Origin of the sequence: Malaciobacter halophilus (genome assembly GCF_002837275.1) — a bacterium.
GTDB lineage: Bacteria > Campylobacterota > Campylobacteria > Campylobacterales > Arcobacteraceae > Malaciobacter > Malaciobacter halophilus.
On sequence record NZ_NXIF01000031.1, the window covers coordinates 1 to 51,589 of the forward strand.

The following is a 51,589-nucleotide window of genomic DNA, read 5'->3' on the forward strand; positions in this document are numbered from 1 at the left end:
TGCAGGTTTCACTTGTGGAAACGTAGGCCTCTGCCAGCTCTTGAGTCTTTTTAAGCCCTTATCTATTTTAACTTTTTACAGTTATCTTAGTTATGGGCTCTTTTTTTGCCTTTTTTTTACCCGTTTTTTCCCCTTTATTTTCTTTTTATATAAAATGCCAATAATGTTGATATACTTAATGTTATCAATAAAATTGTAATTACAAAAAATGTACCATTTTCTATTTTTGTAAAAGGCAGAGCTGTTGTATTCATTCCAAAAAAACCTACAATAAGATTTAATGGTAAAAATATAGCTGATAGTAGTGTAAGAATATAAACAATTCTATTCATTTGCTCACTTGTTTTACTTTGATAAAAATTATAAAGTGTATCAAGTTTTTCAAGACATAATCCACTATTTCTATAACTTCTTTGTAAATGCTCTTGAATATCAGCAAAATTTCGTTCTAAATAGTCTTTTTCAGTTTTATAATTATCAATTAAATTTTCTAAAGCTTCATTTGCCTTATAAAGAACTCTATTAACTCTTATTAACTCATTTTTATATTCATACCAGGTTTTGTTGAAATTATCTTGACTTTTGTTTTCATAAATACTCTCTTCTAAATCTAAAGTTTTTGTATAGTAATCATTTGTTAGCTTCATAGCTACTTTAATAGCTTTATCTAAATATAAATAGAATTGCTTTATATTATCTAGTGCAACTATTTGATTTGTTTGTTTATCAAATAAGTAGTATATTTCATCGGTAATTATAAATGAGTAGTTAATAAATTCAAGTTTGTCATTTAAAACAAAAGGTAACCTTAATATAAAAAGGTCATAGTTTTCATCGCTATAGAAAATAGAAGGATGCAAAGGATTTTTTAAATCTTCTTGATGTAAAGAATCGATTTGTTTAATTAACATTTGCACCCTTTATGAATAAGTTTTATTTAGTTTGTTTAATCTCAATAGAGATGATTTTATCATTTCCTTCAATACTATCTAAAGTAGAAAAGCTAGTTTCATCATCTTCTTCAATTTCTCCAAAAACAGTGTGAACACCATCTAAATGAGGGCAATCAACAAAACAAATAAAGAATTGACTACCACCAGTATTTAATCCTGCATGTGCCATTGATAAACTACCTCTTTTATGAACTTGTTTATCAGCATTTGTCTCACAAGCAATAGCCCAATCTGGACCACCTGTACCAGTACCTTGTGGACAACCACCTTGTGCCATAAAACCTGGAATTACTCTGTGAAAAATAAGATTATCGTAAAATTTATCATTTGCTAGTGTTGCAAAATTTGCAACTGTATTTGGAGTTTCATGGTTGAATAGTTTTAACCAGATAGTTCCTTTATCAGTAGTTATCTTTGCATAATTAAAACTATCCATTTCCTCTTGTGAATAGTTATACTCTTTTAGTTCTTTTGAAAAACCAAACATATTTAAATCCTTTAGTAAAATTATTTTAAAAAAAGATTATATCTACTTATATCTAAAATACACTTGTTATATATTATTCACTTTTTTTTATATAGTTAAGGCTAATCATATTTTTAACTATCTCTTTAAATACAGGAACAGCTGATTGTGCGGCATAATAATAGTACCAATATCTTCCAGTTGAGTTTGGTCTAAATACTGTAACACCTATTGTATATGAGTTCTTATCATCATTTACAAAACCAAAAAATGATGAAATATACTCTCTTTGATAGTTTCCTCTTCTTGCAACTTTTGCAGTTCCAGTTTTTCCTCCTATTTCTAATCCATCAATTTGAGCACTTCTTCCTGTTCCTTTTGTAACCGTTTTAATAAGCATTCTTTTTACTTCATTTGCTGCATCTTTTGAAATAACTTTTTCTTTTAAAACCGTATCAGGTTTATATTTTCCTGAATCAGTTTGTAAATATGAAACAATTCTAGGAGTTACACTATATCCTTCATTATTAAATACAGTAAAAGCTTTCATGATTTGCATAAAAGTTGAAGTCATTCCTTGCCCATATGAAACAGTTGCTTTATAAACATTATCTTTATCTTGGTCTTCTCCTGCTGCTAGCTTATATATTGGCGGGATTTTCCCAACTTTTTCATAAGGTAAATCAATTCCAGTTTTTCTAGTAAAGCCAAATCTTTTATATCCTTCATACATCTCAGCACCTTTTAATCTTTGTGCAAGTTGTAAAGTACCAATATTTGATGAAAAGATAAAAATATCATCTAAAGTTAAATAGTGTTTTTTAAATCTATGGTCATCATTTATATAAAATCTATCTATTTTATATCTTCCTCTTCTGTATTGACCTTTAGAGTTTGGTTTACTTTCATTATAAGCAAAAAACAACTCATCTTTTTTCACTCTATTTTTATCTAATACAAGAGCAATTGACATGGGTTTTATAACTGAACCTGGCTCAAATTGGTACTCAATAGCATTTACGTTTAAAGATGGAATATCTTCTTGTTTAATACTTTCGGGATTAAATCTATTTGAAGAAGCAAGAGATAGTACTTCTCCTGTTTTACTATTCATTATTGATACAATTATCTCTTGTGCACTTAGTTTTTTCTTATGTCTATCTAATATCATTTCAATATTTTTTTGAAGTTTTAAAGGAACGTTCAATACTAATTTTGCTCCATCTTCTCTTCTTTTAATAATTGAGTTTTTATCAAAAGAGATATATGAAAGTACATCTCTATTTCCTTTTAATATTCCATCTTCTGTTTTATTTAATATGCTATTATATTTTTTTTCTAAACCTTTAATTCCTCTTACTTTTGTTTTACCTCTTTTTGTTTCAAATTTAGTAATATATCCAACAACAGGAGTTAGAGTATTTTCATAAGAGTATATTCTTTTTTCACCACTTTCAATGATACTTAATCCTCTTAAAATTCTACCACCTGCAACTTTTCTTGCTTTAAATACATCTAGTCTTCTTAATTTAAAACCAAGCTCTTTTAGATTTTTTGCAGTTCTTGCATCAATATTATATGATAAGACAAGATTTCCTGGTCTATTTCTTAAAGAGTCATCAACCTTTTTTTTCAATTTAGCGTAAGAAATATCACTATAAATTGAGAAGAGTTTTAAAAACAACTCTTTTTTATCAAGGTCAAGGTGTCTTGTATCAATAGATGCTTTGTATAATTTTTTTGATGATGCAATTTTAAAATTATCAGCACTTACTATATCTCCTCTTACTGCAAGCTCTTTTTTTGAACTTTGCAAAGAAGGAAGTCTTCTTTCATTTGTCATAGTATTAGCAATTGAGAATACTAGAATAATTAGAAAAAGTAAGATTAATAAAAATAAAATTACAATTTTTTTTGTTTTATTAATATTTTCGATTTTATTTGAAGTCATATTTATCCATTATATATTATAATAGGAAATGAATTTTAGCACAAATAAGATTAAACCCAAAGTCCAAAATAGATATAACCAACCAGACTATTTACTTTTTCTATTAGTATCTATTTTAATTACTATTAGTATTATATTTTCATACTCTCTTACAATCTATACTGTGGAGTATTATGGCTATAATCAATTTCACTTTTTTTCTAGACAACTTCTTGTTGGAGTATTGTCTTTACTATTGATGTGGACATTATCTTTAATAAACCCTGATAAGATTGTAGGTAAAATAGGTATGAGTCTATTTATATTATTCTTTTTACTAATGGCAGCAATGCCATTACTTCCTTCTAGTTTAGTTACGGAAAGTGGTGGAGCAAATAGATGGATTAGATTGCCAGGAGTATCTCTTTCTCCTGTGGAATTTTTTAAAGTAGGATTTATTTATTTTCTTTCGTGGTCATTTCATAGAAGGGTTATGGTTATGCCTAAAAAAATGACTTTAAAAGATGAACTTTTATTATTAGCTCCATACTTTGGTGCTTTTTTACTTGTGGTTTTTATAGTTGCATTTTTACAAAAAGATTTAGGACAAGTTGTTCTTTTGGGGCTTATATTAATTGTTTTATTAGTATTTGCAAATAGAAGTTTTAAAGTATTCTTATCTTTAGGTGCAACAGCATTAGTGGCATTTGTAGTATTAATTGTTTCAGCGCCTCATAGAATCAACAGAATATACTCTTGGTGGGCTATGAATCAAGATGGTATTTTAGCAATTATGCCAGAGTGGGTAGATAAATATCTAAGAATTGATGAATTACCAGAACCATATCAAGTTTCACACTCTTTAAATGCTATTCATAATGGTGGTTTTTTTGGACAAGGAATCTCTTTAGGAGATATAAAATTAGGTTTTTTATCTGAAGTGCATACAGATTTTGTATTAGCAGGAATTACTGAAGAGTTAGGGCTAGTTGGATTACTATTTATTTTAATAATACTTTTTTCAATTGTTTGGAGAATATTTATAATTAGTAGAAGAGTAGATAATCCAATTTATCATCTTTTTAGTTTAGGAATTGCACTTATGATAATAATCGCTTTTTTAATAAACTCATATGGTATCTCAGGTATGATTCCAATTAAAGGTATTGCTGTACCATTTTTAAGTTATGGTGGTTCTTCAATGTTATCAATGGCAATATCAATAGGTTTAGTTTTATCAATTAGTAGAACAATAAGTAAGGAGAAAAAGAGTAAATGAAAGGCAAAGTTGTTATAACAGGTGGTGGAACAGGAGGGCACTTAAAAGTTGCAAAAGCTTTTATTGATGAGTTTCATAAAAGAGGTATTTCTCCTATTTTTATTGGTTCTAAAACAGGACAAGATGAACAGTGGTTTAAAGATGAAAGAAAATTAAAAAAAGCATTTTTTTTAGATACAAAAGGAGTAGTAGATAAGAACTTTCTTGGAAAAATAAAATCACTTTTTCAAATTATTAAAGAGGTAAATCACTGTTTAAATATTTTTGATAAAGCAGAAGTAAAAACTGTTATTTCAGTTGGAGGTTTTTCAGCAGCACCTGCTACATTTGCTTCAGTTTTATCTTTTGGTTGTAAACTATATATTCATGAACAAAATTCGAAAATGGGTAAACTAAATGAACTAACTAGCAGATTTGCAACAGAGGTGTTTTCTTCTTATTTACAAGACTCTTTAGTAAAAGACTATCCTGTTAATAGTGAATTCTTTGATAATGCAAGAGTTAGGCATGAAATACAAACTATTATTTTTCTTGGAGGTTCTCAAGGGGCAAAAGCTATAAATGATTTTGCATTAAGTGTTGCTGTAAAATTAGATAAACTAGGAATAAAAATAATCCATCAAACAGGAAAAGCAGATTTTCAAAGAGTTAAAAGTAAATATGAAGAGTTAAATCTTGATGTAGATGTTTTTGATTTTACATCTGATATTTCAAAAAAAATGAGTTTAGCAGATTTTGCAATAAGTAGAAGTGGAGCTTCTACTCTTTGGGAGCTTGCAGCTAATTCTTTACCAACTTTATTTGTACCTTATCCATATGCAGCAAAAGACCATCAATACTATAATGCAAAGTTTTTAAAAGATAAAAAATTATGTTTTATATGTAGAGAAAGGAATTTAAACCCTGAAATAATTGATAAGATTTTAAAAGCTGATATTAAATCAATGAGTAAAGGTTTAATTGATTCAATAGGCTATAATGCTATTGAATCAATAGTTGATATTATTATTCAGAATAATCAAAAGTAGTATTCCAAAAGCAATTCTATAAATACCAAAACTTACAAAAGTGAAATTTTCTAAGAATTTTAGAAATAGTTTTATTGTTAGAAAAGCAACAAAAAAGGCAACTACAAAACCAACTGCTAAATTTAATAGATTTGAGCTTTGAAGTAGTTGTTCATGGTGTTTTAATAAGTCATATCCTGTTGTTGCACACATTACAGGAAAAGCAAGTAAGAAAGAGAACTCTGCACTTGCTTTTCTATTTAGTCCTACAAGCATAGCACCTATAATACTAGCTCCTGCTCTACTTGTCCCTGGAATTAATGCAAAAATTTGAGCAATTCCTATATATAAAGCTTGTTTAAAAGAGACATCTTCTACATTTGAAACTGTATGTTTACTTTCATCATAAAATTTTTCAACAATTAAAAATACTATACCACCTACAATAAACATATATGCAACAATTTCAATTGTAAACATTGCTTTTACATATGAAGAGAATAAAAATCCAATTGCTGCAATTGGAAGAAAGGCAATAAAGATTTTACTCCATAAATTTATATGTTTTGTATTAAATTTATCTGGATAGTTTAATATAACTGCTAAAATTGCAGCAAACTGTATTATTACTTCATATGCTTTATTTATACTATTTTGCTCTAAGTTTAAAAATTCACTTGCTACAATTAAGTGTCCCGTAGATGAAATTGGCAAAAACTCTGTAAAACCTTCTATAATTCCTAAAATAATTGAATCAAAAACTGTCATTATTTAATACCTTGTTCTTTTGTTAATTTAAAAAATAGCTTTAATGCAAGTTTTTCTTTTATACCAATATCGTAATCTATTTTTGTTAAATATTCTAAAATATTTTTTTTACAGATTCCTGAACGTTTTTCATACTTTTCTAAAATATATTGGGGGATTTTAATATGTCTTTTATTAAAGTTTTTCATGGTTTTTTTCAATAATTTACCATTTTTGTTATAAGATAATCGAGCAAAAACAAATGGTAATTTATATTTGTCTTGCCATGCTTTTGCTAAATCTATAAAACTATCTTTATCATTTTCATGATAAAACTTTAAAGCTTTATCTCCAATAATAACTTGTCCATTTAAATCAAGTACTTTTGCAAGTGCATTTGATGTATCACTTTGAAAATCTTTTGAATAAGTACCTGGTACTAATAATACAGATGTAACTTCATCTCTTGCAATAATCCCATAATCTAATGATTTTTCTCCTCTTGAGGCAATTGAAGATATAAAAGCTGACTCAACAGTTCTTTTTTTAAATTTTTTATTTATTGCTGAAGGATAAGATTTCTTATATTCGATTATAGCTCTTAGTTGGTTAGATTTTATATTTTTTTTCATATATACAGTTACAGGTAATAAATTAATAAAATCTATCTTTGCAAACTTCATTATGTTTTCCTAAAAATTAAATTATTTTTGATATAATATTGAAAAATTGGTAAATAAGGGGTTAAAATGGTTGAAGTAGAATTTTTAGGACCAATTAATAAACAAAAAATGAATTTAGATATTTCAAATTTATCACAATTAAGTGAAGTTTTAAAAGGTGATGAAGAAGTAAGCTCTTGGTTAGAGAAGTGTGCAGTAGCTGTTAATGATACTTTAGTTTCTTCAAAAGATATTAGTTTAAAAGATGGGGATAAAATTTCATTACTTCCTCCTGTTTGTGGTGGGTGATAAATGGAAAAATTGCAATTATTTGAAGGTAGTTTACCTGTAGAGCAAATTACTAATTCTTGGTATGACGAGTTTAGAAACTCTAATTATGGGGCTATTATTACTTTTGTTGGTGTGGTAAGAGATGAAGATAATATTGAAGGATTATCTTTTGATATATATGAACCAATTTTAAAATCATGGTTTGATACTTGGCAAGATAGAGCAAAAAAGAAGAATGCTATTGTTCTTATGGCTCACTCAAAAGGTGATGTATTAAATCATACAAGCTCATATATAGCAGCAGTTTGTTCACCAAAAAGAAGAGTTGCTTTAGAGATGATTGATGAATTTGTTGAAGATTTTAAAGCAAATGCACCAATATGGAAATACGATATAAAAAATAATACTAGAGTCTATGCAGAAGATAGAAGTACTCCAATAAATGGTGCTGGCTTACTAAATTAAATTATGAAAAGAGTTTTAATAATTGAGGATAGTAAATCAGTAGCAAGTAGCTTAAGTCTTATGATAAAAGAGCAGTTTGGATATAAAACTGTTCTTGGCTCATCAGTAAAACAGTGTGCAAAAATCTTACTTGAGTATAAAGGAAAATTTGATGTAGCTTTACTAGATTTAGGTTTACCTGATTCTGAAAATGGTGAAATTGTAGATTTTGTAGCAAAGTTTAATATTCCTATAATTATTCTTACTGGTTCTACTTTGGTAGAAGATGAAATTAAAAATCGTAGTAAAAATATTGTTGATTATGTTGTAAAAGATGGAATGTACTCTTTTAAGTATGCCTTATCAGTTATAAATAGAGTTATAAAAAATGAAAAAACAAAAGTATTAATTGTTGATGATTCAAATACTTTTTTAGAAACAACTAAGGCATTAATTGAAAAATATAGGCTAAATGTATTTACAGCTAGTAATGGTTTAGAAGCTTTAGAAGTATTAGAAAAAAATAGAGATATTAAACTTTTACTAACTGATTATATTATGCCTTACATGAATGGCTTAGATTTAGTAAGAGAGATAAGAAAAAAGTATAATAAAGATCAATTATCAATAATTGTTACTTCGGCAGTTAAACAAAGAAATACAGCATCAAAATTTTTAAAATATGGAGCAAATGATTTTTTATATAAAGGTTTTACTCAGGAAGAACTTTTTGTAAGACTTGGAGCAAATTTAGAGTTAATAGAGTTGTTTGAAGAATTAACTAATAGAGCAAATAAAGATTTTTTAACAGGAATGTATAATAGACGTTATCTTTTTAATGAAGGCAATATTTTATATCAAAGAGCAAAAAAGAAAAAACAGAAATTTGCAGTTGCTTTACTTGATATAGATAGATTTAAATCAATTAATGATAATTTTGGTCATGATGTAGGTGATATAGCAATTAAAAAAGTTTCAACTATTCTTGAGAAGTTCTTGTATAATCAAGAACTAGTAGCAAGATTAGGTGGAGAAGAGTTTTGTATTGTTTTTGAAAATGCAGATGAGAATGAAATAAAATCAAAATTAGAGTTGATAAAAGATGAATTTGAAAATAGTTGTATAGAATTAGAAACAACAAAATTAAATTTTACTGTTTCAATTGGGTGTAGTTTTGATTTAGCAAACTCTTTAGATGAGATGCTTCAAGCTGCAGATAAAGAGCTATATAGTGCAAAAAATGGTGGAAGAAATCAAATAAGGTATAGAAAATGAGAGTAGATTTGCATAACCATACAGTTTTATGTAATCATGCACATGGAAGTGTAGAAGAGTTTATCAAAAGAGCAATAGAGTTAAAAATTGATTATTATGGTTTTACTGAACATGCACCTATGAATTTTGATGAAAAGTATAGAATGAAACTTTATGAAAAAGAGTTTTATGAATCATCACTAAAATATTATCAACAAAAATATACAGATAAGATAAATTTACTTATAGGATATGAAGTTGATTTTATGCAAAGTGTACCTATGCTTGAGGATATTTTAAATTCAAAAGTTGATTATCTTATAGGTTCAGTACATTTTTTAGAATCAAAAAATGAGAACTTACCATGGGGCTTTGATAATCCAGAGTTTATAGGAAAATATAAAAATAAAGATATTGATACAATATGGATTGAGTATTTTGAAGCAATTAAACAATTAGCAAAAAGCTCTTGCTTTGATATTGTAGGTCATTTGGATTTAATTAAAGTTTTCAAATATTTACCTAAAAAAGATATAAAGATATTAGCTCTTAGTGCACTAAAAGAGATAAAAAAATCAAATATGACAGTTGAGATTAATTCAGCAGGTTTTAGAAAACCAATAAAAGAGCAATATCCTTCAAAACAGCTATTAGAGTTATGCTTTGAATTAGGAATTGATATTACATTTAGTTCTGATGCTCATGAAGTTGAACAAGTAGGGTATTGTTATGATGAGGTAGTAACTCTTGCTAAATCAATAGGCTATAATAAGTGTGCAATTTTTAAAAATAGAGAAAAAGCTCTAGTTGAGTTTTAAAGGATAAAAAATATCAAACTGTATAAAAAATATACAGTTAATTTATTTTATTTTTTCTTTATTTTGCTACAATAATTCTAATAATAATTCAAGGAGCTATAAATATGGGTAAGTTTGTAAACAACACAGAAGAGTTTTTTAAATTTTGTGAAGAGAATGAAGTAGAGTTTGTAGATTTTAGATTCACTGATATGAAAGGTATGTGGCATCATCTTACATATATGATGGATGCAGTAAGTGCAGAACAGTTAGAAAATGGTATGCCATTTGATGGTTCATCTGTTGATGCATGGCAACCAATTAATAAATCAGATATGATTTTAAAACCAGATGTTGAAACAGCATTCCTAGATCCATTTACAGCAGATCCAACTATAATTGTATTTTGTGATGTATTTGATATTTATAAAGGTCAAATGTATGAAAAATGTCCAAGATCTATTGCTAAAAAAGCATTAACTCATTTAAGTGAGTCAGGTGTTGGTGATGTTGCATATTTTGGACCAGAAAATGAATTTTTTATTTTTGATGATGTAAAAATTAGAGATGATATAAATGAATCATATTATAGAGTTGATTCAGAAGAGGGATGTTGGTCAGATGATACTGATTATGAAGTAGGGAATATAGGTCATAGACCAAGAACAAAAGGTGGTTATTTCCCAGTTCAACCAACAGATTCAATGGTTGACTTAAGAGCTGAAATGATGCAAGTATTAAAGCAAGTTGGACTTGAAGTTGTACTTGGACACCATGAAGTTGCTCAAGGACAAGGTGAGATTGGTATTGTATTTGGAGATTTAATAGAAGCTGCAGATAACGTACAAAAATATAAATATGTTGTAAAAATGGTAGCACACTTAAATGGTAAATCTGCTACATTTATGCCAAAGCCATTATTTGGTGATAATGGAAATGGAATGCATGTACACCAATCAATCTGGAAAGATGGTAAAAACTTATTCTATAAAGAAGGAGAGTATGGAAATCTTTCAGATATGGCAAGACATTATGTAGGTGGTATTTTTAAACATGCTAGAGCAGTTGCTGCATTTACTAACCCATCAACTAACTCTTATAAAAGATTGATTCCAGGTTATGAGGCACCATCAATTTTAACTTACTCATCACAAAATAGATCTGCTTCTTGTAGAATTCCTTATGGAGCAGGAGAAAAAGCAACTAGAATTGAGATGAGATTCCCTGATTCAACAGCTTGCCCATATTTAGCATTTGCTGCTATGTTATGTGCTGGATTAGATGGAATTAAAAATAAATATGAGCCTATTGGTCCAATGGATGATGATTTATTTGAGTTATCTTTAGATGAGATTAGACAAAGAAAAATTCCTCAAATGCCACATACATTAAGAGGTTCATTAGAAGCATTAATTAGAGATAATGAGTTCTTACAGCCAGTATTTACTCAAGATATGATTGATACATATCAACACTATAAATTTGAAACACAAGTTTGGCCAGATGAGTCTAGACCAACAGCATTTGAATTTAAGTCAACTTACTCTTGTTAATATATAATTAAACAAACTTATAAAAATAAAAAAAGGCTTGAAAGTTTATCTTACAAGCCTTTTTTATTGAATAATTAATTAAAATTAAAACTGAATTTGATTCTCTTTTGGAATATCAATAGTATTAACTGGAAGTTTTGAAGTATTTGTGAAATACTCCTTTTTACCATTTATAACTGATGTTCTTACTCCTTCTGGTTTTTCAAACTCTCTTTTTAATTCTGGATGCAGTTTTAAGTAGTTTTCATAAAAATATTTAAAAGCAGGAATTGCTGCAATTCCACCAGTTTCACTCCTTCTCATAGGTGTATTGTCATCATTACCAAACCATACAATTGTTTGAATTGATGGAGAAAAACCACAGAACCATGCATCAACATTATTATTTGTTGTACCTGTTTTACCAGCTAAATCTAAACCTTTAACTTTTGCTCTTTTCCCTGTACCTCTAATTACAGTTTCATGCATAATATCTTTTGTTAAAAAAGCTTGTTCTTTACTTGTAACATATCTTGTTTCTGGTTCAAAGTTTATTCCTGTACCGTTTCTATTAATAATTGAATTAATAATATAAGGTTTAACTTCTGTTCCATCATTTGAAATAATTGAATATGCTTGAGATAAATCTAAAGGTGAGATTACAAATGAACCAAGAGTAATTGATAAATCATAAGGCATATCTTTAAAACCATATTTTTTTAATGTTTCATAAACTACATCAATTCCAATATCAGTTACTAGATTAATAGTTGCTAAGTTTCTTGAATATATTAGCGCATCCCTTAAGCTAATTAAACCTTTATATTTACCTCCATAATTTTTTGGTTTCCATTTTTTTGTTTCTTCAGAGTCTCCTACTTTATATTCATATGTTCTACTAATATCTGCAATTTTAGTCGCAGGAGAGTAACCTATATCTAAAGCAGCTTGATAAATAAAAGGTTTAATTGCAGAACCTGGTTGTCTTTTACTTTGTACTACTCTATTAAAATTAGATTTTTTATAATCAATTCCTCCAACCATTGCAAGGATTTTTCCAGTATTATTCTCCATTGAGATAAAAGAGCCATTTACATTTTGTACAAATCTATCTTCGCTTAATTCGTTACCTTCTTCATCATACTCTTTATCAATTCCCCTTTTTTTATTTAAATTTCTAAAGTACTGATCTCTTTTTAATATTTTTTGGTATGCAACATCAAGTCCTTCTTTTGCAATTCTTTGTGCATCTAAATCAACTGTTAAGTTAATCTTATAACCACCTGTTTTTATATCTTTAAGCTCATCTTTTAGTGTTTTTAATACATAATCAACTATATATGGTGCTTTATTTTGAGTAAGGGTTTTATCATAAATTTTAGGAGTATGTTTCATGGCTTCTTCATACTCTTTTTTATTTATCCAACCAAGAGTGTTCATTCTTTTAATTACTTGATTTGCTCTAGCAAGTGAGAATTTTAGATTTCTTGTTGGGTCATAAAAACTTGGGGCTCTTGGTAAACCAACTAACATGGCAATCTCTTTTAAATTTAACTCATATAGCTCTTTATCAAAATAACCTTTTGCAGCAGTTTTTATACCATAATAACCATGACCAAAATATACTTGATTTAAGTATCTTTCTAAAATCTCTTCTTTAGTAAGAATAGTTTCTAGTTTTAATGCAAGTAATACCTCTTTTATTTTTCTTATAATTTTCTTTTCTCTTGTTAGAATTAGAGTTTTTATTAATTGTTGAGTTAGTGTACTTGCTCCTTCAACTAAAGCCCCAGCTTTTATATCTTTTATTATTGCACGACTAATTGCATCTGGATTTATTCCATTATGTTCAAAAAATTGTGTGTCTTCTATTGCTACTAAAGCCTCTATAACTCTTGCTGGAATATTATCATATTTTACATATACTCTATTCTCTTTTGAAAAAAGATTTGATACAAGTTTTCCATCTTTATCAAAAATTTGTGTTGTTAATCTTGGTTGATAGTTTACAACTTTATCAAGTTCAAATCTTATATTTGAATATAGATATAAAAGCCATGCACAAATTGCAACTGCTAAAATGGTAAAAAATCCTAAAATATATTTCATATTATTTCCTAAATTCTCTAGTTTTAAAATTAGACTCAATTAAAGTTTTTGTGTATTGTTTTTTTGGATTTGATAATATTTGTGAAGTTTTGCCTTCTTCTATTACTTTTCCATTTTTTATGATAATTATTTTTTTACATAAATCTTTAATTGAATCTATATCATGTGTTACAAAAAGAAGTGTTAAGTTAAGTTGAGTTGCTAATTGTCTAATTAGTTCTATTATTAGCTTTTTGCTTTGTTCATCTAATGCAGTTGTTGGTTCATCTAAAAGTAAAAGTTTTATATTTTTACTTATAGCAATTGCTATTACTACTCTTTGTAACTGTCCTCCACTTAATTGATTTGGAAATCTATTAAGTACCCATGTGTTTAAACCTACTTTTTTTAATACATCAATTTTTCTCTTTTTATCACAAAAAAATTGATTCTCTATTTTTGTCATAGGAGAGAGGGAAGTAAATGGATTTTGAGGAATGAAACCAATATTTTCATAATTTAATTCAAATGGTGAATCATAAAGAAACTCTTTATATAAATTTGTAGGCAAAAGATTTAATAAAGCCTTTAAGGTTAAAGATTTTCCACTCCCACTTTCCCCTATTAGTGCAGTGGTTTCTTCTATTTTAAAGCATAAATCAAGTAATGTGATTTCATTACTTTTTATATGTAGTTTATTAATATTTACTGTTTTTGACATCTTTAAATTAATTCATCTATTTTATTAATTAATGCAATAAAGTTTATTGGTTTTGAAAATATTGCATTAACTAATTTTCTATCCTCTTCTTCTAAATCTTCTTCATATGCTGTAATTACGATAATTGGTGTATTTAAATCCTCTTCTCTTAATTTTTTAACAAACTCTACTCCATCCATATGAGGCATTCTTAAATCGGTTAATATTAAATCAGGCTTTTTATTTTTGTAGTGTTCTAGTGCTTCAACTCCATCATTTGCTAAAGCAATATTATTTACTACCATTTTAAATGTTCTATCCATTATATTAATAATATCTTTTCCATCTTCTACTATTAATATATCAAGTTTTTTTAGCTCTGATTTAATTTTATCTAACATGATTTTACCTTTAAATTAGTGGCTTATCCATCTCTTGTGGAATTTCAAGATTCATAAGCTTTAAAACTGTTGGTGCTATATTATTAAGGCCTCCAGTATTAACTTTTGAAACATTATTTGCTAATACAAAGCAATATACATCTCCGACTGTGTGATTTGTTAATGTTTTACCATCTTTATCTTTCATCTCTTCACAATTTCCATGGTCGCTTGTCAATATTAAATTATAACCTTTTTCTTTAGCTTTTTCAATTATTAATCCAAGCTCTTTATCCACAGCCTCTACAGCTTTAACAGCAGCATCATAAACTCCAGTGTGTCCAACCATATCTCCATTTGCAAAGTTTACAACAATAAAATCATTGTTCTCATCCATAGCTTTTCTTACTGTACTTGATACTTCTGGTGCACTCATCTCAGGTTTTAAATCATAAGTAGCAACATTAGGAGAAGGTATTAAGACTCTTGTTTCATTTTCAACTGGTTCTTCAACTCCACCATTAAAGAAAAAAGTCACATGTGCATATTTTTCTGTTTCTGCTGTGTGAAGTTGAGTTAATCCTGCTTTTGAGATAACTTCTGCAAGGGTATTTTTAGGTGTTTGTTTTGGAAAAAGAATATCAATTGGTGTATTTTTATCATATTGAGTCATTGTTGCTAAGTTTAGGCTTATCTTTTTTCTTTGAAACTCATCAAACTCTTTTTTTGCAAATACAGATGAAATCTCTCGCATTCTATCACTTCTAAAGTTACAAAAGATAATTCCATCGTCATTTTGTATACCATCATATCCTTCAAAAGCGCATGGTTCTATAAACTCATCAAAAATCTCATTTTCATATGAGTTAGCTAAATAGTCTAAAATATCTTCTTTAATTTTTGGTTGTGCAAATGCTATTGCATCATATCCTTTTTTAACTCTTTCCCATCTATTATCTCTATCCATAGTATAATATCTTCCAGAAATAGTAGCAATTTTAATATTTTCATTACAAATTGATTTAATTTGATTAATGTATTGTGCTGCACAATTATAAGCAACATCTCTACCATCTGTAATAACATGAATAAAAACTTTTTTATTAAATGAGTCTGCAATTTTTGCCATTTCAATAATATGATTTATATGTGAGTGAACTCCTCCATCACTTACTAATCCTATAAGATGAATATTATTTGAAGATTCAATAGTATTTTTTAAAACTTCATTGTCTTTTAATTTATTCTCTTTTATAGATAAATTTATTTTTACTAAATCTTGATATAAAACTCTTCCACTACCAATTGTCATATGACCTACTTCACTATTTCCCATTTGTCCATCTGGAAGTCCAACAAAGTTTCCATATGTATGAATTAAAGAGTAAGGTACATTTTTGAATAAATAATCATAAGTTGGAGTATTTGCATTTGTAAATGCATTATAGTTATTTGAATTATTATGTCCAATACCATCCGTAATTACAAGAATAGTTTTTTGTGTCATTTTAAACCTTTTTTTCTATTTACCAATTAAAATTTATCTAAATATTTGGTAATATATAATATAATCGCCCGATTATATCCAAACTAAGGTTTAATTTTGTTTTACTGGTTTTATAGACACCTAGATATTAATATTTTCCAATATATTTCAGTTCGAGCAGGAATTGGTTTTTTCATTTCATTTTTTTTAACAATGTATTTAATGCCTAAATTTATTAAGTGGGCGAAGAGTAAAAAAGCCTCTCAACCAATTTATGAGTATGCACCTGATTCTCATAAATCAAAAGTTGGTACTCCAACTATGGGGGGAGTAGTTTTTATTTTTTCTACCATAATAGCAACAATCCTAACTGTAAAATTAAATAATTTTTATGTAGTAGGAGGATTATTGACATTAGCTTTATTCTCTTTAATTGGCATAAAAGATGATTATGCAAAAATTTCAAACAATAAAAATGATGCAGGGTTAAGTGCTAGAATGAAATTAATATTACAAATAATTTCTGCAATAATTATTGTTTTAACTTTATACTTTTATGGACACACTACTGAGATTTATACACCATTTTACAAGCTTCCATTATTTGATATTGGTTTTTATATTACTGTTTTTTGGGTTTTAGTAATAATTGCAGCTTCTAATGCTGTTAACTTAACTGATGGTTTAGATGGACTTGCTACGGTTCCTTCAATTATGGCTTTTTGTACACTTTCTGTAATAATTTATATTACAGGGCATGCAATATTGGCTTCATATTTACTTTTACCAAATATAAAGCTTACTGGTGAATTGGCTATTTTAGGTGCATGTACTATTGGTTCTTTAATCGCATTTTTATGGTATAACTCTCATCCTGCACAAATTTTTATGGGTGATAGTGGAAGTTTACCAATTGGTGCTTTTATGGGATATATGGCAATAGTTGGAAAATCTGAAATTCTTTTATTATTAGTAGGGTTTATTTTTGTTTTAGAAACTATATCTGTAATTCTTCAAGTTGGTTCTTATAAATTAAGACAAAAAAGAGTTTTCTTAATGGCACCTATTCACCATCACTTTGAGCAAAAAGGTTGGAAAGAGAATAAAATAATAGTACGTTTTTGGATTATCTCTTTTATGACAAACCTTGTGGCATTAATGAGTTTAAAAATAAGATAAAGGCAAAAGTATGTCAGAAAAAAAGTTGAGAGTTCTTGGTAAAGGTATTACTGCTCAAGCAATTAAAGATAATTTTAAAAATGTTGAATTATATGATGACTCAAATTTTCATATGTATGATGCAACTAGTGATGAATTAACAGTTGTAAGTCCTGGAATACCACCTTATAATGAAATGGTAAAAAAATCAAATTGTGTTATTAGTGATTATGATTTATTAAGTGATGATATGCCTTTTTCTATATGGATAAGTGGTACAAATGGAAAAACTACCACAACACAAATGTGCCAACATCTTTTAAAAGAGTATGGAAGTGTTTGTGGAGGAAATATTGGAACACCAATATCAAGTTTAGATAAAAACTCAAAAATATGGATTTTAGAGACATCATCTTTTACATTGCATTATACAAATAAAGCAAAACCCAACTTATATATACTACTTCCAATAAGTGAAGATCATATTTCATGGCATGGAAGTTTCCAAGAGTATAAAAATGCAAAATTAAAGCCGCTAGAGCAGATGTTAGAAGGTGAGATTGCAATAGTACCAAAAGAGTTTGAAAATTATAATACTAATGCATCTTTAATAACTTATGATAACAGTGATGATTTATGTAAGAAGTTTGATATTGATAAATCAAAAATAAATTTTAAAGAACCTTTTTTAATGGATGCTTTATTAGCGCTTGCTACAAAAAAGATAATTTTTGATTTAGTAGATTATGAAAAAATAAATAGCTTTAAGGTTGATGAACATAAAGTTGAAGAGTTTTTAGATAAAAAAAATAGAGTTTGGATTAATGATAGCAAAGCCACAAATGTTGATGCAACAATTAATGCAATTAATACATATAAAGAGAAAAATATTCATTTAATACTTGGAGGTGATGATAAAGGAGCAAACTTAGAACCTTTATTTAACTATTTAAAAGATAAAAAAGTTCAAATTTATGCAATAGGAACAAATTATGAAAGAATTATTAAGCTTTCAAATAAGTTTTGTGTAGATTCTTATGAAGTAAAAACTTTAGATAAAGCAGTAGAAAAAATTGACATGAATTACCATGAAAACGATATTGCTATGCTATCTCCCGCTGCTTCATCACTTGACCAATTTAGCTCATATGCAAGTAGAGGAAAACTTTTTAAAGAACTTGTAAATAATTTAAGCTAAAATTAATAAACTACTGTGTATAATTTCACTCCAATTTACGAAATGGCTCGGTAGCTCAGTCGGTAGAGCAAAGGACTGAAAATCCTTGTGTCGGCAGTTCGATTCTGCCCCGCGCCACCATGTAAATTAACGGACGCTGGTGTAGCTCAGTTGGCTAGAGCAGCTGATTTGTAATCAGCAGGTCGGGGGTTCAAGTCCCTTCACCAGCTCCATTTTTTTATTGTCGTGCGTAATCTTTTAAAGATCAGCGCTTGACCAGATTAATAATTTTCAACGGTGAGGTTGGAGAGTGGTCAAATCCAGGAGACTGTAAATCTCCCGCCTATGGCTTCGAAGGTTCAAATCCTTCTCTCACCACCACGCAAATGATTGCGGGAGTAGCTCAGTTGGCTAGAGCTTCTGCCTTCCAAGCAGATTGTCGCGAGTTCGAGTCTCGTCTCCCGCTCCATTTATTTTATTGATACTGGGAGCTGAGTTATAAGCACATTTGAATATAACTCTGATATATGTAATCTCCCTGTAATCTTTTTTTTGATATAATGCGAATTTAATTCATACAGCTTAGAAGTTTTGCTGTGTTTAAGCACAATTTCTAAGCTGTATGCGAATAATAAAAAACAATTTAAACCCTCTGAATAGAGAAGCTAATATGGCTTATCTACTCAGAGGGAATTTTTAAAATCTTTAAGGGGAATTTCAATGGCAAAAGAAAAGTTCGAACGAAGCAAGCCGCATGTTAACATTGGTACAATTGGTCACGTTGACCACGGTAAAACTACTTTAACAGCTGCAATTTCTGCAGTATTAGCAGTTAAGGGTAGTGCACAGCTTATGGATTATGATCAAATCGATAATGCTCCAGAAGAAAGAGATAGAGGAATTACTATTGCTACATCTCATATTGAGTATGAAACTGAAACTAGACACTACGCTCACGTAGATTGTCCAGGTCACGCCGATTATGTTAAAAACATGATTACTGGTGCTGCACAAATGGATGGTGCGATTTTAGTAATTGCTTCAACTGATGGACCTATGGCTCAAACAAGAGAGCACATTCTATTATCTAAACAAGTTGGTGTTCCATATATCGTTGTATTTATGAACAAAGAAGATCAACTAGACGAAGAAGATAGAGAAGAAATGTTAGAGCTAGTAGAAATGGAAATCAGAGAATTATTATCTGAGTATGATTTCCCAGGTGATGATACTCCTATCGTTGCTGGTTCTGCATTCCAAGCTTTAGAAGAAGCAAAAGCTGGTTCTCTTGGAACATGGTCTGAAAAAATTCTTAAGTTAATGGATGAAGTTGATAACTATATCCCAACTCCAGAAAGAGATATTGACCAAGATTTTTTAATGCCTGTAGAAGATGTATTCTCTATCCCAGGAAGAGGTACAGTTGTTACTGGTAGAATTGAAAAAGGTACTATCAAAGTTGGTGAAGAAATCGAAATCGTTGGTATGAGAGATACACAAAAAACTACTGTAACTGGTGTTGAAATGTTCAGAAAAGAGATGGAACAAGGTCAAGCTGGTGATAACTGCGGTATTTTATTAAGAGGTATCAAAAAAGAAGAAGTAGAAAGAGGACAAGTTCTTGTTAAGCCAGGAACAATTACTCCACATACTAAATTCAGATGTGAAGTGTATATCCTTTCTAAAGAGGAAGGTGGTAGACATACTCCATTCTTCTCTGGATATAGACCACAATTTTATGTAAGAACAACAGACGTTACTGGTTCAGTTTCTTTACCAGAAGGTGTAGAAATGGTTATGCCTGGTGATAACGTTGAAATGACAGTTGAATTAGTTGCTCCAATTGCTCTAGAAAAAGGTACTAAGTTTGCTATTAGAGAAGGTGGTAGAACTGTAGGTGCTGGAGTTGTTGCAGAAATCATCGAGTAAGGATTGATTAATGGCAGCAATTAGAATCAAAATTGGATTAAAATGTCAAGAGAGTGGAGATATTAACTACACTACTTGGAAAAACCCAAAAACTCATAGTGAGAAATTTGAGGTTAAAAAATATAGTCCAAGATTAAGAAAACACACAATTCATAAAGAAGTTAAGTTAAAGTCGTAAGACTTTAGCTTACTTTTTTATCCCTATAGGTCAGTAGCTCCAATGGTAGAGCGCCGGATTCCAAATCCGATGGTTGGGGGTTCGAATCCTCTCTGGCCTGCCATAATCAAAAAAAGTTCTTTTAAAAGTAGTCAAAAACTTTTTTTAAAAGAATTTTATAGCTTAATACATACTGGAGTCACTTGTGAATAAATTCAAAACTTATTATAAAAATGCTAAAGATGAACTTTTTAAAGTTATTTTCCCAATAAAAGAACAAATCAGATCAGCTTACTTATCTGTATTTATAGTCGTAACAGTTATTACTTTATTCTTAGCATTAATTGATACAGTAATGTCATTAAGTTTATCTTCGGTAATTAACTAAGGATTAAAATGGCACATAAATGGTACGCAATTCAAACACACTCAGGAAGTGAACTTACAGTAAAAAAAGCTTTAGAGAAGCTTGCTGATGAAATGGGAAATGATAAGATAGCTGAAGTATTAGTTCCTACTGAAGATTTAATTGAAGTAAAAAAAAGTAAAAAAGTGATTGTTGAAAGACCACTTTATCCAGCTTATGCATTTGCTAAAATTGACTTAGATACTGCATTATGGCATAGAATACAATCAATGCCAAAAGTTGGAAGATTTATTGGTGAATCAAAAAAACCAACTCCGCTTGCTGAGAAAGATATTAACCTAATTTTAGAAAAAGTTAATAATAGATCAGCAGCTAAACCAAAAGTTTCATTTGATGAAGGTGAAATGGTTAGAATCAATGAAGGTCCATTTGCAAACTTCAACGGTGTTGTTGAAGATTTTGATATGACTTCAGGAATATTAAAACTAAATGTTTCTATTTTTGGTAGAAATACTCCAGTTGAAATCTCTTATACGCAAGTAGAAAGAGTAGTTTAAAAAGTAATTTATAGGCATTAGGCAATACAAACTTGCTTCTTTTATAGTTTTATTGCCTAATGCCTATGGTTATAATAAATTTAGAAAAGGAATTTTAGATGGCTAAAAAAGTAGAAGGTACACTTAAACTTCAAATACCAGCTGGTGCTGCAAATCCATCACCACCTGTTGGACCTGCATTAGGTCAAAGAGGTATTAATATTATGGAATTTTGTAAAGCATTTAATGAAAAAACAAAAGATAAAGGTGGATTCAACATTCCTGTAGAAATCACTGTTTATTCTGATAAAAGCTTTACATTTACATTAAAGCAACCACCAATGACTGATTTAATTAAAAAGACTTCAGGAGTTAAAAAAGGTAGTGATAATCCACTTAAAAATAAAGTTGGAAAATTAACTAAAGAACAAGTTTTAGAAATTGTTGATATGAAAATTGCTGATTTAAATACTGATGATAAAGAACAAGCTGCAAAAATTGTTGCTGGTTCAGCAAGATCAATGGGAATTGAAGTAGAAGCATAATTTCTAAGTAAAGTCTAACCACCAGACTTTAAAAACAGGCGGTAGCAAAATAAAAAAATTGCGGAGAAAAATATGGCAAAAGTTTCAAAAAGATATAAAACATTATTAGAAAAGATTGAAGACAAAAACTACTCATTAGTAGATGCTTGTAATCAAGTTAAAGAGTTAAAGTCTGCTAAATTTGATGAGTCTGTTGAAGTAGCATTAAACTTAAATGTAGATCCAAGACATGCTGACCAAATGATTAGAGGTGCAGTTGTTCTTCCAAATGGTACTGGTAAAACTGTAAGAGTTGCAGTTTTTGCAAAAGGTGCTAAAATGGATGAAGCAAAAGAAGCTGGTGCAGATATTGTTGGTAATGATGAATTAGCAGCAGATATTCAAGCTGGTAATATTAACTTTGACGTACTTATTGCAACACCAGATTGTATGGGTATTGTTGGTAAAGTTGGTAGAATCTTAGGACCAAAAGGTTTAATGCCAAATCCTAAAACTGGAACAGTAACTATGGACGTAACTAAAGCAGTAAGTGATGCTAAAGGTGGTCAAGTTACATATAGAGTTGATAAGAAAGGTAATATGCAAGCAGCAGTTGGAAAAGTATCTTTTTCTACTGAAGCTATCAAAGAGAATGTTGAAGCATTCCTTTCAGCTATAAATAAAGCTAAACCATCAACTGCAAAAGGTAGATATATTACTAACGCAGCTATTTCATTAACTATGTCACCATCTATTAAATTAGATACAACAGAATTAATGGAAATCAAATAAGGAATTTACTCCTTATTTGAATAGTAGCATTCAAATGTGTGGATAAAAATCTATATTTTTGAGTGTTATCAAAACACTGATTTAAAACTGGAGACAGCCGGTAAAAGACGCCTCCGTCTTTTGTAAAACCTGCTTAAGTTTCATGTTTTGAAAGGAGGAAACTTTTATGACTAAACAACAAAAAGCTGAAGTTATTGATTTTTTAACAGCTGAATTTAAAGAGTCTCAAGCTATCGTAGTATGTGATTATAAAGGTCTTACTCATAAAGAGTTAGAATCTTTAAGAAAAAGTGCTAAAGAGAATGGGGCTAAAGTTCAAGTTGCTAAAAATACGCTTGTTACTGTTGCTGTTAAAAATGCTGAGTTAGGAGATGTTGAGTTAAGTGGAACTAACGTTTTCTTATGGTCTGAAGATCAAATCTCTGCTTGTAAAGTAGCGGACAAGTTTGCATCTGAAAATAGCGAAAAATTCGTTATTAAATCAGGTATCATTGAAGGTGAACCAGCTGATCTTGCTAGAGTTAATGCATTTGCTAAATTACCATCTAGAGATGAGCTTATTGGTATGTTACTTTCTGTTTGGACAGCTCCTGCAAGAAATCTTGTTACAGGGCTTGACAATCTTAGAGCAAAAAAAGAAGAGGAAGCTGCTTAATATAAGCGGTTATTATTAATAAAAAAATAAAAATATTTAGAGGAAATAAAATGGCAATTTCTAAAGAAGATGTATTAGAGTACATTTCAGGTTTATCTGTATTAGAGTTATCTGAATTAGTTAAAGAATTTGAAGAAAAATTTGGTGTATCTGCACAACCAACTGTTGTTGCTGGTGGAGCTGCTGCTGGTGGAGCTGCTGAAGCAGAAGAAGAAAAAACTGAATTTGACGTAGTTATCACTGATGCTGGTGCTAAGAAAATTAATGTAATTAAAGTTATTAGATCATTAACTGGTCTTGGATTAAAAGAAGCAAAAGCTGCTGCTGAAGAAACTCCATCAACTGTAAAAGAGGGTGTTTCTAAAGAAGATGCAGAAGCTGCAAAAGCTGAATTAGAAGCTGCTGGAGCATCTGTAGAAATCAAATAATTACTTAAATTAAAGATTATTGAATGCAAAGTAGAGCTTTCTACTTTGCATAAGACTGGCATCACTGAGGGCTAAGTTTAGAATTTTTTTGAAGAATTTTAACCTTATCCTTTAGGGATGCTTTTTGCGCTTTATAAAAAAAGCTAAAAAACTAAACCAAATTTATTAAGGTCGACAATGTTAAACTCTTTAAAATCTGGTAATAGACTTAGAGTTGATTTTGCAAAAAATCCACAACAAATAGAAATTCCAAATCTACTACAATTACAACAAAACTCTTATGACAACTTTTTGATGATAGGAAAAGAAGATAGATTAGATGCTGGTATTGAAAAAGTATTTAAATCTGTATTTCCAATTCATGATGCTCAAAATAGAGTAACTTTAGAATACTTAGGTTCAGAAGTTGGTAAACCAAAGTATGATGTTAGAGAGTCAATGGTTAGGGGTCTTACGTATTCAATTCCTTTAAAAATTAATATTAGATTAACTTTATGGGAACTTGACGAGAAGACTGGTGAGAAGATTGGTGTTAAAGATATGAAAGAGCAATCTTTATTCATCAGAGAAATTCCACTTATGACTGACAGAACTTCTTTCATCGTTAATGGAGTTGAAAGAGTTGTTGTAAACCAATTACATAGATCTCCAGGTGTTATCTTCAAAGAAGAAGAGGCAAATACTTCAGGTAATAAACTTATTTATACTGGTCAAATTATACCAGATAGAGGTTCTTGGTTATATTTTGAATATGATGCAAAAGATGTATTATATGTTAGAATTAATAAAAGAAGAAAAGTACCTGTTACAATTCTTTTTAGAGCATTAGGTTACTCTAAAGAAGATATTATTAAGTTATTTTACCCAATTATTAGTATCAAAGTAAAAAATAATAAATTTTTAACTAAATTTAATCCAGATGATTATGCTGGAAGATTAGATTTTGATTTAAAAGATGATAAAGGTAATTTAATTTTAGCTGCAGGGAAAAGACTTACAGCTAGAAAAGCAAAAGCTTTAGTTGAAGGTGGTCTTGATTTAGTTGAGTATCCAGTTGAGTTATTAATGGATAGATCAACAGCTAGTACTATATTTGACCCAGAGTCAGGAGAAGTACTATTTGATGCTTTAACAAATCTTGATGAATTAAAATTAAAAAAACTTTTAGATTTAGGTTTTGATTCTTTTGATATTGCAAATGATTTAGCAACTGGTGTTGATGATTCAATTATCAATGCTTTTAAAGCAGATGCTGAGTCTTTAAAACTATTAAAACAAACAGAACAAATTGATGATGAAAATGATTTATCAGCAATTAGAATTTATAAAGTAATGAGACCAGGTGAGCCTGTAACAAAAGAAGCTGCTAAAGAGTTTGTTAAGAAACTATTCTTTGATCCAGAAAGATATGACTTAACAAAAGTTGGTAGAATGAAAATGAACCATAAACTTGGTGTTACAGTTCCTGAATATGTTACAGTATTAACATACGAAGATATTATTAAAACTGTTCAATATCTAGTAAAAGTTAAATCTGGACATGGTCATATTGATGATAGAGATCACTTAGGTAATAGAAGAATTAGAGCTATTGGTGAGCTTTTAGCAAATGAATTACACTCAGGTTTAATCAAAATGCAAAAAGCTATTAGAGATAAAATGACTACATTAAGTGGAACATTAGAAGATTTAATGCCACATGATTTAGTTAACTCTAAAATGATTACATCAACAATAACTGAATTCTTTACATCAGGTCAGTTATCGCAATTTATGGACCAAACTAACCCACTATCAGAGGTTACTCATAAAAGAAGACTTTCTGCATTAGGTGAAGGTGGTTTAGTTAAAGAAAGAGCAGGATTTGAAGTAAGGGACGTTCACCCAACTCACTATGGTAGAATTTGTCCAGTTGAAACTCCTGAGGGGCAAAATATTGGTCTTATTAATACTTTATCAACATATGCTAAAGTAAATGAACTTGGATTTATTGAAGCTCCATATAAAAAAGTTAAAGATGGTGTAGTAACTAATGATATTACTTACATGACAGCAACTTTAGAAGAGGGATTAGTAATTGCACCAGGTTCAACAAAAGTTGATGAAAATGGTAAAATTATGGAACCACTTATTGAAGCAAGACAAGATGGTGAAATTTTACTTATGGAAAGAAGTAAGGTAGATTATATAGATATCTCTTCTCAAATGGTAATGGGTGTTGCAGCTTCATTGATTCCTTTCTTAGAGCATGATGATGCCAATAGAGCCTTAATGGGGTCAAATATGATGAGACAAGCTGTACCATTATTAAGACCAAATGCACCAATTGTTGGAACAGGGCTAGAAAAAACAGTAGCAAGAGATGCTTGGGAAGCTATTAAAGCTAAAAGAGCAGGTACTGTAGAAAAAGCTGATGCTAAAAACATCTACATTAGAGGTGAAGATGAAAATGGTGCATTTATTGACCATTATGAAATTAGTAAAAATGTAAGAACAAATAATAATACTTCATTTGGACAAAGAGTTGCTGTTAAGCAAGGCGATGTTGTTGAAAAAGGGCAAGTAATTGCTGATGGTCCTTCAATGGATAAAGGTGAGTTAGCAGTTGGTGTAAATGCTATGGTTGCTTTTATGCCTTGGAATGGTTATAACTATGAGGATGCTATTGTTTTATCTCAAAGATTAATTGAAGAAGATGCATTTACTTCTGTTCACATTTATGAAAAAGAGGTTGAGTGTAGAGAGCTTAAACATGGTAATGAAGAAATAACTAGAGATTTACCAGGTGTAAAAGAAGAGTCAATTACTCACTTAGATAACTCAGGTATTGTAAAAGTTGGTACTCATGTTAAGCCAGGAATGATTTTAGTTGGTAAAGTAACTCCAAAAGGTGAAATTAAGCCAACTCCAGAAGAGAGACTTTTAAGAGCAATCTTTGGTGAAAAAGCAGGTCATGTTATAAATAAATCATTATATTGTCCAACTTCAATGGAAGGTATTGTAGTAGATGTTAAAGTATTTACTAAAAAAGGTTACGAAAAAGACGAAAGAGCAGTAGCTGAAATTGAAGCTGAGAAAAATGAATTAGATGTTAAGCATCATGATAAACTTCTTATGCTAGATAGAGAAGAGATTCTTAAAATTAATGATTTATTATCTAAATCAGCTTTAGATAAAGATGTTGAAGTAGATGGAACAACTTACAAAAAAGGTGATAATATTCCATTTGATGTGTTATCAAATGTAAATAGATTTGCTATGAAAAAAGTAGTTGCTTCATATAATAAAGATGTTCAAAATGAGTATAATAATATCAAAGAGCACTTTATTAAACAAAAATCGACATTAAGAGAAGAACATGAAGAGAAACTTCAGGTTCTTGAACATGATGATATTTTACCAAGTGGTGTAATTAAGCAAGTTAAAGTTTATGTTGCAACTAAGAGAAAAATCAAAGTTGGGGATAAAATGGCAGGAAGACACGGTAACAAAGGTATCGTTTCTAACATTGTTCCTCAAGTTGATATGCCATACTTAGAAGATGGAACTACTGTTGATGTTATTCTTAATCCACTTGGGGTTCCTTCAAGGATGAATATTGGTCAAATTATGGAAGTTCACTTAGGTTTAGTTGGTAAAAGACTAGGTAATCAAATTCAAGAACTTTTTGAAGCAAAAAGAGAAGAGTTTATTACAGAACTTAGAGAAAAAATGACTGAAATTGCATCTGTTGCTAAACTTATGAAAGGTAAAGAGTTTATGGACTCATTATCTGATGAAGAGCTTATAGATTATGCACAAGATTGGGCAAAAGGTGTAAGATTTGCTACTCAAGTATTTGATGGTGTTGAAGTTTATGAATTTGGAAAACTTTTTGAATTAGCAAAAATCGATTCAGATGGTAAAACTACACTTTATGATGGTAAAACTGGTGATAAGATGAAAGAGAGAGTTAACGTAGGTTATATGTATATGCTAAAACTTCATCACTTAGTTGATGAAAAAGTTCACGCAAGATCTACAGGTCCTTATTCACTTGTTACACAACAGCCAGTTGGTGGTAAAGCACTATTTGGTGGACAAAGATTTGGTGAGATGGAAGTTTGGGCACTAGAAGCTTATGGTGCTACAAATGTTCTAAAAGAGATGCTTACAACAAAATCAGATGATGTTGAAGGTAGAACAAGAGCTTATAGAGCTATCGCAAATGGTGAAAATGTTCCAAGTTCAGGTGTTCCTGAAACATTCTTCGTATTAACTAAAGAGCTTAAAGCTCTTGGATTAGACGTTGATATTTTTGACGAGGTAGAAGAGAATGAGTAAAACTGAAAAAGTATTAGAGCCTATCGAAATAAAAGAGTTAGAAAGACCACAAGATTTTTCTGCTTTTCAACTTAGACTTGCAAGTCCAGAGAAAATCCTTTCTTGGTCTTGTGGTGAAGTAAAAAAACCAGAAACAATTAACTATAGAACTTTAAAACCAGAAAGAGATGGTCTTTTTTGTGCTAAAATTTTTGGACCAATAAAAGATTATGAGTGTCTTTGTGGTAAATATAAAAAGATGAGATACAACGGTGTTGTATGTGAAAAATGTGGGGTTGAAGTAACTTCTTCAAAAGTTAGAAGACACAGAATGGGTCATATTGATTTAGTATCTCCAGTTGCTCATATTTGGATGGTATCTTCTTTACCAACAAGAATTGGTACTTTATTAGGTGTTAAATTAAAAGATTTAGAAAGAGTACTATATTATGAAGCATATATCGTAAGTGAACCAGGTGAAGCATATTATGATAATGAAAAAACTAAAAAAGTTTTAAAATATGATATTTTAAATGAAGAACAATATAGAACAATTTCTGATTTATTTGAACATACTGGTTTTGAAGCTAATATGGGTGGTCAAGTAGTAAGAGATTTATTAGAAACATTAGATTTATTTGAATTATTAGATAGCTTAAAAAACGATATGGCTGGAACTAAGTCTGAAGCTAAAAGAAAGACAATTATTAAAAGACTTAAAGTTGTTGAAAACTTTATTAATTCTGGAAATAGACCAGAATGGATGATGCTAACACAACTTCCAGTTCTTCCACCTGATTTAAGACCTCTTGTATCACTTGATGGTGGTAAGTTTGCAGTTTCTGATGTAAATGACTTATATAGAAGAGTTATTAATAGAAATAACAGACTAAAAAGATTAACAGAACTTGATGCACCTGAAATTATTATTAGAAATGAAAAAAGAATGCTTCAAGAAGCAGTAGATGCATTATTTGATAATGGTAAAACTGCAAATGCTGTTAAAGGTGCAAATAAAAGACCTTTAAAATCTTTATCTGAAATCATTAAAGGTAAGCAAGGTAGATTTAGACAAAACTTACTTGGTAAAAGGGTTGACTTCTCTGGACGTTCTGTAATTGTTGTAGGTCCTAGTTTAAATATGGACCAATGTGGTATTCCTAAAAAAATGGCATTAGAACTGTTTAAACCACACTTAATGGCAAAACTAGAAGAGAAAGGTTATGCAACAACTTTAAAATCTGCTAAAAGATTGATTGAAAGTGAAACAAATGAAGTTTGGGAGTGTTTATCTGAGATTGTAAATGAGTATCCAGTATTATTAAACAGAGCACCAACTCTTCACAAATTATCAATTCAAGGGTTTCACCCAGTATTAATTGATGGTAAAGCTATTCAGTTACATCCTTTAGTTTGTGCTGCATTTAATGCCGACTTTGATGGTGACCAAATGGCAGTTCACGTTCCATTATCACAAGAAGCAGTTGCTGAAGCAAAAATTCTTATGATGTCATCTATGAATATTCTTTTACCAGCTTCAGGTAGAGCTATTGCTGTACCATCGCAAGATATGATTTTAGGTATTTACTATCTATCTTTAGTAAAAGATAATGTAAAAGGTCAACATAAACTTTTAACTGATGTAAATGAAGCTAAAATTGCATTAGAAATGGGTCAAGTTGACTTACATGCAAAAATTAGAACAAAAGTTGATAATAAGATAATACATACAACAGTTGGAAGACTTATTATCAAAGAGATTTTACCAGAGTTTGTACCTGAAAACTTATGGAATAAAATCTTAAAGAAAAAAGATATTGGTACATTAGTTGATTATATTTATAAATTTGGTGGATACAAAGTTACTCCTAAATTTTTAGATAATCTTAAAAACTTAGGTTTTAGATATGCTACTGATGCTGGTATTTCTGTATCAATTGATGATATTAGAGTTCCTGCTTCAAAAGCAGAACACGTAGCTAAGTCTAAAAAAGAAGTTATTGAAGTTCAAAAACAGTTTGGACAAGGTTTATTAACAGAGCAAGAAAGATACAATAAGATTATTGATATTTGGACTGAAATTAATAATACACTTGGTTCAGAAATGATGGAGATGATTGAAACTGATAAAGATGGATTTAATTCTATTTACATGATGGCTGACTCAGGGGCAAGAGGTTCTGCTGCGCAGATTAGACAGCTTGCTGGTATGAGAGGACTTATGGCTAAGCCTGATGGTTCGATTATTGAAACACCAATTATTTCTAACTTTAGAGAAGGTCTAAATGTACTTGAGTACTTTATTTCTACTCACGGTGCTAGAAAAGGTTTAGCAGATACAGCACTTAAAACAGCAAATGCTGGGTACTTAACAAGAAAGTTAATTGATGTATCTCAAAATGTTAGAATTACAACAGATGATTGTGGAACTCATGAAGGTATTGAAATTACTGATTTATCTTCAGGTAATGAACTTATTGAGTCTTTAGAAGAAAGAATTACAGGTAGAGTAATTGCTGAAGATATTATTGATCCTATTTCAAATGAGATTCTATTTACTGAAGGTACTTTAATAACTGAAGAGGATGCAAGAGTAGTTGCAGAAGCTGAAGTTAAGTCAGTTGTTATTAGAACTCCTTTAACTTGTAAAGAAGAACATGGATTATGTTCTAAATGTTATGGATTAAACCTTGGAGAGCAAAGAAAAGCTAACCCAGGTGAAGCCGTAGGTGTATTAGCAGCACAATCAATTGGTGAGCCTGGTACTCAGCTTACACTTAGAACTTTCCACGTTGGTGGTACTGCAAGTGCTACTCAAACAGAAAGAGAATTAAGAGTAGATAATGAAGGTTTCATTAGATATTACAATATTAAAACATATATTGATAAAGAGAATAGAATTGTTGTAGCAAATAGAAGAAATGCTGGTGTTTTACTTGTTGAGCCAAAAATTAATGCTCCATTTAAAGGTAAAGTAACAGTTGAAACTATTCACGAAGAGACAATTTTAACTATCTCTAATGGAAAAGAAGATAAAAAATATTACTTAAGAAAGAATGACGTTGCTAAACCAAATGAATTAGCAGGTGTATCTGGTAAAATTGATGGTAAATTATATCTTCCATACTCTGATGGTGATGAAGTTGAAGAGAATGAATCAATTGTTGAAATGATTAAAGATGGGTGGAATGTACCAAACAGAATTCCATTTGCTTCAATTTTAAGAGTTGAAGATGGTGCACCTATTACTTCTAAACTTGTTGCTAATGCAAAAGGTATTGTTAAGTATTATAAACTTAAAGGTGACTACTTAGAAAGAAGACATGATATTAAAGCTGGTGAAGAAGTTAATGAAAAAGGACTTTTCGCAGTTATTGTTGATGGTGAAGATAGAGAAGCATTAAGACACTATATTGCAAGAGGTTCTTTAGTTGAGTTTACAGATAATAGTGAAGTAGAAAAAGATTCTATTATTGCTATTCCAAAATCAGAAGAACAAAATATTATTGCAGAATGGGACCCATATGCGAACCCAACAATTGCAGAAGAAGCTGGTACAATTGCATTTGAAGATATTATTCCAGGTGTAACTGTTTCTGAGCAATATGATGAGTTAACAGGTACTTCAAAATTAGTTGTAAATGAGTATATTCCAGCAGGATATAAACCTGCTATTTCATTAGCAACTGCAAATAAAGAAGTATTAAGATATTCTTTAGAGCCAAAAACTTCATTAAACGTTAGTGAAGGTCAAAAAGTTGAAGTTGCAGATGTATTAGGTAAAACTCCAAAAGCAACTCAAAAATCTAAAGATATTACTGGAGGTCTTCCAAGAGTATCAGAATTATTTGAAGCTAGAAGACCTAAAAATATTGCAGTACTTGCATCTTTTGATGGTATGGTATCATTTGGTAAACCACTTAGAAATAAACAAAGAATTGTTGTTACTGATGAAAATGGTGCAAAAGCAGAATATTTAGTAGAAAAATCTAAACAGATTTTAGTTCATGAAGGTGAATTTGTTCATGCAGGTGAAGCATTAACAGAAGGTCAATTAGCATCACATGATATATTAAAAATTCTAGGTGAAAAAGCACTACATGGATTTATTGTTTCTGAAGTTCAACAAGTATATAGATCTCAAGGGGTAAATATTGCTGATAAACATATTGAGGTAATTTTATCTCAAATGTTAAGACAAGTATCTATTTTAGATGGTGGAGATACTAAGTTTATTATTGGTGATATGATATCTAAGAAAAGATTTAAGCAAGAGAATGAAAGAATTATCAAACTTGGTGGACAGCCAGCAATTGCTGAACCATTATTACTTGGTATTACAAGAGCTGCTGTAACATCAGACTCTATTATCTCTGCTGCATCGTTCCAAGAAACTACTAAAGTTCTTACAGAAGCTGCAATTTCTGCTAAGATGGATATGTTAGAAGACTTAAAAGAGAACGTTGTAATTGGTAGAACAATTCCAGTTGGAACTGGTCTATATAAAGACAAAAAAGTAAAATTCTCTTTAGGTGAGAATTAATATAGTAAGGCTTTGCCTTACTATTTATCTATCATGGATATTTTAACTCTATTTTTTCTTTTTATTGCTATTGAGTTATTTGAATCAAATTGGCAAAAATCAGATACTATTTATGGACTATTGGCAAATAATTTGATAGTTTTTAATAAGAGTATTCTTCTATATTTTCTTTTAAATTTGAGTTTTATTTACTCAATATTTTTAACTATATATCTAAATAATTATGGATTTTTGATGTTAAGTATTGTAGGAATAAAATTTTTTGATATAGCATTTAAATTATCAATCTTTCAAAAAATAAATAATGGAGTACTTTTAGAAGAGATTATGCCAAATATAAAAATTTCATTAGTTCTAAGATATTTTAATGCAGTTGCTTATCCTGTAACATTTCTATTTGCTACAAATTATTTTCAATATTGATACTAATTATCAAAAAATATTAAGTTATTTTTAGTTATATTATTATTTATGAATAATATAGAATTTAAATACTTAATACTCAATGCAAAATATTTTACAAAATATGAACCTATAATAGAAGTATGTAATGATGAAATCTTTGCATATGAAGCCTTATCAAAGTTTGAGATTGATAATAATCTTATTTCTACTGAAGATATTTTTAGACACTTACATCATAATAATAAATTATTTTTTGAATTAGAAAAAAGAAATAAACAACTACAATTTGAAAATTTTAATGTAGATAAAAAATTATTTCTTAACTTTGATGCAGACATTTTTGTCTCAAGTGAACAGCAATCATATTGGGAACTTTTTTTAAACGATAAAAAAGACAATATAGTTGTTGAAATCACAGAAAATGGTAGTGATGATGAAACTAGTGCAAATATAATGAGAGATTTTTCTTCTTGGTTAAGTAGTAAAAATATTGATACTGCACTTGATGATTTTGGGCAAGATGGTTCAATGTTCTCTTTTTATATGATGAATGGAAGCAAATATATAAAAATAGATAAATCATTTTTAAGGCAAATAGAAGCAAATAGAAACTATTTACACTACTTAAAAGGTGTTTTAAAGACTATAAAGTTAAATGGGCAAAAAAGTGTTATTGAAGGTGTAGAAACAAAAAGAGATTATGAACTAGTAAAAGAGTTAGGTTGTGATTATATGCAAGGTTACTATTTTGATGAATATTTAATTGTAAAGTAGTGTAATTTTTATATCATCTAAATATGATATAATTTGAAAAAATAAAAAGGAATAGTATGCAATATCTTATAATTGCTTATGATAATGAAAATGCACTAGAAAAGAGATTAGAAGTTAGAGATGCACATGTGCAAGGTGCTCAAAAACTAATGGCAGAGGGAAAAATAATTAGTGCAGGAGCACTAATAGAAGAGGACATGATGGTTGGTTCAACACTTTTTGTAGACTTTGAAACTGATGAGGAATTAAATGAATGGTTAGAAAATGAACCATATGTTACAAATGATGTATGGAATATGGATGAGTTCCAAATCGTTCCTGTGAAGCTACTTCCTAAAGATTAATAAATAACCACAAAAAACCCTATAAAATCGATACTTTGTAGGGTTTAAAACTGCAAAACAATAACAATCAATTACAAACTTTTTAGAATAATTACAGTATTTTTACGGTACTGAGAAACTTTTAGAAAGTGAGTACCGTAATAAAATGGCAAGAATCGTTAAACCCCTTAATGATACGCAACTTAAAAATGCTAAAGCTAAAGAAAAAGATTACAAACTAAGTGATGGAGAAGGTCTTTATTTTGTAGTTAAAAAAAATGGAACAAAATCATGGAGATATGACTTCTCTTATGGTGGAAAAAGAAAATCTATGTCTTTTGGTATTTATCCCACTGTATCTTTAAAAGATGCAAGAATAAAAAAAGATGAAGCAAAATATTCACTAGCTAATAATATAAATCCTATATCAATTAAAAAAGCAAAAAAAACATCTGAAACAATAACTTTAAGTGATGTAATAGAAGATTGGTTAGAGTTAAGAAAAAAGAGTAAATCAGAATCTACTATTATTCAAAACAAAAGAATACTTAAAAATATCACTATATGGCTTGGTAATATAGCAATAAAAGATATTAGAAGAATAGATATTATAAATGCTTTACAAAAGTATCAAGAAAAAGGTGTAATAGAATCTGCTCATAGATTATTAGCTTTAGTAAATAAAATATATATGTATGCAGTGACAAATGAGTATGTAGAGCATAATATTATTGCTAATATAGATAAAAAATCAATTCTTATACCAAATAAAAAAGATGCACATCTTCCAGCACTTATAGAACTAGAAGATATTAAACAGTTGCTTATTGATATAAATTCAATAAGTGAAAAATATAGAAGTGATATAAGTACTATATTTATCTTTAAACTACTTCCTTATGTATTTGTACGAAGTGAGAATATAAGATTAATGCGATGGAATGAGTTAAATTTAGAAGAGGGCTATTGGGCTATACCAAAAGAAAAAATGAAAATGAATATAGAGTTTGTTTGTCCCTTACCCCATCAAGCTATTACGCTTATAAAAGAGATAGAACCATATTCAAGACATAGAAGTGAGTTTGTATTTCCTTCTCCTCAAAAAAGTGATAGAGGTGTATCAGGGGCAACACTAAGTGATACATTAGTAAGACTAGGGTATCAAAATCGACATACAGTACATGGCTTTAGAAGTATGTTCTCAACTACTGCACATAATCTTTATAAAGAGCATGGTTTTCATTCTGATATTATAGAAGCTTGTTTAGCTCATAAAGAAAGAAATAGAGTAAAAGCTTCATATAATAGAGAATCAAAATTTAAATATTTTGAAGAGAAAAGAGAATTGATACAGTGGTATGCTGATTGGTTGGATAATCTTATAATAAATAAAATTTAAATATAATTATATTTAATTAAATTATTATATGGATACCAATGTCTTCTTTCAACAACAAAAATTTTTTATTTTATATAACACTAGTAACTGTTCCTTTAATTATATCTCTTACTTATATTTTAATTAAAGAACTTACTCTTGCTATAAGTTTTATTATAGTTATTATTTTGTATTTTACTAAGAATATTTGGTTACCAAATAATCATAATAAATACAAGCTAAAGTTTCTTTCTTTAGCAGGTTTTATCACATTAGCATTATCTAATAATTTCTTGAATAGCTTGATGGCTGAAAGTTTAAAAGATTTATCAAATAATAGCTTTTTAAAGTTTATGAATATCTCTACTGACACCTTTCCTTTTTTATTTATAATAACCCTTTATACTATTCTAGCGATTGCAATAAACTATTTTACCTCTAGAGAGAAACCTATTTTAAATAAACATCCAAACAAAATACAAGATACTTTCAAAGAAAAAAACTTTGAAGAAAAACTTAAGTCCTTTTGTAAAAGTTTAGAATATGATTTAATAAGAATAGATAAAGAATTAAATTGGAATGATTCTTATTTTATTCCTCTTGAAGCTGAAGTCGAAATAAAATCTAATAAAATATATAGAAGAGAGATAACTAAGCTTAATGCAGCAATAAAAAAGAATAAGAAAGATAAAGCCTTTTTAGTATTAGGAGACCCTGGTTCGGGTAAAAGTACTTCGTTACGTAAATTATGTTTTGATTTATTAGGTGATGTTGAAAAAACTAATAGAGTTCCTATTTATGTCAATTTAAAAGAGTGGATAATAGACAAAAAATGGGATGAAGATAATCCACCTACTGCAACAGAACTTCATACTTTTATCAAAGAAAATATGATAAACAGACTTGATAATGTATGTGACACAAAATTTATTAATCAATACTTTGATCGTCTATTAGAAAACGGGCATTTATTTTTAGTTTTAGATTCTTTTGATGAGATACCAGCAGTTTTAGATGAAGAAGACTCTTCTTGGCTTATTAACGAATTATCTAAAATAATTTATAAATTTTTATTGAATGGACATGACTCAAGAGGTTTATTATCTTCACGAATTTTTAGAAAACCTACAAATGATTTTAATGTAAATATTTCATATGAGATAAAACCACTTGATGACGATAAAATTATTGCAATAATGAGAAAAAGGATTGATAACAAAGAAGATTTAATAATAAAATTATTTAAAGAAAAACCAGAGCTGTTATCTCTTGCAAGAAATCCTTTTAGTTCTGCTTTAATTAGTTTGTATATAGAGAACCATAATAAGTTGCCTATAAATCAAAGTCATATATATGAAGATTTTATAAATGAACAGTTAAATTTATCTTTATCTAGACCTAATGTAAAAAAATTAGATAATAATTTGATAATAGATATAAGCAAAATGATTGCAAATAGAATGTATGATAATTCTATATATGGTTTAGAAATGCCTATAAACTTAGTTTATGAGGAGTTAAAAAATAAATATTCAGAAGAAGACATTTCCTTGGCAATAAATGAATTGAAGTATTCGAAAATTATTAGATTAGGAAATGGATATAATCAATTATTAAGTTTTGTACATAGAAGGTTTCATGAATATTTTGTAGCAATAAATTTAATTGATAAAGATATTGAATATATGATGTTGGAATCAATACCCAAAGATACTAAATGGAGAGATTCTTTAATAATGTATTGTGAACTCTCAACAGAAAAAAAGGTAGTTAAAATTGCAAAATATTGTTGGAATGAAGTTAAAAAGATTGAAAATCAAAATGTAAATCAAGGTGATGAACAATATTCAAGATCTATACATTGCCTTAGATTTTTAAAAGAAGCATTTAGATCAAGAAGAGAATGTTTGAAAGATTTTGAGCTTGATTTAAAGGTTTTCTTAAAAGAACAGATTGAAAGTAAAAAAGGAATTTTGCATAAAAAGTTTACTGTAGAAGCAGTTGGATTATTAAGTGATAATGACATTGATGAAGTAATAACAAATGTATTGAATATTAAAAATATGTGGATTAAGGAAGAATCTTTTAAATCATGTAGACATTTAGGTTCAATTAGCAAAGAGTTATCAATAAAAATAAAAAAATATTTATTTTCGATTGATTCTTTAACTTTAGTTTTAAAGCGTAAAAATATAATTTTTTCATTAAAAGTTTCAAATGCATTTACTTCTATTTGCAAAATTATAAAACTTAAAATTTTAAATATTTACATACAAGTTATCAGTTCTATTATTTTAGCAATTTTAGCTCCTTTATATGCATTAACTTATATTCTTCTCATTTTTATATATGAACTTGTAGTAAAGTTACTTGGATTTAAAATAGAACGAAATTATGAGCTATTATTTACAATTTATGCTACCATTGCGATAATATTATTAAATGCTCCAGAATCTAATAGGGTATTTTTATTGGATATAAATTCTATTAATTTGAATTACATAATTTATTCAGTTGTAATAATTTTAACTTTTCCTTGGTTTGAATTCTTCATAAAAATACAGTCATTTTATTCTATATTAAAATCAATAACTCTAAAAAAATTTAAAGAATTTCTACTTAAATTAAGTGCATTTATTTTAATTGTTATTGTGGGTCTCTTTATGATAGTCGGAGTTGGATTCATTGCAAATAAATTTACTACTATATTTTTAATAATAGGAAGTTTGTCTTTTCTATTTCTTTTCATTTTCTTAATATATATTAGAGTTCATGATTACTTAATTCTAAAAAAAATAAAATATACTAACATAATAGAACGAGATACTATAAATACATCATTACAAAAATTTAAAACACAATGGGGACAAGTAAGGTATGTTAATAAACTTGATAGCTTGAGTTGTAAGTTCATTGGAATATGGGGGAATGAAGTTGAATATAGATGTAAAAATGAAGAAGCAGAAACTTTATTAGCTAAGCTTGATGAAAAATGGCTTGGCTTAAGTTAATATAGAGACGTAGATAGTTATTTATACAAATAACTATCTACGTCCATTTCATAACCTCTATCACTTTTTTCTGTTAAATCAGATTCTTCTAATTCAAACTCATAGCCATATTTATCTAAATAATCAGTTTGTTCCAAGTACTTATCTGAAAATGCAAACAAAGTAGGATCTTTAATCATTCGTTCTGATTCAGCTAATAAATCAATAAGTAAGTCAACTTTATGATTAGGTTCTAATCTAATTAGCTCTTTAATATCATCAAATTGTTCCATTGCTTCATCAAGAAACCTTGATAATCTAAATGGACATTTATATTTTTTTATTTCATCAATAAAATACTCATTTTCAGTTTCGTAGTAGAATGTTGCACAATCTCCAACTGGCTCTACTGGTTTTCCTAGTTTTATTACAATAATCATAGTTTTTCCTTTTAAATTTTAATATAGAAACTTTACAATTGTATTTATTAAGTAATGATTATATATAATATTATAAATAATCATTATTTGGAGAAAAAATGGAAGATTTTTCAACACAAAATATTGACAAAATATCCCATAATATAGCCTCTTTATCAAAAGATATGTATGAGATAAAAAAGACTATTTTATCTAAGGAAAAAGAGAAAGAAAAAATATCAAAAAAAGATAAAAAAAGAAGAGAAAGTCTTAAAAAGGCACAAGCTAAGTTTAAAAATGTATCTACAAATTTAAGTCTTGAAGATTATGAAAAGTTTGAAAAAAGGTTTAAAAAATTAGGATTAAGTAAATCTGCTTATTTAAAGAAATTGATAATGGATGATAACTTAGAATAGAGTATTAATAAATACAACATATATTGAGATAATAGTAAATTTTAGTTATTAATTAATCAAAAAATTATTAACTTTAGAATCTAGAAATTTTTTAGCAACTAATCCTAAAGTTTCAATACTAATATTTTTGAAATTTTTTTTAATTTTATTTCTAAACTCATTATCTTTTATAGCTTCATAAAAATTATAACCATTGTCATTTAGTCTAACTTTAATATCCCAATAGTTAATATCAGTAGTTGTTCTTGAGTAAAACTTACCTAAGTCTCCTTGTGTATCTACTATCACTCTTTTATCAAGCAAAATATCCCAATGAAATAAAAACTTTTCATCTTCTAAAAAATCTTTAAATACAGAAGTATTTATATACTGAGTATTACTTTTTACAAATTTATCTAAAATTGTTTTTAAATAATCAATATCTATTTGCATGGTGTTAGTTTTCTTCTCTTTATATAATTTTTAAAATTAATTCATCATATTTGAACTTTCTTAAAATCAAGCCAAGATATAAGAGCTTGTTCTAAATCTTTAAGAATTAGAATTGGAATACGCTTTTGATCCTTTATTTCACATAGTTTGTTATATACATCTTTATTGTGATCATTATCACTATAGTTATTATCAAAGTCATTTAAAAAACAAAGAGTATCCTTTAACTCAGTTAATATTTTATAAACATCTGAATCCTCACCAAATAAAAACATAGATTCTCTATATGAATGAATAAACTCTTGCTTGATTTTTGAATGGTTTTCTTTCTCTTTGGAGTAATAATCTTCCACAAAGGATAAAGAGTTTTCATATACTGTAAATCTTCGATTATAAAGTTCAAGTCTAAATTTGTACCTATTTATTTTATATTGAGAATAAGCAATATATGCGACACCTAATGAAATGATAATTGGTGTAATCGCAATTATCCAGTCAAAACAACTCTTATCTGATATAGAATAACCCATTTTTAATTTCCTATTTCTTGATATTTTTCAATCATCTCATACAATTCTATTGCAAATGGGTATAAGTAAAGTATAACGCTTGAAATATCTTCTTCTGAATTTATAATCTTCTCTTGAAACTGTGCCCTTGAATTATTTATCATACCAATATTTACAAATTTTTTTATACTTAAATTTCGTTCATCAGTATTAAGTGTGTTTAATAATCCATAATTTTGCTTAGCTTGAATAGGTTTTTCAAGACTTTCTAATATATCACATAAGTTTAAAAAATCATCTTCTGTAATTTGATTTATATTATAGTAAAGTGATTTTTCCCAATAGTTTAATTCTCCATTTTTTTTGAATGATTTTGTTAATTGACTCAAAATATAAATTTGTAAGGAATCATCCATATCTATTATTTTATTCACTGTCTTTATGAAAAATACCTTTTCATTATGATTTAAACTCTTAACAAAATCTAAAATTGAATTGCCATTTTTATCTTCAATATATTTTAAAAATTGTGATATTTTATTTTCCATAAAAGCAGTTTTCATTGTTAAAAAGTACTGTACTACTTTTGTATCATTCACTGTATATTGCAAAGTTCCTTTGGCTATAGGTACTATTATATTGTCAAAAAAATCATTTCCATTTTCATCTATACAATCAATTATCTTCTTCATATATCCTCTATGATTTTAATCTCTAATTCATCAATCATTTTACTTATCTCTTTATCTTTAATACTTATTTTAGTATTTGATTTTTTATCAATCATAAGATCTTGATTAAAAACTACGATTCCATAAATATGCAAAGCCATCCACAAAGAACTAGCCTTTTCTAAATAAATCTTTTTTATTTCTTCTGTGAAACTTTCATCATAAACAAAATCATCAGGCTGAGCATCTTTAAACTGCTCATGAGATATTAAAGTTTGGTAAGTAACCGAATTTTCATTTAATTTAGGGTTTTGGATATTTATATCAGTATTATAAATTATGATTTCATCATTTTTATATTTGTATTTATGTTTTACCAAAGGATAAATGTCAAAATCAGCTAAAATTTTGTTTATATCATAATCCTTATCACTTATTTCTAAAATGTGTTTAATAACATAAAGTTGCAATACTCCTTTAGCAAAAACGAAACATTTTTCTAAATCAAATTTGATATATTCTTTTTGATGTCTTACCATATTTCTGAAATATGATAAGACTTTTATTAAATTTTTATCTTGGTTTATTTTGTACTGTTTCAATGATGGTTCTAATTTATCTAAAACATAATCAATTTTTTGATTTAAAAGAGAGCTTTTACTAAGCTTTTCTCGTTGACTTTTTGAATCACTGATATTTTCAATTTTGATTTTTAAATCAATAAATATTCCATCAAATAGATCTATAAAGCCTGATATATCATTCAAATTATATTTTATTTTTCCATCAAATATATCATATACAAGGTATTGACATAATAATATGTTAAGCAAATCATCCTCATTTTTTAGCTCTAAGTAGTTATCTAAATACTTTTCTAAATTTGAAGAAAAGTGACTATTACGCAGAAGAGGAAATTCTTCATCAAGTTTTTTTATAATATCTACCCTGATATACTGACTTTGGAAAACTATATTGTTAATATTATTGTTATAGAAGTATAATTTTTCTATTAAAATAGGTGTTTTATATATAAAAGAATTTAACTCGACCAAATATCTATATTTTTTATTGTACTCTTCATACGAAATATTTTTAAAACTAAATAAATCTTTTTCATCAAGCCTATCCATATAATGAATCATATTGTTTGTTGGTATTATCTCTAAATTGAATTTTTCTGATGATTCAAAAAAGAATCTATTTTGTTTGGAAAACTCTATTAAATCTATGATTATTCTATATCTTTTAAATGGATAGTTAGAACCAATATATTCTGTTTTATTAACAGTTGCAAAAAAACGGTATTTATAAAATCTACCTTCTATTGTTTTTAAACTATTTTTATCAAAACAATTTTTATGTTCTTTAATAATTACACTAAATACTATAGCTCTATTTTTTTGAAATTTTACCTCTATATCACTGATTTCAAACTGCTCATCATCTAACTTTTCAATTACAAAACCTCTTAAAGTTTCATCATTAAAAGAGAACTTTTCTACATTTGAAATATATGCCATCATCCACCTTCTACAATCTTAATCTCTTCATCTGTTAAATCATAAAGTTTATAGACCATCGCATCTATCTCTTTATCTGTTTGACACATAAAAAGAAAATCTCTCAATAATAATTAATTAAATTTTATTAAAAATAAAATAGTTTAATATAAATCACTTTAACTTATTATGATTTATCTTTCCTTTTTTCTCTTCACTCCCAGTATATTTTGAAATCTTAGAAATTATCACATCTAAATTATCTTCACACTTAAGATATTTACTTATTTGAGTAAATGCTTCATCCATTCTTTTGTGTTCTTCTTGCATAATATCAAGGTTATGTAGTTTTATTTTAAGGTCATTTGATTTTTCTTTTCATTTTTTTTTCACATAAAATATGCTTTTGTTAAAATGACTCCAAGTGTATGTCAACTGATTTTCTCCTAATCCTTCAATGGAGGTAGTTGCCATCCTTTATAGTAAGCAAGCATTCTTGTTGTAATACCTAAAGCAAGTAGTGTTATGATATAAAAAATTGTATTTAATCCTACAAGGTGTAAGATGTAATATGTTATACCAACTCCAAAACTTATTGTTCCATAAAGACCTGTTCTCATAAACCATGGTACTTCATTTAGAAGAATATCTCTTAAGATACCCCCTCCAACTCCATTAAAAAATGCAACAAATGCAACACCAAATATGTTGTAACCAAATTCAATTGCTATCATTGCCCCAACTATAGAAAAACATATGACATCAATGGCATCAGCAAATATAAAAATAAATTTTTTTTCAAGTTCATGTTTTTTGTAAACTTTAAAAAATCTGGAGATAAATAAAACTACAATAACAATAAGTACTGGCATATAGTGAGTAAAAGAGTAAATATCTCTACTTACGAGAACATCTCTTATTATTCCACCACCTAATGCTGTTAAAAAAGCTGCTATAAATAATCCAAGCCAATCACAACCTTTTTTTACGCCAAATAAAAAGCCACTAAGTGCAGCTGATGCGATTCCTATATATTCAATAAATAAAATAATATCCATATTTCCTACTTAAATAAAGTACCGTATTTTATACCTACTATGCATAAAAATGAATAAATTTGAAGACTATTGGTTTAAAAGCTTGAGTTTATAAGTTTTGTTATTATTTGTGAAGATAAAAAGGCACGAAAACGTGCCTTTTTTTATAAGCTTTGAACAATTTTTGGTTTTGTAAAAGCGTTTATAGGTTTCAATTCACCTTTGAATTTTTCAATTTCAACTAATGCAGTATGAGCAATATTACTTTGAGCTAATTTTGATGTTCCTTTATCTATAGTAAGAACATTTACATTACCATGTTGGCAAAGTGTTTTATCTCCTAAGTTTTCAGGTGAGTACCAAGCTCCTTCGCATAATACAGCAACTTCATCTATTACAGCATCTGTTACATAAACACCAGCTAAAATTTCACCTCTATCATTAAATACTCTTGCAATATCACCTGTTTTTAATCCTCTTCTTTTAGCTTCTTTAGGATTGATTAGTACAGGTTCTCTTCCACTTATTTCATATAAACCTCTAATAAATGTATTATTTAATTGAGAGTGTAGTCTATATTTAGAGTGTGGACTAATAATATGCATTGGATATTTTTTAGTCTGTTTTTTATCACCTAACCACTCAATTGGTTCCATCCAAGTTGGGTGTCCTTTACAATCATCATAATTAAACTTAGCAATTACCGGAGAATAAATTTCAATTTTTCCTGAAGGTGTACCAAGTCTATGTTTATATGGATTTTCTCTAAAGTCAGTATATCTAGTATAATTTTGAGTAGCTTTATCGTCATCCTCAAATCTTACATACCCTTTTTCCCAGAATTTATCAAATGATGGCATTTTTAAATTCATAGCTTTTGCTTTTTGTACAGCATCTTCATAGATATATTTAACCCACTCTAATTCAGTTTTTTCTTCTGTAAATACTTCTTCATATCCCCATCTTTTACAAAGTTCTTTACAAATCCAGAAATCACTTTGGCTTTCACCTGCTGGTTTAACATGTGCTTTTCTAGCAATAATATACTCTTTTGTTCCACCTGTTTGGTCAATATCAACTCTTTCAAGTTCTGTTGCTACAGGAAATACAATATCAGACATTTTTGCAGTAGAAGTCCAGTAAGGTTCAGCTGTAATTACAGTATCAACTTTTTTCCATTGTTCAATCATATTATTTACATCATGGTGTCTTGTAAGTGGTGAACCAGATGCATTATACATTAATCTAATATGTGGAAGTTTGATTTTTTTCCCATTTTGGTCTAAATCTTCTCCTGGTCTTTGAATTGCTTCAATTGATCTTGATGAAGGAATTACAACATCATGATGTTTTAACCAAGGTGCATTTGGATATTTTTTATTATATTTTTCAGGAATAGATTGGCTAATACCAGTAATTGTAGGAGCTAACTTATCTGTTGCACCACTTGAATTATATGCAAGTGAGAACTCAATTCCTCCACCTGGTAATCCCATGTGTCCTAGCATTGCTGCTAATACTGTGCACATCCAGTGAGCTTGCTCTCCATGGTCTTGTCTTTGTAGTGCTCTACCGCATAATAGTACTGTTCTTTCTTTTGCTAATGTTGTTGCAAATTTAGCAATTGTTTTTTCATCAACACCACATATTTTAGATGCCCATTTTATATCTTTTTCTTGACCATCTTCTTTACCTAATAGATATTTTTTAAATTTATTGAAACCAACAGTATATTTTCTTATGAATTTTTCGTCATATAGTTTTTTTGTATATAAATAGTGTGCCATACCAATCATTAAAGCTACATCTGTATTTGGTTTTACTGCAATGTGTTCTGCATCTAAGAATTTTTGTGTATCATTCTTTCTTGGGTCTACACTAAATGCTTTAATTTTACCACTAAACACTGCAGCTTGTAGTTTTTCATAATCTTTGTAACATCTATGAAGTGGTGTAGACCAAGTAATTTGGTTTGTAACTAATGGATCACAACCCCACACAACAACATTTTTTGCATTTTCAATAATTGATTTCCATTTTGTTGGAGTATCATATACAGAAGAACCCCCAAGAACGTGAGGCATAATAACAAGACCAGCACCAGTAGAGTAATCACCTGATTCAGTAACAAATCCACCTAAAATTCTCATCATTCTTCTTGATACAGTTCGTCCCCAACTTACTCTACCAGAACCACCCCACCAGTAGCATTCACCATAGATACTTTCAGGTCCATGTTTATCAAATGTATCTCTCATGTGTTTTGCTGCTAAATCAAGTGCAACATCCCAAGATACTCTTACAAACTCTTCTTTCCCTCTTAGATGGTTATTTGAAGGACCTTTTGCTTTAAGAAATGATTTTCTAACCATAGGATATTCAACTCTAGTTTGATTTTGAATTCTATCAGCAGCTGCTTTTATCATAGGGCTTGGGAAATAGTCACCTTTAAATGCTTTAGTTTCTAAAACTTCTCCACTTTGAATTACTGCTTCAAACATACCAAATCTATTTGAACTTAATACTGTTTTTCTATCAAAATTAGTTAAATCTGCCCAACCATCAAAACCTTTTGCTTTTACAGTTGTTGCTGCACCAAGAATCGAACCATATTTTATAAAATCTCTTCTTTTCATTTTAAACTCCTTTATTTTGCATCAGCCGCATGTTGCTGAAGATATTTAATGATTAAATTTTTTGTTTTAGGTTCAAGTGTTACTTGTTCCATCATACTCTCAATTTGTTGTGGCCATTGATTTACAGTATAAGCATTAGATGCAGGTAAATGGTGGCACATTGAACAACTTTGTTCATAAGTTTTTTTAGCTTTAAGTTTTAATTTATCAGGATTTTTTGCAATATTTTTTGTATCTATTGTAAAAACACCTTCAACTTCGTGCCAAATTTCACCATAATCATCTTCATGTTTTTTGATAGTTTTAAAGTATTTGTTTGAGCTTTCTTCATCTTTAAACTCAGCATATAACTCTTTTCTTTTTAAGTCTCTAACTATCATTTGAGGATAATTTTCTAATCTATATCCTTTTATTTTAATAGTTGCCTTATTTGCTTGCTTTTTTACTACATCAATTGGAGTTAAGACAGTTATAAAACCTAAGTCTTTTCCATTTTGTAGTATTTTTGTTCGCTCATTGATTACGGAATCTTGAGCAAAAGTAAAGCTTGTTAATGAAATTAAACTTAACAATAACAAACTTTTTTTAAGTCTTCTCATTTAGTGTCTCCTATATTTGTCTTTCAACAAATGTTATAAGAAGAGTATAAAAAAAGTATAATCTTTTATTTTTTATTTAATAAAAAAAAATAAAATTATTTTAATGTTAATTTATAACCAATTCCTTGGATATTCTCAATAAGTTCTGGATAGATTTTTTTTCTTAGTTTATTGATAAACATTCTTATGGCATCTGGAGTAGCTCCATTCTCACTCCAAACATAACTCTCAATTAAAGAAAATGGCACAGTATGCTCTTGATGTTTAATTAGTAGTTCTAAAAGTTTTTGTTCTTTTCTTGTAAGATTTATATGCTCATTTTTTTGTTTTAGTTCTTTTGTTTCAATATTATAATTAAAATTATTTTTTAATTTTAAAATTTTAAAGTCATCATTAAAAGAGGAAATAGCTAAACCCATTGAGATTAATAATTGCTTTTTATCAAAGGGTTTTATTAAGATACTTTTACTTTTTAGTTCAATTGCTTTAAGCATATTTTCATCTGTGTCATATGCAGTTAAAAATATTAAAGGTATATTAGGGTCAATCTCTCTTATTTCACTACTCATTTTTAAACCATTCATTTTTGCCATATGAATATCTGAAATTATTAAATCAATAGAGTTTGTTTTGAAAACTTCAAGTCCTTCAAGTCCATTAATAGCAGTATAAACACAATTAACATATTCTTGAATAGATTCAACTATTATCTCTTGTAAACTTATTTCATCTTCAACGATTAAAATATTTTTATTCTCTAATAACTTAGTAATTTTATTATACATCGCTCTCTCCAAATTTTATTAAAAATTTTGTTGGGTCTTTATAATTTGATAAAGATATTTCACCATTCATTTTATTTTCTACTAATAGTTTGCACAAATATAATCCTGTTCCCGTTCCTTGTGCTTTTGTAGTAAAAAATGGTTCAAATAGTTTTTCTTTATTATCTTTAGATATACCTCTTCCATTATCTTGAATAGTTAAGTAAAATTGATTATTTTCTTTTTTTAAAGTAATACTTATTTTTGCTTCAAATAGAGGTGTTTGACGTAAAATCAAACATAATTCATCTTTTGCATTACTAATTAAGTTAATTAAAACTTGTTTTATATATGAAGGATAGCTATTGCAAGTATAGTTGATATCTTTGTCATATTTAAACTCAAGTTCAATTCCATTGATTTTCATTTGAGGTAGAGTTATTAAAAGGATTTCATCAATAGTTTTGATTAAATCAAACTCTCTTTTATCAAAATCTTCTTTATAGAAATTTCTAAAAGCATTTACTGTCTCATTCATAAGCTCAATAGTATCTCTTGACCTTGATAAAAACCTACTAGCTTTATATAAAGAGTTTTTTTCTACTATCTCTTCAGCATTACTAATTAGCATTAAAAGAGTACTTAATGGCTGTCTCCATTGGTGAGAAATTGCACTTACCATCTCTCCTAGTGCTGCCATTTTACTATTTTGTATTAGTAATTGTTCTTGTTCACTCTCTTTTTTTTCTAAATATTTTTCATGACTAATATCATTTAGTGTAATAATAGTTCCTTCTAATTGTTTTTGAAACTTATTTAATAAAGGAGTTATTTGTACACGATAGACTTTATTATTTTTTTGTAAGTTGTAAGATTTTACAGTAAATAGGCTCTTTTTAATATCATGAAAACTTTTTAGTTCATTTATATTTTTTTTATTTTTTAAAACAGGAAGAATAGTATCTAAAGGCTTTTCATAAAGACTTTTACTTTTAATATTAAAAATTTGTTCAAAAACCTTATTTATAAAAATAATATTTCCATTTTTATCTGTTAATAAAATTCCCCAAGTAGGACTTTTGGCAAAATGTCCTAATAATAAATGTTTTTCATAAAGTTTTTTTTGTGTAATTGACATAAAGATTATTGTTCCAAGTCCTAATATAAAAAGGATTAATGATGAAATTAGATTCATAAATAGTTGTTGATTTAAAGTCTTAAAAATCTCTTTTTTTTCTAAAACAGAAACAAATAACCAATCACTATTTTTTAAGCTTTCATAAGTGAAAATAAACTCTTCACCTTTTAAGTTAAAAGTTTTATCTCCTTTTTTTTGTTTTGAGAAGCTTTGCAAAAATGCTTTTAATTTACTATTATTAAAATCAAGACCTAATTTATTTGATTGTACAATTACTTCAGATTCACTTGTCATCAAAAAGGCAAAACCTTTTTTTACAGGAAATAGTTCAGATAGCTCTTTTTGTACAGAATTTAATTCTAAATCACTTGACATAACTGCTAAAAGTTTACCATTTTTATCATATATAGGTGAAGCAATACTTATGTAAAGTTTATCTTCAAATCCAGCTGAACCTACATAAGGTTTTGAAATTGTTGTTGTTCTTTTTTCAATAGCTTCAATATACCAAGGTCTTTTTGTTGCAATATAATCATCTGAATAGTACCAGTCTGTTCTTCCTGAGATTGTGAAGTTATCTGGATAAGAGATATAAACACTTTTAAAACCATCTCCTGAAATCATAGCAGTAGTTAACATCTCTTTTATTGAATCAAAATCTCTAAATCTATCTTTTTTTATTAGTTTTTTCCCCATAGTCTCAACGATTCTTTTTAATGCAGATAATCTTTCATCAAACTTTTGTTTATATGAACTTACAAGTTTTAATTGACTATGAATTGTTGTATCAAGTAAGTAGCTTCTATTTTTATTATATGTAGTACAAATAACAAAAATATATACAAGGAAAAATATAATAGATATAAGAATATAAACTCTATTTCTTTTCATACGACTAATACCTTTGACACATTTTAAATATTTCAATAAAGTAATAATAGTATAGTTTTTCTAAAATATAATTATTATTAAAAATATTTTTTAATTTATTAAGTTCTAAAAATACACAAGATAGCACAAAACTTATACTCATATAAAAATAATACTATTATAATTAAAAAAATCAAGTTTAGGGGAAAATTATGAAGAAGTTATTAGCTATATTATCAATTGCAGTGGTGGCAAATGCTCACTTTTTAACTATGCTTCCATCAACAGATAATGTAAAAAGTCAAAAAGAGGCAGATTTAAAAATTGAGTCTATGTTTATTCATCCTTTTGAACAAACAGGCATGCAAATGGTAAAACCTGAAGGTATTTACGTAAATAGTAAACAAAATAGATTAAAATTAAAACAAATTGAAAAGTTTAATAAAAAAGCTTGGAAAACATCATACAAAATTAAAAGACCAGGTGTTTATAAGTTTTTTACTATTCCAAAACCATATTTTGAACCAAGTGAAGGAAAGTTTATTTCACATGTACCAAAAATTATAGTAAGTGCGTACGGTTTAGAAGAGGGTTGGGATGAACCAATAGGTTTAAAATATGAAATTATTCCTATGTCTAAGCCATTTGCTTTATATAAAGGAAATATATTTACGGGAAAAGTTTTACACAATGGTAAACCAGCTTCAAATGTTGAAGTTGAGGTTGAGTTATATAATGAATTTAATTTAAAAGCACCAACTGATGCTCATATTACACAAGTTGTTAAAACAGATGAAAATGGTAATTTCTCTTTTGTAATGAACCATAAAGGATGGTGGGGATTTGCCGCACTTATAGAAGAGGGTGAGAAATTAAAAGATGGAAAAAAATATCCAATAGAAAATGGTGCTTTACTTTGGATAAAAGCTTATTAAGAAGAAGGTAAAATGCATATATCAGATGGAATTTTAAGTCCCGAAGTAGCAACTACATTAGCTGTAGTTGGTGGGGCTATGTGTCTATACTCTTTAAAAGAGATAAAAAATGAAAATATTGCTTTAAGTGCAGCTATGAGTGCACTTTTTTTTGTAGCATCGTTTATTCATATTCCTTTAGGACCTACTCAAATACATCTAATTTTAGTAGGAGTTATAGGATTGTTTTTAGGAAGACTTAGTTTTCTTCCAATTAGTATTGCTTTAATATTACAAGCTACTATGTTAGGTTATGGCGGAGTAACCTCTTTAGGAGCAAATATTGTTATTATGGCACTACCTGCGTATTTAGTTCATTTAATATTTAAAGCTAATTTTGTACAAAAAATTAATGAAAAAGTTAAGTTCTTTTTTGTTGGCTTTTTAGGGGTTTTTTTTGCAACAGTAATTTTAGCTTTAGTTTTATTATTTGCAAAAGATGAATATTTAATTGCTTCTTATACAGTAGTTGCAGCAAATGTTCCAGCTATGGTTTTAGAAGGTATAATTACACTATTTTTATTAATGTATATAAAAAAAGCTATGCCTTCTTTATTAAAAGAGTATAAAATATGAGACTAATTTTTTTACTAACATTTCTTTGTTTATCATTATTTGCACATAGATTAAATCTATTTACTACTTATGAAGAAGATAATTTATTTATTAATGCATATTTTGCAAATGGAAATGGATGTCAAAATTGTAAGATTACAATAAAAGATGAAAATGGAAATGTAATAAAAAATCTATTTACAGATAAAAAAGGGGAAGCTATACTTAAGCTTCCTAAAAATAATGTTACATTAATAGTTGATGCCAAAGGTGGTCATATTGTGACTAAAAAACTTACTTTTCATAAGGCAACAAAAAAAAGTAATACTAAAAACATTGAAGAAGAATCAAAAAGTAAACTTCAAATGGAAAATGAAAAACTAAAAGCAGAGATTAAATCTTTACAAGCAAAGCTTGAAGCTTTTAATTTTTTAAAAACTATTTTTGCACTTTTAGTTATAATAGGGATATTTTATATTTTAAAAAGAGTTAAAAGATGATATTCTCCCCTGCTGTTTCAATATTAGCAGCACTTTTTTATTCAATTATTGTTAGTTTTTCTTCTTATGAAATTTACTATTTATTACCTACAATATATATTTTATATTTTTGT

Annotated in this window: 48 protein-coding genes and 5 tRNA genes; 33 read left to right on the forward strand and 20 right to left on the reverse strand. The window is 28.3% G+C overall.

Translation table 11 applies throughout. The features are described 5' to 3' along the window. Positions 1 to 134 precede the first annotated feature (134 nt). From CP960_RS08100 to CP960_RS08110, 3 genes are all read right to left on the reverse strand, one after another. The gene (locus tag CP960_RS08100; protein WP_101184918.1) at positions 135 to 911 is read right to left on the reverse strand and encodes a CorA family divalent cation transporter; all 777 of its coding nucleotides are present in this window, start codon (positions 909 to 911) and stop codon (positions 135 to 137) included. 22 nt (positions 912 to 933) lie between these two features. Continuing rightward, positions 934 to 1,440 carry a peptidylprolyl isomerase gene (locus tag CP960_RS08105; RefSeq protein WP_101184919.1) on the reverse strand — a complete coding sequence of 169 codons (507 nt, stop codon included), beginning with the start codon at positions 1,438 to 1,440 and terminating at the stop codon, positions 934 to 936. Between the two features lie 73 nt (positions 1,441 to 1,513). Then, a complete protein-coding gene (locus CP960_RS08110; protein WP_101184920.1) occupies positions 1,514 to 3,370 on the reverse strand; it encodes a peptidoglycan D,D-transpeptidase FtsI family protein in 1,857 nt (618 codons plus the stop codon). A 28-nt stretch (positions 3,371 to 3,398) separates the two neighbouring features. Here CP960_RS08110 and CP960_RS08115 point away from each other — a divergent pair, with 28 nt between their 5' ends. Continuing rightward, on the forward strand, positions 3,399 to 4,628 hold the full coding sequence (locus CP960_RS08115) for an FtsW/RodA/SpoVE family cell cycle protein (RefSeq protein WP_101184921.1): 1,230 nt from the start codon (positions 3,399 to 3,401) through the stop codon (positions 4,626 to 4,628). Continuing rightward, positions 4,625 to 5,656: a UDP-N-acetylglucosamine--N-acetylmuramyl-(pentapeptide) pyrophosphoryl-undecaprenol N-acetylglucosamine transferase gene (locus CP960_RS08120; protein WP_101184922.1), complete on the forward strand. Its 1,032-nt coding sequence runs from the start codon at positions 4,625 to 4,627 to the stop codon at positions 5,654 to 5,656. Before CP960_RS08115 ends, CP960_RS08120 begins: the two co-directional genes overlap by 4 nt. Here the strand turns inward: CP960_RS08120 and CP960_RS08125 are convergent. Together CP960_RS08125 and CP960_RS08130 are read right to left on the reverse strand one after the other, a co-directional pair. Then, on the reverse strand, positions 5,618 to 6,403 hold the full coding sequence (locus CP960_RS08125; RefSeq protein WP_101184923.1) for an undecaprenyl-diphosphate phosphatase: 786 nt from the start codon (positions 6,401 to 6,403) through the stop codon (positions 5,618 to 5,620). The genes CP960_RS08120 and CP960_RS08125 overlap by 39 nt on opposite strands. After that, positions 6,403 to 7,065 carry an MqnA/MqnD/SBP family protein gene (locus tag CP960_RS08130; protein ID WP_101184924.1) on the reverse strand — a complete coding sequence of 221 codons (663 nt, stop codon included), beginning with the start codon at positions 7,063 to 7,065 and terminating at the stop codon, positions 6,403 to 6,405. Before CP960_RS08130 ends, CP960_RS08125 begins: the two co-directional genes overlap by 1 nt. A 66-nt stretch (positions 7,066 to 7,131) precedes the next feature. Between CP960_RS08130 and CP960_RS08135 the strand changes: the two genes are divergently transcribed. The 5 genes from CP960_RS08135 to glnA all read left to right on the forward strand — a co-directional run bounded on the left by CP960_RS08135 (position 7,132) and on the right by glnA (position 11,383). Beyond that, a complete protein-coding gene (locus CP960_RS08135; protein ID WP_101184925.1) occupies positions 7,132 to 7,353 on the forward strand; it encodes a MoaD/ThiS family protein in 222 nt (73 codons plus the stop codon). Between the two features lie 3 nt (positions 7,354 to 7,356). Continuing rightward, on the forward strand, positions 7,357 to 7,800 hold the full coding sequence (locus CP960_RS08140) for a molybdopterin synthase catalytic subunit (RefSeq protein WP_101184926.1): 444 nt from the start codon (positions 7,357 to 7,359) through the stop codon (positions 7,798 to 7,800). A 3-nt stretch (positions 7,801 to 7,803) separates the two neighbouring features. Continuing rightward, on the forward strand, positions 7,804 to 9,054 hold the full coding sequence (locus CP960_RS08145; protein ID WP_101184927.1) for a diguanylate cyclase: 1,251 nt from the start codon (positions 7,804 to 7,806) through the stop codon (positions 9,052 to 9,054). Further along, entirely contained in the window at positions 9,051 to 9,851 is an 801-nt protein-coding gene (locus CP960_RS08150) for a histidinol-phosphatase (RefSeq protein ID WP_101184928.1), read from the forward strand. The genes CP960_RS08145 and CP960_RS08150 overlap by 4 nt, the downstream gene beginning before the upstream one ends. A 104-nt stretch (positions 9,852 to 9,955) precedes the next feature. Then, positions 9,956 to 11,383, forward strand: coding sequence for a type I glutamate--ammonia ligase (gene glnA, locus CP960_RS08155; protein ID WP_101184929.1), 1,428 nt, complete (start codon positions 9,956 to 9,958; stop codon positions 11,381 to 11,383). Between the two features lie 84 nt (positions 11,384 to 11,467). Here the strand turns inward: glnA and CP960_RS08160 are convergent, their stop codons facing one another. Genes CP960_RS08160 through gpmI form a run of 4 tightly spaced genes read right to left on the reverse strand, consistent with a single transcriptional unit; the run spans position 11,468 to position 16,037 of the window. Continuing rightward, positions 11,468 to 13,471, reverse strand: a complete 2,004-nt coding sequence (locus CP960_RS08160) for a penicillin-binding protein 1A (protein ID WP_101184930.1) — start codon at positions 13,469 to 13,471, stop codon at positions 11,468 to 11,470. Position 13,472: 1 nt separating this feature from the next. Beyond that, on the reverse strand, positions 13,473 to 14,171 hold the full coding sequence (locus CP960_RS08165) for an ATP-binding cassette domain-containing protein (RefSeq protein ID WP_101184931.1): 699 nt from the start codon (positions 14,169 to 14,171) through the stop codon (positions 13,473 to 13,475). 2 nt (positions 14,172 to 14,173) lie between these two features. Beyond that, the gene (locus CP960_RS08170) at positions 14,174 to 14,551 is read right to left on the reverse strand and encodes a response regulator (protein ID WP_101184932.1); all 378 of its coding nucleotides are present in this window, start codon (positions 14,549 to 14,551) and stop codon (positions 14,174 to 14,176) included. A gap of 10 nt (positions 14,552 to 14,561) precedes the next feature. Further along, positions 14,562 to 16,037, reverse strand: a complete 1,476-nt coding sequence (gpmI, locus tag CP960_RS08175) for a 2,3-bisphosphoglycerate-independent phosphoglycerate mutase (RefSeq protein WP_101184933.1) — start codon at positions 16,035 to 16,037, stop codon at positions 14,562 to 14,564. 96 nt (positions 16,038 to 16,133) lie between these two features. Between gpmI and mraY the strand changes: the two genes are divergently transcribed. The 22 genes from mraY (at position 16,134) to CP960_RS08285 (ending at position 38,475) form a co-directional block, all read left to right on the forward strand. Then, positions 16,134 to 17,195: a phospho-N-acetylmuramoyl-pentapeptide-transferase gene (mraY, locus tag CP960_RS08180; protein WP_101184934.1), complete on the forward strand. Its 1,062-nt coding sequence runs from the start codon at positions 16,134 to 16,136 to the stop codon at positions 17,193 to 17,195. A gap of 10 nt (positions 17,196 to 17,205) precedes the next feature. Continuing rightward, entirely contained in the window at positions 17,206 to 18,372 is a 1,167-nt protein-coding gene (murD, locus tag CP960_RS08185; protein ID WP_101184935.1) for a UDP-N-acetylmuramoyl-L-alanine--D-glutamate ligase, read from the forward strand. A 44-nt stretch (positions 18,373 to 18,416) separates the two neighbouring features. Beyond that, positions 18,417 to 18,492, forward strand: a tRNA-Phe gene (locus tag CP960_RS08190). A 15-nt stretch (positions 18,493 to 18,507) separates the two neighbouring features. After that, positions 18,508 to 18,584: transfer RNA gene (locus CP960_RS08195), tRNA-Thr, on the forward strand. Between the two features lie 63 nt (positions 18,585 to 18,647). Then, positions 18,648 to 18,732, forward strand: a tRNA-Tyr gene (locus CP960_RS08200). 11 nt (positions 18,733 to 18,743) lie between these two features. After that, positions 18,744 to 18,820, forward strand: a tRNA-Gly gene (locus CP960_RS08205). A 251-nt stretch (positions 18,821 to 19,071) separates the two neighbouring features. Continuing rightward, the gene (gene tuf, locus CP960_RS08210) at positions 19,072 to 20,280 is read left to right on the forward strand and encodes an elongation factor Tu (RefSeq protein WP_101184936.1); all 1,209 of its coding nucleotides are present in this window, start codon (positions 19,072 to 19,074) and stop codon (positions 20,278 to 20,280) included. A 10-nt stretch (positions 20,281 to 20,290) separates the two neighbouring features. Then, entirely contained in the window at positions 20,291 to 20,458 is a 168-nt protein-coding gene (gene rpmG / locus CP960_RS08215) for a 50S ribosomal protein L33 (RefSeq protein WP_101184937.1), read from the forward strand. A 27-nt stretch (positions 20,459 to 20,485) separates the two neighbouring features. Next, positions 20,486 to 20,561, forward strand: a tRNA-Trp gene (locus tag CP960_RS08220). Positions 20,562 to 20,642: 81 nt separating this feature from the next. Next, positions 20,643 to 20,825: a preprotein translocase subunit SecE gene (gene secE / locus CP960_RS08225; RefSeq protein ID WP_101184938.1), complete on the forward strand. Its 183-nt coding sequence runs from the start codon at positions 20,643 to 20,645 to the stop codon at positions 20,823 to 20,825. Positions 20,826 to 20,833: 8 nt separating this feature from the next. Beyond that, entirely contained in the window at positions 20,834 to 21,361 is a 528-nt protein-coding gene (gene nusG, locus CP960_RS08230; protein ID WP_101184939.1) for a transcription termination/antitermination protein NusG, read from the forward strand. 98 nt (positions 21,362 to 21,459) lie between these two features. Further along, positions 21,460 to 21,885 (forward strand): 50S ribosomal protein L11, encoded by a 426-nt coding sequence (rplK, locus tag CP960_RS08235; RefSeq protein WP_101184940.1) that lies wholly within the window; start codon positions 21,460 to 21,462, stop codon positions 21,883 to 21,885. A 72-nt stretch (positions 21,886 to 21,957) separates the two neighbouring features. After that, positions 21,958 to 22,656 (forward strand): 50S ribosomal protein L1, encoded by a 699-nt coding sequence (rplA, locus tag CP960_RS08240; protein WP_101184941.1) that lies wholly within the window; start codon positions 21,958 to 21,960, stop codon positions 22,654 to 22,656. A 166-nt stretch (positions 22,657 to 22,822) separates the two neighbouring features. Then, positions 22,823 to 23,311, forward strand: coding sequence for a 50S ribosomal protein L10 (gene rplJ / locus CP960_RS08245; RefSeq protein WP_101184942.1), 489 nt, complete (start codon positions 22,823 to 22,825; stop codon positions 23,309 to 23,311). A 50-nt stretch (positions 23,312 to 23,361) separates the two neighbouring features. Continuing rightward, the gene (gene rplL / locus CP960_RS08250; protein WP_101184943.1) at positions 23,362 to 23,739 is read left to right on the forward strand and encodes a 50S ribosomal protein L7/L12; all 378 of its coding nucleotides are present in this window, start codon (positions 23,362 to 23,364) and stop codon (positions 23,737 to 23,739) included. A 177-nt stretch (positions 23,740 to 23,916) separates the two neighbouring features. Then, positions 23,917 to 28,062, forward strand: a complete 4,146-nt coding sequence (gene rpoB / locus CP960_RS08255; RefSeq protein ID WP_101184944.1) for a DNA-directed RNA polymerase subunit beta — start codon at positions 23,917 to 23,919, stop codon at positions 28,060 to 28,062. Then, positions 28,055 to 32,584, forward strand: a complete 4,530-nt coding sequence (rpoC, locus tag CP960_RS08260) for a DNA-directed RNA polymerase subunit beta' (protein WP_101184945.1) — start codon at positions 28,055 to 28,057, stop codon at positions 32,582 to 32,584. Before rpoB ends, rpoC begins: the two co-directional genes overlap by 8 nt. Before the next feature lie 234 nt (positions 32,585 to 32,818). Then, positions 32,819 to 33,007 carry a hypothetical protein gene (locus tag CP960_RS13985; RefSeq protein ID WP_228152041.1) on the forward strand — a complete coding sequence of 63 codons (189 nt, stop codon included), beginning with the start codon at positions 32,819 to 32,821 and terminating at the stop codon, positions 33,005 to 33,007. 48 nt (positions 33,008 to 33,055) lie between these two features. Then, positions 33,056 to 33,763, forward strand: coding sequence for an EAL domain-containing protein (locus CP960_RS08270; protein ID WP_101184947.1), 708 nt, complete (start codon positions 33,056 to 33,058; stop codon positions 33,761 to 33,763). Positions 33,764 to 33,819: 56 nt separating this feature from the next. After that, positions 33,820 to 34,107 (forward strand): YciI family protein, encoded by a 288-nt coding sequence (locus tag CP960_RS08275; RefSeq protein WP_101184948.1) that lies wholly within the window; start codon positions 33,820 to 33,822, stop codon positions 34,105 to 34,107. 145 nt (positions 34,108 to 34,252) lie between these two features. Further along, complete coding sequence (locus tag CP960_RS08280) at positions 34,253 to 35,485, forward strand: tyrosine-type recombinase/integrase (protein ID WP_101184949.1); 1,233 nt, start codon at positions 34,253 to 34,255, stop codon at positions 35,483 to 35,485. Positions 35,486 to 35,769: 284 nt separating this feature from the next. Further along, entirely contained in the window at positions 35,770 to 38,475 is a 2,706-nt protein-coding gene (locus CP960_RS08285; RefSeq protein ID WP_162919096.1) for an NACHT domain-containing protein, read from the forward strand. A gap of 17 nt (positions 38,476 to 38,492) precedes the next feature. Here the strand turns inward: CP960_RS08285 and CP960_RS08290 are convergent, their stop codons facing one another. Further along, positions 38,493 to 38,894 carry a hypothetical protein gene (locus CP960_RS08290; protein WP_101184951.1) on the reverse strand — a complete coding sequence of 134 codons (402 nt, stop codon included), beginning with the start codon at positions 38,892 to 38,894 and terminating at the stop codon, positions 38,493 to 38,495. A gap of 98 nt (positions 38,895 to 38,992) precedes the next feature. Here CP960_RS08290 and CP960_RS08295 point away from each other — a divergent pair, with 98 nt between their 5' ends. Continuing rightward, positions 38,993 to 39,289 carry a hypothetical protein gene (locus CP960_RS08295; protein WP_101184952.1) on the forward strand — a complete coding sequence of 99 codons (297 nt, stop codon included), beginning with the start codon at positions 38,993 to 38,995 and terminating at the stop codon, positions 39,287 to 39,289. Positions 39,290 to 39,337: 48 nt separating this feature from the next. Here the strand turns inward: CP960_RS08295 and CP960_RS08300 are convergent, their stop codons facing one another. The 10 genes from CP960_RS08300 to CP960_RS08345 all read right to left on the reverse strand — a co-directional run bounded on the left by CP960_RS08300 (position 39,338) and on the right by CP960_RS08345 (position 49,468). Continuing rightward, complete coding sequence (locus tag CP960_RS08300; protein WP_101184953.1) at positions 39,338 to 39,721, reverse strand: hypothetical protein; 384 nt, start codon at positions 39,719 to 39,721, stop codon at positions 39,338 to 39,340. Between the two features lie 44 nt (positions 39,722 to 39,765). Then, complete coding sequence (locus CP960_RS08305; RefSeq protein ID WP_101184954.1) at positions 39,766 to 40,251, reverse strand: hypothetical protein; 486 nt, start codon at positions 40,249 to 40,251, stop codon at positions 39,766 to 39,768. Between the two features lie 2 nt (positions 40,252 to 40,253). Beyond that, the gene (locus CP960_RS08310) at positions 40,254 to 40,922 is read right to left on the reverse strand and encodes a hypothetical protein (protein WP_101184955.1); all 669 of its coding nucleotides are present in this window, start codon (positions 40,920 to 40,922) and stop codon (positions 40,254 to 40,256) included. Then, the gene (locus CP960_RS08315; RefSeq protein ID WP_101184956.1) at positions 40,919 to 42,424 is read right to left on the reverse strand and encodes a hypothetical protein; all 1,506 of its coding nucleotides are present in this window, start codon (positions 42,422 to 42,424) and stop codon (positions 40,919 to 40,921) included. The genes CP960_RS08310 and CP960_RS08315 overlap by 4 nt, the downstream gene beginning before the upstream one ends. Positions 42,425 to 42,577: 153 nt before the next feature. After that, the gene (locus CP960_RS13760; RefSeq protein ID WP_162919095.1) at positions 42,578 to 42,733 is read right to left on the reverse strand and encodes a hypothetical protein; all 156 of its coding nucleotides are present in this window, start codon (positions 42,731 to 42,733) and stop codon (positions 42,578 to 42,580) included. Positions 42,734 to 42,849: 116 nt separating this feature from the next. Next, the gene (locus CP960_RS08325; protein ID WP_101184957.1) at positions 42,850 to 43,461 is read right to left on the reverse strand and encodes a trimeric intracellular cation channel family protein; all 612 of its coding nucleotides are present in this window, start codon (positions 43,459 to 43,461) and stop codon (positions 42,850 to 42,852) included. A 143-nt stretch (positions 43,462 to 43,604) separates the two neighbouring features. After that, complete coding sequence (locus CP960_RS08330) at positions 43,605 to 46,076, reverse strand: molybdopterin-dependent oxidoreductase (RefSeq protein WP_101184958.1); 2,472 nt, start codon at positions 46,074 to 46,076, stop codon at positions 43,605 to 43,607. Between the two features lie 11 nt (positions 46,077 to 46,087). Beyond that, the gene (locus CP960_RS08335; protein WP_101184959.1) at positions 46,088 to 46,675 is read right to left on the reverse strand and encodes a hypothetical protein; all 588 of its coding nucleotides are present in this window, start codon (positions 46,673 to 46,675) and stop codon (positions 46,088 to 46,090) included. Positions 46,676 to 46,770: 95 nt separating this feature from the next. Then, complete coding sequence (locus tag CP960_RS08340) at positions 46,771 to 47,460, reverse strand: response regulator transcription factor (RefSeq protein WP_101184960.1); 690 nt, start codon at positions 47,458 to 47,460, stop codon at positions 46,771 to 46,773. Next, positions 47,453 to 49,468 carry an ATP-binding protein gene (locus CP960_RS08345; protein WP_101184961.1) on the reverse strand — a complete coding sequence of 672 codons (2,016 nt, stop codon included), beginning with the start codon at positions 49,466 to 49,468 and terminating at the stop codon, positions 47,453 to 47,455. The genes CP960_RS08340 and CP960_RS08345 overlap by 8 nt, the downstream gene beginning before the upstream one ends. A 191-nt stretch (positions 49,469 to 49,659) precedes the next feature. On the opposite strand from CP960_RS08345, the gene CP960_RS08350 reads away from it, so the two are divergent. The 3 genes from CP960_RS08350 to CP960_RS08360 are packed head-to-tail and all read left to right on the forward strand — an operon-like array spanning position 49,660 to position 51,476. Further along, positions 49,660 to 50,382: a DUF4198 domain-containing protein gene (locus CP960_RS08350; protein WP_101184962.1), complete on the forward strand. Its 723-nt coding sequence runs from the start codon at positions 49,660 to 49,662 to the stop codon at positions 50,380 to 50,382. 12 nt (positions 50,383 to 50,394) lie between these two features. After that, entirely contained in the window at positions 50,395 to 50,997 is a 603-nt protein-coding gene (gene cbiM, locus CP960_RS08355) for a cobalt transporter CbiM (RefSeq protein ID WP_101184963.1), read from the forward strand. Beyond that, on the forward strand, positions 50,994 to 51,476 hold the full coding sequence (locus tag CP960_RS08360; RefSeq protein ID WP_101184964.1) for a hypothetical protein: 483 nt from the start codon (positions 50,994 to 50,996) through the stop codon (positions 51,474 to 51,476). The genes cbiM and CP960_RS08360 overlap by 4 nt, the downstream gene beginning before the upstream one ends. The last annotated feature ends 113 nt before the right edge of the window (positions 51,477 to 51,589 follow it).

Coding starts and splice junctions, on each gene's coding strand:
- CP960_RS08120 (WP_101184922.1), top strand. CDS start 4,625: ATGAAAGGCAAAGTTGTTATAACAGGTGGTGGAACAGGAGGGCACTTA.
- CP960_RS08325 (WP_101184957.1), bottom strand. CDS start 43,461: ATGGATATTATTTTATTTATTGAATATATAGGAATCGCATCAGCTGCA.
- CP960_RS08305 (WP_101184954.1), bottom strand. CDS start 40,251: ATGGGTTATTCTATATCAGATAAGAGTTGTTTTGACTGGATAATTGCG.
- CP960_RS08115 (WP_101184921.1), top strand. CDS start 3,399: ATGAATTTTAGCACAAATAAGATTAAACCCAAAGTCCAAAATAGATAT.
- CP960_RS08150 (WP_101184928.1), top strand. CDS start 9,051: ATGAGAGTAGATTTGCATAACCATACAGTTTTATGTAATCATGCACAT.
- CP960_RS08100 (WP_101184918.1), bottom strand. CDS start 911: ATGTTAATTAAACAAATCGATTCTTTACATCAAGAAGATTTAAAAAAT.
- CP960_RS08125 (WP_101184923.1), bottom strand. CDS start 6,403: ATGACAGTTTTTGATTCAATTATTTTAGGAATTATAGAAGGTTTTACA.
- CP960_RS08350 (WP_101184962.1), top strand. CDS start 49,660: ATGAAGAAGTTATTAGCTATATTATCAATTGCAGTGGTGGCAAATGCT.
- CP960_RS08310 (WP_101184955.1), bottom strand. CDS start 40,922: ATGAAGAAGATAATTGATTGTATAGATGAAAATGGAAATGATTTTTTT.
- CP960_RS08170 (WP_101184932.1), bottom strand. CDS start 14,551: ATGTTAGATAAAATTAAATCAGAGCTAAAAAAACTTGATATATTAATA.
- CP960_RS08285 (WP_162919096.1), top strand. CDS start 35,770: ATGGCTGAAAGTTTAAAAGATTTATCAAATAATAGCTTTTTAAAGTTT.
- CP960_RS08105 (WP_101184919.1), bottom strand. CDS start 1,440: ATGTTTGGTTTTTCAAAAGAACTAAAAGAGTATAACTATTCACAAGAG.
- nusG (WP_101184939.1), top strand. CDS start 20,834: ATGGCACATAAATGGTACGCAATTCAAACACACTCAGGAAGTGAACTT.
- CP960_RS08335 (WP_101184959.1), bottom strand. CDS start 46,675: ATGAGAAGACTTAAAAAAAGTTTGTTATTGTTAAGTTTAATTTCATTA.
- CP960_RS08340 (WP_101184960.1), bottom strand. CDS start 47,460: ATGTATAATAAAATTACTAAGTTATTAGAGAATAAAAATATTTTAATC.
- cbiM (WP_101184963.1), top strand. CDS start 50,395: ATGCATATATCAGATGGAATTTTAAGTCCCGAAGTAGCAACTACATTA.
- CP960_RS08360 (WP_101184964.1), top strand. CDS start 50,994: ATGAGACTAATTTTTTTACTAACATTTCTTTGTTTATCATTATTTGCA.
- CP960_RS08165 (WP_101184931.1), bottom strand. CDS start 14,171: ATGTCAAAAACAGTAAATATTAATAAACTACATATAAAAAGTAATGAA.
- rplK (WP_101184940.1), top strand. CDS start 21,460: ATGGCTAAAAAAGTAGAAGGTACACTTAAACTTCAAATACCAGCTGGT.
- CP960_RS08160 (WP_101184930.1), bottom strand. CDS start 13,471: ATGAAATATATTTTAGGATTTTTTACCATTTTAGCAGTTGCAATTTGT.
- CP960_RS08275 (WP_101184948.1), top strand. CDS start 33,820: ATGCAATATCTTATAATTGCTTATGATAATGAAAATGCACTAGAAAAG.
- rplJ (WP_101184942.1), top strand. CDS start 22,823: ATGACTAAACAACAAAAAGCTGAAGTTATTGATTTTTTAACAGCTGAA.
- tuf (WP_101184936.1), top strand. CDS start 19,072: ATGGCAAAAGAAAAGTTCGAACGAAGCAAGCCGCATGTTAACATTGGT.
- CP960_RS08345 (WP_101184961.1), bottom strand. CDS start 49,468: ATGAAAAGAAATAGAGTTTATATTCTTATATCTATTATATTTTTCCTT.
- CP960_RS13985 (WP_228152041.1), top strand. CDS start 32,819: ATGTTAAGTATTGTAGGAATAAAATTTTTTGATATAGCATTTAAATTA.
- rpoC (WP_101184945.1), top strand. CDS start 28,055: ATGAGTAAAACTGAAAAAGTATTAGAGCCTATCGAAATAAAAGAGTTA.
- CP960_RS08300 (WP_101184953.1), bottom strand. CDS start 39,721: ATGCAAATAGATATTGATTATTTAAAAACAATTTTAGATAAATTTGTA.
- rpoB (WP_101184944.1), top strand. CDS start 23,917: ATGTTAAACTCTTTAAAATCTGGTAATAGACTTAGAGTTGATTTTGCA.
- CP960_RS08130 (WP_101184924.1), bottom strand. CDS start 7,065: ATGAAGTTTGCAAAGATAGATTTTATTAATTTATTACCTGTAACTGTA.
- CP960_RS08270 (WP_101184947.1), top strand. CDS start 33,056: ATGAATAATATAGAATTTAAATACTTAATACTCAATGCAAAATATTTT.
- rplL (WP_101184943.1), top strand. CDS start 23,362: ATGGCAATTTCTAAAGAAGATGTATTAGAGTACATTTCAGGTTTATCT.
- CP960_RS08280 (WP_101184949.1), top strand. CDS start 34,253: ATGGCAAGAATCGTTAAACCCCTTAATGATACGCAACTTAAAAATGCT.
- rpmG (WP_101184937.1), top strand. CDS start 20,291: ATGGCAGCAATTAGAATCAAAATTGGATTAAAATGTCAAGAGAGTGGA.
- CP960_RS08145 (WP_101184927.1), top strand. CDS start 7,804: ATGAAAAGAGTTTTAATAATTGAGGATAGTAAATCAGTAGCAAGTAGC.
- CP960_RS08295 (WP_101184952.1), top strand. CDS start 38,993: ATGGAAGATTTTTCAACACAAAATATTGACAAAATATCCCATAATATA.
- CP960_RS08315 (WP_101184956.1), bottom strand. CDS start 42,424: ATGGCATATATTTCAAATGTAGAAAAGTTCTCTTTTAATGATGAAACT.
- CP960_RS08330 (WP_101184958.1), bottom strand. CDS start 46,076: ATGAAAAGAAGAGATTTTATAAAATATGGTTCGATTCTTGGTGCAGCA.
- murD (WP_101184935.1), top strand. CDS start 17,206: ATGTCAGAAAAAAAGTTGAGAGTTCTTGGTAAAGGTATTACTGCTCAA.
- CP960_RS08110 (WP_101184920.1), bottom strand. CDS start 3,370: ATGACTTCAAATAAAATCGAAAATATTAATAAAACAAAAAAAATTGTA.
- glnA (WP_101184929.1), top strand. CDS start 9,956: ATGGGTAAGTTTGTAAACAACACAGAAGAGTTTTTTAAATTTTGTGAA.
- CP960_RS08135 (WP_101184925.1), top strand. CDS start 7,132: ATGGTTGAAGTAGAATTTTTAGGACCAATTAATAAACAAAAAATGAAT.
- CP960_RS08290 (WP_101184951.1), bottom strand. CDS start 38,894: ATGATTATTGTAATAAAACTAGGAAAACCAGTAGAGCCAGTTGGAGAT.
- rplA (WP_101184941.1), top strand. CDS start 21,958: ATGGCAAAAGTTTCAAAAAGATATAAAACATTATTAGAAAAGATTGAA.
- gpmI (WP_101184933.1), bottom strand. CDS start 16,037: ATGACACAAAAAACTATTCTTGTAATTACGGATGGTATTGGACATAAT.
- CP960_RS08140 (WP_101184926.1), top strand. CDS start 7,357: ATGGAAAAATTGCAATTATTTGAAGGTAGTTTACCTGTAGAGCAAATT.
- CP960_RS13760 (WP_162919095.1), bottom strand. CDS start 42,733: ATGCAAGAAGAACACAAAAGAATGGATGAAGCATTTACTCAAATAAGT.